Genomic DNA, 54,777 nt, shown 5'->3' on the forward strand with positions numbered 1-54,777 from the left:
CAAAGGGTGCCCAGCAAAACCCTTTCACCATTGAGGGAGGCCAAGCCCCATGACCGTTACCGTTGGTACTGATACCGCCAAGACCCGCAAGACGCTCAGCGTCGGCGGCAAGAGCATCGACTATTACTCCATCCCGGCCGCACAGGCCGCCGGCCTTGGGGATTTCTCCAAGCTCCCGGCCGCGCTGAAGGTGGTTCTCGAAAACCTGCTGCGCTTCGAAGACGGCGGCTTCTCCGTCTCCGTGGACGACATCAAGGCCTTCGGTGAATGGGCCGAGAACGGCGGCAAGAACCCGCGCGAGATCGCCTATCGCCCGGCCCGCGTGCTGATGCAGGATTTCACCGGCGTTCCGGCCGTGGTGGACCTCGCCGCGATGCGCGACGGCATCAAATCCCTCGGTGGCGACCCGGAAAAGATCAACCCGCTGAACCCGGTCGATCTCGTGATCGACCACTCGGTGATGATCGACGAATTCGGCAACCCGCGCGCCTTCCAGATGAACGTGGACCGGGAATACGAGCGCAACATGGAGCGCTACACCTTCCTGAAGTGGGGCCAGAACGCCTTCAACAACTTCCGCGTGGTGCCGCCGGGCACCGGCATCTGCCACCAGGTGAACCTGGAATACCTCGCCCAGACCGTCTGGACCGATACCGACCAGAACGGCGTTGAAGTGGCCTACCCCGACACGCTCGTGGGCACCGACTCCCACACCACCATGGTCAACGGCATGGCCGTTCTCGGCTGGGGCGTGGGCGGCATCGAGGCCGAGGCCGCCATGCTGGGCCAGCCGATCTCCATGCTGATCCCCGAAGTCGTGGGCTTCGAGCTGACCGGCGCCATGGTCGAAGGCACCACCGGCACCGACCTCGTGCTGAAGGTCGTGGAAATGCTGCGCAAGAAGGGCGTGGTGGGCAAGTTCGTGGAATTCTACGGCGAGGGCCTCGACCGCCTGCCGCTGGCCGACCGCGCGACCATCGCCAACATGGCCCCCGAATACGGCGCCACCTGCGGCTTCTTCCCGATCGACGCCGAAACCATCCGCTACCTGCGCAACACCGGCCGCGACGAGGCCCGCATCGCGCTGGTGGAAGCCTACGCCAAGGAAAACGGCTTCTGGCGCGACGAGAACTACGCCCCGGTCTACACCGACACGCTGCACCTCGACATGGGCACCATCGTGCCGGCGATCTCCGGCCCGAAACGCCCGCAGGACTACGTGGCGCTGACCGACGCAAAGGCGGCCTTCCGCAAGGAAATGGAAGAGACCTTCAAGCGCCCGATGGGCAAGCAGGTTCCGGTCAAGGGTGAAGACTACACCATGGAGAGCGGCAAGGTCGTGATCGCCTCGATCACCTCCTGCACCAACACCTCCAACCCCTACGTGATGATCGGCGCCGGCCTCGTGGCCCGCAAGGCCGCGGCCCTCGGCCTGAACCGCAAGCCCTGGGTGAAGACCTCGCTCGCGCCCGGCTCCCAGGTGGTGTCCGCCTACCTCGAAGCCGCCGGCCTGCAGGACGATCTGGACAAGATCGGCTTCAACCTCGTCGGCTACGGCTGCACCACCTGCATCGGCAACTCCGGCCCGATCCAGAAGGAGATCTCCGAAGCCATCGCCGAGGGCGATCTCGTGGCCACCTCCGTGCTGTCGGGCAACCGCAACTTCGAAGGCCGCATCAGCCCCGACGTGCGCGCCAACTACCTGGCCTCGCCGCCGCTGGTGGTGGCCTACGCGCTGGCCGGCACGCTGGACATCGACCTGACCAGCGAGCCGATCGGCCAGGACAAGGACGGCAATGACGTCTACCTCAAGGACATCTGGCCGACCTCGCAGGAAGTGGCCGACCTGGTGGAGAAGACCGTCACGCGCGAGGCCTTCCAGGCCAAATACGCCGACGTGTTCAAGGGCGACGAGAAGTGGCAGGCGGTGGAGACCACCGACCAGAAGACCTACGACTGGCCGGCCAACTCCACCTACGTGCAGAACCCGCCCTACTTCCGCAACATGAGCAAGGAGCCGGGCACGATCTCCAACATCGAAGGCGCGAAAGTGCTGCTGGTGCTGGGCGACATGATCACGACCGACCACATCTCCCCCGCCGGTTCCTTCAAGGAGACCACCCCGGCCGGCAAATACCTGCTGGAACGTCAGGTGCCGCCGCGCGAGTTCAACTCCTACGGCTCCCGCCGCGGCAACCACGAGATCATGATGCGCGGCACCTTCGCCAACATCCGCATCAAGAACGAGATGCTCGATGGCGTCGAAGGCGGCTACACCAAGGGCCCGAACGGCGAGACGACCTCGGTCTTCGAAGCCTCGATGGCCTATCAGGAGCAGGGCACCCCGCTCGTGGTCTTCGGCGGCGAGCAATACGGCGCCGGCTCCTCCCGCGACTGGGCGGCGAAGGGCACCGCGCTGCTGGGCGTGAAGGCCGTGATCGCGGAGAGCTTCGAGCGCATCCACCGCTCCAACCTGGTGGGCATGGGCGTGATCCCCTTCGAGTTCACCGGCGGCGACACCCGCAAGACGCTGGGAATCACCGGGGATGAAACCATCTCGATCCACGGCCTGGACAGCATCCAGCCGCTGCAGGAAGTGAGCTGCGACATCACCTACGCCGATGGCACCACCAAGACGATCACCCTGAAGTGCCGCATCGATACGGCCCCGGAGATCGAGTACATCGAGAACGGTGGCGTGCTGCACTACGTGCTGCGCAAACTGGCCAAGGAAAGCTGATCTGGGCGCCAAGCCTCTGAAACAGAAGGAAAGCCCCGGGCCATACCCCGGGGCTTTCTTGTGCGCACTGGCCAGTCCGGCGTGCATCTTGATGCCGCAATTCGCCTCAAAGGTGTCACATTTCGGCGCCCTCCGCCCCATTTCCGCCCCAATTCGGAAACGGTGTTTTTCCGATGCGTCCCCGCCTGCGTTATCGCTGCGTAAACGATTCTGCCGTATCACTTGGCCATGTTCGTGATGCGCACCCTGATCAAACGGATGCCGCTGCCCGTGTTCGAGGCCGCCCTCTTCCTCGCGTTGGCGGCAATCGGCATCTACTTCGGCTGAGGGTTCGGCTGAGGGCGCAGCGCCCATTTTTCGCGACGCGCTTGCGTGCCTGCTCCTGCGTGGCCCGTAGCCATCTCGCCGATACCTGCCTGTCCCGTTTGTGCCTGCCCCGCTCTTGCCTGCCCCGCTCTTGCCTGCCCCGCTTCTGCCTGACCCGTTCCTGCCTGATCGCCTTGTGACTGGTCGTCTCCTGCCCGGCCCGCTCCTGACTGGCCGTCTTCTGACCGATCCCGTGCCGCTGCCCTGTTCCGTGGCCAAATCCGGTCGGTGGCGCGGCTCTGGGCCGTGGTGCGGGTTCAGCCATGGCGATGTTGCAGGCTATGGCCCTGTGCCGGCCTGCCCTCCTGCCCCGCCCATGCGCCTGCCTCGGTCTGCGGGCGCCCCTGATCCGAGCGGCAGCCAGTGTCTTGCGAGTTGACGAAACAGGGCGGCTGTCGAAGCATGGGCGCGACCAGATGGGAGAAAACCGGGATGCGGCTTGCGATCATCGCCTTGCTGACGAGCCTTCTGGCCGGGGCCTTCGCCGCGGGCACGCTGAAATTGATGATCCTGATCACCGATCTGATCTGGCACCACCCCTTCGCCGCCTCCCCGCTCTACATCTTCGCCGCCTGCACCCTCGGCGGCGCCCTGATCGGGCTGACCCGCCAGGGCAGCGGCGACGTACAGACCATCGCCGAACAGATCGAGGATGCGGTCGATCCGGTGCACCGCAAGCGGCAGGACATCTGGCTCATCGCCGTCGGCGCCGCCCTCGCGGTGGGCTTCGGCGGCGCGCTCGGGCCCGAGGCCGGGCTGATCGCCGTCGTCACCGAACTGGCGGCGCTGGTCTCGCTTCTGGTGGCGCGCTCCGCCGCGGAGGAGCGCGAGATCGGCGAGGCCAGCATCTCCGCCGCGCTGGCCGCGCTCTACGCCTCCCCGCCCGGCGGCGCGGCCTACGTCCACCCCGAGCACACGCCGGGCGACTGGGCGGAGGCCAAGGCGCGCAGTTTCGTCTACCTCGATTTCCTCGCCGCGATCACCGGCCTGTTCGGCTTCTGGCTCACGGCGACCTTTCTCTTCACCGAGGGGTTCCACCGCATCCACCTGCCCGATCACGTGCCGCCGCTGGACGGCAGCGACGTGCTCTACAGCCTGCTGCCCGGCGCGTTCGGCGCGCTGATCGGCGCGGCCTTCCTGCATGCGCGCCACCACGCCACGCAGGCCGTCGAGCGGCGCATTCCCAACCCGGTGGTGCAATCCACCCTCGGAGGCGCGCTCTTCGGTCTGCTGGCGGCCGCCCTGCCCTGGGTGCGTTTTTCAGGGCACCACGAGTTCGAAGGCATGATGGCGGAGGCCGGCGGCCTCGGCGCCCTGGCGTTGATCGCGGTGGCGCTGGCCAAGATGCTCGCGTGCACGCTCTGCCTCTCCACCGGCTGGCGCGGCGGGGCGATCTTCCCGCTGATCTTCGCAGGGGGTGCGATGGGCTATGCCGCCCACTACATGCAGGGCTCGCCGGAGCCGGTGGTGGCCGTCTCGGCCGGACTGGCCGGTGCCACCGCCGCCGGGCTCGGCCGCCCGATGACGGCGCTGCTGATCCTGCTGTTCCTCGTCGGGGTGCAGACGGCGATTCCCATCGCGGTGGGCATCGGCTTCGGCATGATCGCCGCCCGGTTCAGCCCGCGGATGGCCCATTGAGCCGGCGCCGCCTGCCGGGGGCCTATTGCGCGGCGGCCGCCTTTTCGATGGCCGGGCGCAGGGTGCTTTCCAGCACGCGCTGGGTGACGGGCCCGGCAAAGCGCAGCACCACGGTGCCGTTGCCGTCGATCACGTAGGTTTCCGGCACGCCGTAGAGCCCCCAGTTGATCGCCATGCGCCCGTTTTCATCGGCGCCCAGCCCCGCGTAGGGGTTGCCCAGCTCGTCGAGAAACGCCAGCGCGTCCTCCGGCCTGTCCTTGTAGTTGATCCCGTAGATCGGGATGCCCTCCTCGGCCAGTTGGGTGAGCGTCGGGTGCTCCACGCGGCAGGGCGCGCACCAGCTGGCCCAGTAGTTCACGAGCTTCACCCCTGGCTGGCGCAGGGTTTCGTCGGTGAAGGGCGTGTTGCCGCCCAGTTCCGTGAGCACCACCGGCGGCGCAGGCTTGCCCTCTCGCGCGCTGGGAAGCTCGTCTGGGTTCTCGCGCATCATGCCGACGAGGAACACGGCTGCCAGCCCGGCGAACAGGAGCGGCGGCAGCGCCATCAGGGGGGAGACCCTAGCCATTCTGCACCTTGCGTTCTTCCACCTTGCGCAACTCGTTGCGCACCCGCCGCGCGCGCCAGAGGCTGGCGAGCACGAAGAGCACCAGAATGATCAGCGATACCGCGTAGGCCGAGAGCACCTCGGTGGCGTATTTTCCAAGCTCCGGCATCATGCGCCCAGCCTTTCTCGTGCCAGCAGCGCCTTCAGGCGGCGGCTGCGGATCTCGGTGCGGGTGCGCAGCAGCACCAGCGCCACGAAGAGCAGCACGAAGCCGAGGATGCAGATCAGGAGCGGGAAGAAGAAGACGTTGGAGATGTTCTCCTCCTTGTCCAGCGACAGGCTCGCGCCCTGGTGCAGGCCCTGGTTCCAGAAATTCACCGCGTAGCGCGACAGCAGCGCGAAGATCGAGCCCACGAGGCAGAGCACGCCCGTCAGGTCGGCGGCGGTGTCGGGGTTGTCGATCGCCGCCCAGAGCGCGATGTAGCCCAGATAGAAGAGGAACAGGATCAGGAAGCTCGTGAGCCGCGGATCCCAGGCCCAGTAGGTGCCCCACATCGGCTGGCCCCAGATCGCGCCGGTCAGCAGCGCGATGAGCGTCATCACCAGCCCCACGGGCGCGGCGGCCCGTGCCGCCAGCGCCGAGACGTGGTGCCGGCGCACGATCCAGATCAGCGAGGCCACCAGCATCATCAGCCAGGCGTTGATCGCCATCAGCGCGCTCGGCACGTGCAGGTAGATGATCTTGACCGTGGAGCCCTGCCGGAAATCATCCGGCGTGAAGAAGAACCCCCACACCAGCCCCACGATCAGGCAGACGCCCGCCGCGATGGAGACACCCGGCAGCATCCATGCCGACGTCTGCATGAACTTCTTTGGATTCGCATATTCCCAGAGTGATGACATGACTCGTTTGTTGGCCCCTGATGCCGGTCTTGTTCCGTTTATACGGTGAAATGCTCAGCGAATATTGATGCGGATTGCCGCAGCCGCCGCGAAGGGCAGGATGGCGATGGCGCCCAGCGTGATCCCGGCCAGCAGCAGCAGCGGCGTGGTGGTGGCCTGCCCCTCGATGCCGCGGCGCAGGGTTTCGGCCCCGAAGATCAGCGTCGGCACGTAGAGCGGCAGCACCAGCAGCGACAGCAGCAACCCGCCGCGCTTCAGCCCCACGGTGAGCGCCGCCCCGAAGGCGCCGATGAAGCTCAGCGCCGGCGTGCCGACGGCAAGCGTGATCAGCAGCCATTGGTAGCCCGGCGCGGGCAGGCTCAGCAGCACCCCGAGAAGCGGCGCCACCAGCGTGAGCGGCAGCCCCGTGGTGAGCCAATGGGCCAGCGCCTTCACCGCCGTCATGCCTTCCAGCGGCAGCGGCGCGGTGGCCAGAAGATCGAGCGAGCCGTCCTCGTAGTCCAGCGCGAAGATGCGGTCGAGCGAGAGAAGGCAGGCGAGCAGCGCCCCGACCCAGAGGATCCCCGGCGCGATCCGCCCCAGCACCTGGCTTTCCGGCCCGACGCCGAAGGGCACGAGCACCGTGAGGATCAGGAAGAAGGCAAGGCCGAGGCCGAAGCCCCCGCCCGACCGGATGGCAAGCCGCAGGTCTCTCAGAAGCAGTGCGATCACAGGAAGGCCTCGCTGAAACCGTCGTCGAAGGCGCGCGCGCTGTCGGCGGTGGCGCGGAAGGGGGTGAGATCCAGCACCTCGGCCTCGAAGCCGAGATCGATGTGGGTGGCGATCAGGGCGGCCCCGCCACTGGCGCAATGGGCCTTTACGGCCTGCGCGAAGAGCCCGACGCTGGCCGCGTCCAGCGAGACGGTCGGCTCGTCCAGCGCCCAGATGCGGCGCCCCGTCACCAGAAGGCGCGCCAGCCCGAGGCGGCGTTTCTGCCCGGCCGAAAGATTGTGCGCCTGCCTCTCGCTCAGGTCTTCCAAATTGAAGGCCGCCAGCGCCGGCGCGATATCGCGCGTGCCGTAGATCCGGGCCCAGAACCACAGGTTCTCCGCGACGGTCAGCGTCGCCTTGAGCCCGTCGGCATGGGCGGCATAGGCGAAGGCCTCGCGATCGAGCGAGATCTCCCCGGCCAGCGCCGGCTGCAAGCCCGCCAGCGTGCGCAGGAGGGTTGTCTTGCCGATGCCGTTGGGGCCGCGCAGCAGCAGCGCCTGCCCGGAGGCCAGCCCGAAGCTCACGCCCGTCAGCACCGGGATGCCGCCGCGCGCGCAGGCCAGATCGCTTACCTTCAGTTCCATGCCAGAGGCTTAGCCCATCCCGCCGGCGCCGCCTAGCCCGCGGAGACGGGCAGCAGTGCCGCACCCACGCGGCGGCCTTCGCTGATGAGCACGTTGTAGGTGCGGCAGGCCGCGGGGCTGTTCATCGCCTCCACCCCGAGGCCGGCGGCCTCCAGCGTGCTGCGCAGGCCTTCGGGCAGATGGGCCGTCTCCGCCCCGGTGCCGATGAAGAGCACGTCCAGCACGTCGGCAAGGGCGGTGAGCGGCGCGATGTCCTCGTAGCCGCCCCAGCCCTGCACGCCTTCAGGCCCGAGCAGCAGGGCGCCTTCATGCACCTGCCCCGCGATGCGGAAGAAGCCGGGGCCGTAGCCGTCGACAGGCAGGGCATCGGTGAAGCGGATCTCGTTCAGGCGCATGGGCGGCGGCCCCTTTCCGGCGGTCAGGTCAGGCATCAAACAGTGGCAGGCCGGCAAGCGCCGCCCCCGCGATCAGCAGGTAGGCGACGCGGCGGTAGGCGGTTTCGGCCTCCGGGCAGAAGATAGCCGCCCCGGCGACATTGGCCAAGAGATAGGGCACGACGAGAAGGCCGCCCAGCACCAGCGCGCCCGGCACAAGCACGCCGCCGAGCCACATCACGCCGATCATCAGCACGTCGGCCATCAGCAGGTAGAGCAGCGTGTTCGCGCGCACCGCCGCCGCGCCGTAGGGCCCGGCCATGTACATCAGGATCACCGGCGGCCCCGGCAGCCCCGTGGTGCCGGCCAGAAAGCCCCCGACCCCGCCCGTGGCCATCAGCGCGCGCGCCGTGAGCGCCCGCCGGTAGCGCAGCCCCGAAACGAGCAGCGCAAGGAGCAGCAGCGACAGCAGCGAAACGGCGTAGCGGAACACCTCGGGCGACAGGCGCGACAGCATGAAGACACCCAGCGGCAGCCCCACCAGCAGCCCCGCACCGAGGCGCCTGAGATCGGCCGGGCGCCCGTCCCGCAGGGCGCGCGGCACGTTGGGCAGCGGGCCGAAGAGATCCATCACGACCAGCGCGGTGAGGGTTTCGAAAGGGCCGAGCACCAGCGCGAAGAGCGGCACGCAGACCATGCCGGTGCCGAAGCCCGAGAAGCCGCGCACCAGCCCCCCCAGAATCGCGGCGCCGCAGAGGAGCGTCAGCCCCCCTGCGGCGCTCGAGCCGTTGAACACGTCCGCGAAGAGGCCTGAAAGTTCAGGCATCCACGTTGGCGAACTGGTTCCCGGCGGTGTTGTCGGGCTTGGACCAATCGCGCTTCACGCCGAGGCGCAGCAGGATGGCGGAGGCCACGAAGACCGAGGAATAGGTGCCCACGACCACGCCCCAGATCATCGCGAAGACGAAGCCGCGGATCACGTCGCCACCCAGCACGAAGAGCGAGATCAGCGCGATCAGCGTGGTGACGGAGGTCATCACGGTGCGGCTCAGGGTTTCGTTGATCGAGAGGTTCAGCACCTCGTTGAGGGGCTTCTTCTTGTATTTGCGCAGGTTCTCCCGCACCCGGTCGAAGACGACCACCGTATCGTTGAGCGAATAGCCCACGATGGTGAGCAGCGCCGCGATGATGGCGAGATCGAACTTGATCTGCAGAAGCGCGAAGATGCCGATGGTGAGCGTGACGTCATGCACCAGCGCGGCCACGGCCCCGAGCGCGAACTGCCACTCGAACCGCAGCCAGATGTAGACGAGCACCGCCGCGATCGCGAGCACCACGGCGATCACCGCGGTCTGCACCAGCTCGCCCGAAACCTTCGGCCCCACCGATTCGACCGACGGGAAGGTGATCGACGGATCCACTTCCTGCAGCGCGGCCTCCACGGCGTTGATCGTCTCGACCGAAACGCTTTCGCTGCCCTCCTGCGCCTGGATGCGCACCATGGCCACGTGTTCGTCCGGGTCGAAGGACGGATCGAAAACCTCGGAGATCGACACGTCGCCCAGGCCCAGCGGCGCGATGGCGTCGCGGTAGGCGCCCACGTCCACCTGAGAGGTGCTCTGGGTGCGGATCGTGGTGCCGCCCTTGAAATCGATGCCGAAGTTCAGCCCGAGCGCGAAGAACAGCACGATCGAGGCCAGCACCGCGAGCCCGGAAAAGCCCAGCGTGATCTTGTTGAGCTTGAAGAAATCCCAGTTGGTTTCTGCGGGAACGAGTCTCAGTCGCATGGGTCAGACCTCGATTGTCTTCGGGCGTTTGCGCTGGAACCACATCACGATCATCAACCGCGTCACGTAGATCGCGGTGAAGACGGAGGTGATGATGCCGAGGGCAAGCGTGATGGAGAAGCCGCGCACGGGGCCGGAGCCCATGACGAAGAGGATCACCGCGGTGATGAAGGTGGTGATGTTGGCGTCCAGGATGGCGGAGAGCGCCTTCTCGTAGCCCAGTTCGATCGCGCGGGCCGGGCCCTTTGCGGTCTTCAGCTCTTCCTTGATGCGTTCGAACACCAGCACGTTGGCGTCCACCGCCATGCCGATGGTGAGCACGATGCCGGCGATCCCCGGCAGGGTCAGCGTGGCGCCGATCACCGAGAGAAGCCCGAAGATGAGCCCCACGTTGATCAGCAGCGCCACGTTGGCGATCATGCCGAACAGCCCGTAGGAGGCGGCCATGAAGGCCAGCACCGCGATGAAGGCCACGATGCAGGCGATGCGCCCGGCCTCGATGCTGTCCTGCCCCAGTTCCGGGCCGATCGTGCGTTCTTCGAGGAAGGTCATTTCCGCCGGCAGCGCGCCGGCGCGCAGCAGCACGGCCAGCTGGGTGGAGTCTTCCACCGTGAAGTTGCCGGTGATGATGCCGGAGCCGCCGGGGATGTGATCCTGGATCACCGGGGCGGAGATCACCTCGCCGTCCAGCACGATGGCGAAGGGAGAGCCGATGTTCTCGGCGGTGTAGTCGCCGAACTTGCGCGCGCCGTGCGGGTTGAAGCGGAAGTTCACCGCGGGCCGTCCGTTCTGATCGAAGGCGGGCTGCGCGTCGGTCAGCTCCTCGCCGGTGACGACGGGAAGCTTCTCGATGATGTAGTAGACGCCCTCCTCGTCGATCGACGGCAGCACCTCGTTGCGCAGGCCCGGATCCTGGTCCGGGTTGGAGGTGCGCCCGACGACCGGGTGGAAGCCGAGCTGGGCGGTGGTGCCGATCAGCGCCTTCAGCTCCTCGGCGGAGCCGAGACCGGGCACCTGGATCAGGATGCGGCGTTCGCCCTGGCGCTGGATCGTCGGCTCGCGGGTGCCGACCTCGTCCACGCGGCGGCGGATGATTTCGAGCGACTGGCGCAGGGTGCGCTCGTCGGTGGCCAGCCTCTCGGCTTCGGAGAGCGTGACGACGATCACGTCACCCTCGGCGCGCACGTCCAGATCGGTGGCACCGGCCGCCGTGACCGAAGCCACCGGCTGCGCCAGATCGCGCACGGCCTCAAGCGCGGCCTCCATGCCCTCGGGCTGGGAGATCCGCACGCGCAGTTCGCCCGGCGCGCTGTCCTGCAGGCGGATGGTGCCCACGGTGGCGCGCAGTGGGCGCAGCGCGTCGCGCACGTCGGGCCAGAGCGCCTCGACGCGGGCCTCGTAGACGTCCTCCACCTGGACTTCGCCCAGCAGATGCGCGCCTCCGCGCAGATCGAGGCCGAGGTTCACGATCGTGGAGGGCAGCCAGTTTGGCCAGGCCGCGTAGTCCGCGGCGGTTTCCGGCGAGGTGTCACCGGCCTCGATCGCCTTCGCGGCGTCGTTGTGGCGTTCCACCCTCGGGTAGAAGGCGTTCGGCATGGCGAAGAGGAGCCCGATGAAACAGACTCCCCAGATCACCACCCGCTTGAATGCGGAGATTTGCAGCATCGATAGGCGCCCCTGCGCGGTTTACCGGAGGATTACTTGGTAGGTTCCGTCTTGTTCAGAACCTGCGCCACGGTGGCCTGCACCACGCGCACCTTCACGCCCTCGGCGATCTCGACCTCGATCTGGCCGGTGGTGTCGGCGCCGTCGAGCACCTTCGTCACCTTGCCGACGATGCCGCCCTGGGTGACGATCTGATCGCCCCGGCGCAGCGCGTTCACCATGTTCTGATGCTCTTTCATCTTCTTCTGCTGAGGGCGGATCAGCAGGAAGTACATGATCGCGAAGATCAGGATCAGCGGAACGAAGCTTGCGATGGCGGAGCCACCGCCGGCGGCTTGCGCGTAGGCAGGCGTTGCGAACATGGGTTTTCTTCCTTTTCTCTCGGGGCGCTGTCCGGCCCCGGTTCAAGCTGGCGCGCACCCTATCGCCGGCCCTGCGGGATGGCAAGGCGACGCGCTGGCCCCGACGCCGGGTTTTTGCGGGCCGATTTCGCCCTTCCAAAGCGCACACCCTTCGGGCATATGGGGTGCGCATTCGCACCCCGCCAAGAAGGAAAGGACTGGACAGATGCACGACATTCGCATGATCCGCGAAAACCCTGCCGCTTTCGACGCCGCGATGGCGCGCCGCGGGCTGTCCTCCCTCTCTTCCGAGATCCTCGCCATCGACGAGGCCCGCCGGGCCCGCATCGCGGCGGCCGAGGCCGCGCAGGCCGAGCGCAACAAGGCCAGCAAGGAAGTGGGCGCGGCCAAGGCACGCGGCGACGAGGCCGAGTTCGAACGCCTGCGCGCACTGGTGGCCGAAAAGAAGGACGAGATCGCCCGTCTCGAAGCCGAAGCCAAGGCCGAGGATGCGCGCCTGACCGAGCTTCTGATGGGCCTGCCCAACATCGTCCATGACGACGTGCCCGACGGGGCCGATGAATCCGACAACGTCGAGATCCGCCGCTTCGGCAGCCCGCGCAACTTCGCCTTCACGCCAAAGGAACACTACGAACTGGCCGGTGTGCGCAACGGCATGGACTTCGAAACCGCCGCCAAGCTCTCCGGCGCGCGCTTCGTGGTGCTCTCCGGCGCCGTGGCGCGGCTGCACCGGGCGCTGGCGCAGTTCATGATCGACACCCACGTGGAGGAGCACGGGCTCACCGAGACCTGGACGCCGGTGCTCGTGCGCGAAGAGATGATGTATGGCACCGGGCAGCTGCCCAAGTTCGGCGAAGACAGCTACCGGACGACCGACGGCTGGTGGCTCGTGCCCACGGCGGAGGTGACGCTGACCAACATCGTCAACGGCGAAACCGTCCCGGAAAGCTACCTGCCGAGGCGCTATGTCGCCCACACCCAGTGCTTCCGCTCCGAAGCCGGCAGCGCCGGGCGCGACACCGCCGGGATGCTGCGCCAGCACCAGTTCGAGAAAGTCGAGATGGTCAGCGTGACCCACCCCGACAAGAGCGAGGAGGAACACGCGCGCATGACCCGCTGCGCCGAGGCCATCCTCGAAAAGCTCGAACTGCCCTACCGCACGGTGGTGCTCTGCACCGGCGACATCGGCTTCGGCGCCCGCCGCACCCATGACATCGAGGTCTGGCTGCCGGGGCAGAACACCTACCGCGAGATCTCCTCGATCTCCACCTGCGGCGATTTCCAGGCCCGCCGGATGAACGCCCGCTTCAAACCCGAAGGCGGCGGCAAGCCCGAGTTCGTGCACACGCTGAACGGCTCCGGCCTCGCCGTGGGCCGCGCCCTGATCGCGGTTCTGGAAAACGGCCAGCAGGAAGACGGCTCCGTGCGCCTGCCCGACGTGCTGCACCCTTATCTGGGCGGCAAGTCGATCCTCACCGCCGCGGGCGAGCTGGCTTGATCCGGCATCCAGTCTAAAAAAACCAAAGGCCGCAGCCCTTGCGGCCTTTTTTTCATCTCACCGGTCAGGAATTGGGGGGCTCCGCCCCCGGCCCGTTCCGGGCCTCCCCCGGGATATTTCCGGAACAAAGTGCCCCCCTTCCTCTCGCCCCAAATACCTCGGGGGTGCGGGGGCAGCGCCCCCGCGTGATGCCGGGCGTGGGGCGGCTGCCGCGGCTTCCCTCTTGACCGTCGGGGCGCCGGCGTGAAAAGCAGCAGCCATGGGAACCGGAACGCTCACGATCGATCTCGATGCGCTCGCCGCGAACTGGCGCGCGCTCGACCGCCTGTCGGCAGACAGTGTTGAAACCGCCGCCGTGGTGAAGGCCGACGGCTACGGCCTCGGCGCGGGCCGCGTGGCCAAAGCGCTCGCGGCAGCCGGCGCGCGGCGGTTCTTCGTGGCCGTCGCCGAAGAAGGCGCCGCGGTGCGCAATGCGCTTGGGCCGGGGCCGGAGATCTGCGTGTTTTCGGGCCACATGGCCGGGGACACCGAGATGCTGCACGATCTGCAGTTGACGCCGATGCTCAACTCCGTGGAGCAGCTGACGCGCCACGTCGAAAGCCTGCCCGGCCATCCCTTCGGCATCCAGCTCGACAGCGGCATGAACCGGCTCGGCATGGAACCCGCGGAATGGGCCAGCGTCGCCGAACTGGCACTCTCGCTCTCTCCGCGCCTTTTGATGAGCCACCTGGCCTGCGCCGACGAGCCGGATCACGCGGCCAACGCCCGCCAGCTCGCGGCCTTCCGCGAGATGACCGACGGGCTCGACGTGCCGCGCTCGCTGGGTGCCACCGGCGGCATCCTGCTCGGGCCCGACTACCATTTCGACCTCACCCGCCCCGGCATCGGGCTCTACGGCGGGCTGCCCTTCGAGGCGGCCAGCGCAGTCGTTTGCCTGTCGCTGCCGGTGATCCAGACCCGCGAGCTGGCCGCCGGGGAGACCGTCGGCTACGGCTGCACCTGGCGGGCCGATGCCCCGGCGCGCATCGCCACCGTTTCCGGCGGCTACGCCGACGGGCTGATCCGCGCGATGGGGCCCAGGGCCCGGCTCTACTTCGGCGACACCCCCTGCCCCGTGGCGGGGCGCGTGTCGATGGACCTGATCACGGTGGACGTGAGCCACCTCGATGAAATCCCGGCCGCGCTCGACATTCTCTGCCCGGCGCAGGGGGTGGACGCCCTGGCCGAGGCCGCGGGCACCATCGGCTACGAGATCCTCACCTCGCTCGGCGCGCGCTACGAGCGGCGCTTCATCGGGGGGTGAGGCGGATGGCTCTGCTGGCCCCGTTCACGTGGATCGGCCAGGCCACGCTGGGCCTGCTGGCGGCCATCGGCCGCCTGACGCTCTTTGCGCTTTCCGCCGTCTCCCATGTCTTTCGGCCGCCCTTCTACCCGCGCGAGTTCCTTTCGGCCCTGATGACGATCGGCTGGTATTCGTTGCCCGTCGTCGGGCTCACCGCCTTCTTCACCGGGGGCGCGCTGGCGCTGCAGATCTATGCCGGCGGCGCGCGCTTCAATGCCGAGGCGGTGGTGCCTTCGATCGTGGCCATCGGCATGGTGCGCGAGCTGGGGCCCGTGCTGGGCGGGCTGATGGTGGCGGCACGGGTGGCCTCCTCGATCGCGGCCGAGATCGGCACGATGAAAGTCACCGAACAGATCGACGCGCTCACCACGCTCTCCACCCACCCGATGAAATACCTGACGGCGCCGCGGCTGCTGGCCGCCACGCTGGCCGTTCCGCTGCTGGTGGCCGTGGGCGACGCCATCGGCATTCTCGGCGGCTACACGATCGGCGTGCAGCGTCTGGGCTTCAACGGCGCCGCCTACCTGCAGAACACCGTGGATTTCCTCGAGCCCTGGGACGTGGGATCGGGCCTCGTGAAGGGCGCGGCCTTCGGCTTCATCGTGGCCCTCATGGGCTGCTACCACGGCATGCATTCCGGCCGCGGCGCGCAGGGCGTCGGGCAGGCGACGAAAGCCGCCGTCGTCTCGGCTTCGGTGCTGATCCTCGCCGCCAACTACCTGCTGACGGAGGCTTTCTTCTCCGCATGATCCGGCTCGAGAACGTCCACAAGGCCTTCGGCCCCAAGAAAGTGCTGCAGGGCGTCGACCTCGAGGTCGGCAAGGGGCGCAGCATGGTGATCATCGGCGGCTCGGGGACCGGCAAATCCGTGCTGCTGAAATGCGTGCTGGGCCTGATCCGGCCCGACGCCGGCCGCATCTCGGTGGACGGGGCCGAGGGCGCGAGCCGCGATGCCTTCCTCGCCCGCTTCGGGATGCTGTTCCAGGGCGGGGCGCTGTTTGACTCCATGCCCGTGTGGCAGAACGTGGCCTTCCGCCTGCTGCGCGGCTCGCTCAAGCAGCCAAGGGCACAGGCGCGCGAGATCGCGGTGGAGAAGCTGCGCCGCGTCGGGCTTTCGCCGGACGTGGCCGATCTCTACCCGGCGGAGCTTTCGGGCGGGATGCAGAAACGCGTGGGCCTGGCCCGCGCCATCGCCGCCGATCCCGAGATCATCTTCTTCGACGAACCCACCACCGGGCTCGATCCGATCATGGCCGGGGTCATCAACGATCTGATCCGGGAGATCGTGGTGGAGATGGGCGCGACGGCCATGACGATCACCCACGACATGAGCAGCGTGCGCGCCATCGCCGATGAAATCGCCATGCTGCACGCCGGAAAGATCCAGTGGACGGGGCCGGCGGCGCAGATGGAAGACAGCGGCGATCCCTACCTCGACCAGTTCATCCACGGCCGCGCCGAAGGGCCCATCGAATCACTGCGCTGACGCCCGGGGGAGGCGCCGGCGGCGGCCTTGTGGCGAATTCTCGAAGAACCACAACACCTTGCGGCCGCACCTTCGACCTGCGGAAATACCCCATGGGCTGCACACGATTTGTTTCAGAAAACCCCGCCGGATTCGCCGCTTTGTGATGATCCGCCCGAAGTTTCACGGCCAACCGTTTGGTTTTCCGGGGTAACCTTTCTCATTGGGTACGGTTAACAATTCTTCTCGGTGGCGATTATGCAAAGACATACGAACTCCGTCTTTTTTCAATTCCAACGGGCGCTCCAGGCGCTCTCCCTCTTCCTAATCGTGATGATGGCCGCGGGACTCGTGGCAAGCTGCCTTCTGGCGACCCTCGGGCTGGCGCCCTGGCTCTACCTGCCGCTGCGCTTCGGCGAGACGGTCTACCCGCAGGGGGGCATGTGGCTGCAATGCGGGGCGGCGGCGCTTTTCCTTGCGCTCTGCTTCTACATTCCGGCCAACCGGCGGATGGTGCAGCTTGAGCGCTCGCATCGTGATTTCTCGATGACGATGGACGACGTGGCCCGCGCCTATGCGATCAGCCATGATGCGGACCGCCGCGGCGCCTTCATGCTGCGCTCGGAATTCGACGCGGTGCGCGAGCGCATCACCTACCTGCGCCAGCATCCGGAACTGGAGTCGCTTGAGCCGGAGATCCTGCAGGTGGCCGCGCAGATGAGCCAGCAGAGCCGCGACATCGCCGAGATCTACTCCGACGAGAAGGTGGATCGCGCCAAGACCTTCCTGCGCCAGCGCCAGCAGGAGGTGGAACGTTTCCAGGAGCAGATCGACATCGCCACGCGCTCGGTGAAGGAGATCAAGCGCTGGCTGCACGAGGTGGAACTGGAGGAGCACGTGGTGCAGGTCCAGCTTGATCGCCTGAGCAAGGACCTGACGGACGTGCTGCCCCAGATCGGCTTCCAGTCGCCGCTGGGCCGGCGCAACGTGGTCGCCATGTCGAAATCCAAACACTAGCGCTTGCGGCCCCTGCCAGAGGGCACTACCGGTAGCCCATGGCACCTGTTTCCCCGATGCTGCGCTACGGCAATCTCGCGCTGCTGATCCTCTTTCCCGTCGCCTGGACGGCGCCCCTGCTGCGCGCCGGCATCCTGCCGCTGTTCCGGCTCTCCGAGATCACCGTCGTATCTGGCTTCACCGCCCTGATCGAGGTGGACATCTTTCTCGCCGCTCTCGTGTTTTTCTTCGCTTTTCTTGCCCCTTACGCCAAGACATTGATGTTGGCGGCGATCCAGTTCGGCCATGCGTCACCGCGCTGGCTGCCCTTGCTCACGTGGCTTGGCAAGCTGGCCATGGCGGATGTGTTCCTGATCGCGCTCTACATCGTCGTCATCAAGGGGATCGGCGTGGGGCGGGTGGAAACGGGCTGGGGGCTCTACCTGTTCACGGCCTGCGTTCTGGGCTCGCTGGCGCTGTCGATCTTCACGATGCGCGCCCTCGCGGCACAACAGGCGGTTGGCAAGCCCGCGCCGCTGGGGCAGTAATCGCCCATGGCAAAGAACAGCAGCACCTTCACCTGCAGCGCCTGCGGCGCGGTCCACAAGAAGTGGTCGGGCCGTTGCGACGCCTGCGGGGAATGGAACACGATCATCGAGGAAAAGCCGCTTTCGCAGGGGCCCTCCGGCAAATCGCTGGGCAATGCGCGCGGGCGTGCCCTGCCCTTGCTGGATCTCGCAACCGAAGAGGCGCCGCCGCCGCGCACCCAGTCCGGCATGGGCGAGCTGGACCGCGTTCTTGGCGGCGGGCTCGTCCCGGCCTCGGCCATTCTCGTGGGGGGCGATCCGGGCATCGGCAAATCCACCCTGCTGCTCCAGGCCGCCGCGAGCTTTGCACGCGCGGGGCTGAAGGCCGTCTACATCTCGGGCGAGGAAGCCAGCGCCCAGGTGCGGATGCGCGCCCAGCGGCTGGGGCTTTCGGATGCGCCGGTGCGGCTGGGCACCGAAACCAACCTGCGCGACATCCTCACCACGCTTGAAGCCGAGAAGCCCGACGTGGCGATCATCGATTCGATCCAGACGATGTGGGCCGACACCGTGGACAGCGCGCCGGGCTCGGTGAGCCAGGTCCGGGCCGCCGCCCACGAGCTGACGACCTTCGCCAAGCGCAAGGGCATCGCCGTGATCCTCGTGGGCCATGTTACCAAGGAAGGCCAGATCGCCGGCCCGCGCGTGGTGGAGCACATGGTCGATACCGTGCTTTATTTCGAAGGCGAGCGCGGCCACCAGTTCCGCATCCTGCGCGCGGTGAAGAACCGCTTCGGCCCGGCCGACGAGATCGGCGTCTTCGAGATGACGGGCGGCGGCCTGAGCGAGGTGGCCAACCCCTCGGCCCTGTTCCTTTCCGAACGCGAGCAGCCCACGCCGGGCTCGGCCGTCTTCGCCGGGATCGAAGGCACGCGGCCCGTGCTCTGCGAGTTCCAGGCGCTCGTGGCGCCCTCGCCCCACAGCCAGCCCCGCCGCACCGTCGTCGGCTGGGACGGCGGCCGGCTGGCGATGATCCTGGCGGTTCTGGAATCGCGCTGCGGCATCGCCTTCACCGGGCTGGACGTCTACCTGAACGTCGCGGGGGGCATGAAAATCACCGAACCGGCGGCCGATCTGGCTGTTGCGGCGGCGCTACTTTCCGCCCGCGAAGACGCCGCATTGCCTTCAGATTGTGTGGTTTTCGGCGAAATCAGTCTATCAGGGAGCCTGCGCCCCGTCGGGCAGACCGAAAACCGGTTGAAAGAAGCGGGCAAACTTGGTTTCACCAAGGCCATCGCACCCGCCCGCAGCAAGACGGGGGATGGCGGAGAGGTCAGCGTCCGGCAGATGGCGGATCTGACGGCCTTCGTCGGGGAAATATTCGGAGCCGGCTGACCGGCCCTTGAGAGGGAAGCGCATGGAAGGCTTTACCATCATCGACGGCGTCGTGGCCGTTGTCATCATCCTGTCGGCGATCCTCGCCTATTCGCGCGGCTTCGTGCGCGAAGGCATGGCGATCCTGGGCTGGATCGCGGCGGCCGTCGTGGCCTTTCTCTTCGCCCCCAAGGCCGAGCCGCTGGTGAAGGAAATCCCGCTGCTGAAGGAATTCATCGCCGACAGCTGCGAGCTGTCGATGATCGCCGCCTTCGCCGCCGTCTTCGCCATCGCGCTCGTCGTCGTCTCGATCTTCACGCCGCTGTTTTCCTCGGCGGTGCAGCGCTCTGCCCTGTCCGGCATCGACCAGGGCCTGGGCTTCCTCTTCGGCGTGGTGCGCGGGCTGGTGCTCGTGGCCGTGGCCTTCCTCGTCTACGACCTCGTGGTCGTGAACCAGGCCGTTCCGATGGTGGACGACAGCCGCTCGGCACAGATCTTCGCCTCCGCCACCGGGAACCTGCAATCGAGCCTCGACGAGCAGGGCGTGATGAACTGGATCACCACGAAATACGAAGAACTCGTCGGCGCCTGCGCCAGCTAAGGCGCCGGCGCGTCACCGGCGGCCGAGGCCGCGCCGCCGGTGGTGCCCATTGCCACGCCCTGAAGCGCCTCCATCAGTTCCGATTTGCGCAGCGGCTTGGCGATATGCCCCGACATCCCCGCCCTGAGGTAGCCTGAAACCTGCTCGGGCAAGGCGTTGGCGGTGAGACCGATGATCGGCACTCCGGGCGCCACCCCGGCGGCCTGGAGGGCGCGGATGCGCCGCGTGGCCTCGATCCCGTCCATCACCGGCATGTTCACATCCATCAGCACCGCATCCCAGCCTCCCCCTTGAAAGGCGCTGACGGCCTCCGCCCCGTCTTCAACGAAGCTGAGCGTGACCGGCTGGCGGCGCAGCAAGCCCTCCAGGACCACCTGGTTCGTGCGATTGTCTTCGGCGACGAGCAGGTGAAGCGGGCGCGAGAGCTGAATGTCCCGCGAAGCCGCGCTCGCCTCCTGCCCGCCCTGCGCCGCAGCCCCGGCCGGGGCAGCCTCGATCCAGAAACGGAACAGGCTGCCCTGCCCGGGCGCGCTTTCCACTTCCACGTCGCCGCCCATCAACTGGCAGAGGTTGCGCACGATCATCAGCCCGAGCCCGGTGCCGCCGAACCGGCGGGTGGTGGAAGTATCCGCCTGGGTGAAGGCGTCAAACAGCTGGGGAATGCGATCGGCGGGGATGCCCGGGCCCGTGTCGGCCACCTCGAAGACGAGCCGTTCAGCCTGGGACGCCCCGGGCGCTTGCACGCGGCGGCAGGTGAAGCGGATTTCGCCCTGCGCGGTGAACTTGAGCGCGTTGCCGATGATGTTGTCGATGATCTGGCGCAGCCGATGGCTGTCCAGCAGGAACTCCCCCTCACAGCCTTCGAACACGCGGACGAACCGCAGCCCCCGGCTGGCGCAACTCTGGGCATGGGGGGCGCTCACGCGGGCAAGAAAGCGCGACAGATCCGTGCGGCGCCTTTCGAGTTCCACCTTGCCGGCCTCGATCTTGCTGGCGTCGAGCAGATCGTTGAGCAGCCGCAGCAGCTGCTCGCCGCTGTCCAGGATCGTGCAGACAAGCTCGGCCTCCCGAGGGGGAAGATCGCTGTCCTGCAAGACCTGCGCGAGGCCCAGCACCCCGTTGAGCGGGGTGCGCAGCTCGTGGCTCATGGTGGCGAGGAAGGCCGACTTCGCCTCGATGGCGGCCTCTGCCGCCCGCAGCATCGCCTCAAGTTCCTCGGTCCGACGCTGGACGAGCTCTTCCAGCCGGGCCGATTGTTCCGCGAGCGCCTGATTGGCTTCGTAGAGATCGCGGGCCTTGCGCTCGAGCAGGGATTCGGCCTCTTCGCGCGCCCGGCGTTCCCGATCGAACCGCCGCCGCGGAACAACCTCGGACAGCGGCTGATCCGCAGGGCTTGCCGCAAGGGCCGCCAGCGCGCGTTCAACCTCGCCACGAGACACGTCAGGCCCCCTGCCGGACCAGGAAATCGGCTCGTTTGCGCGCGCCGTCGGACTGCGCCAGAAGTTCGACGCTTCCGCCGGAGCCGAAGTGATCGAGGCATCCGCGGATGAGCCCTTCGCAGAAGGCGACGAGCGGGCGCTCCGAGGTGTAGGTCATCGCCAGCTCTGCCTCGCTGAGCCGCCTAGTTTCGAAGCTCGGAAGCTCAACCTCCGGGTAGAGCTTGCGCACCTCCACATGGATTTCCCCCTCGATCGCTTCCAGCATCGCGAAGGCATCCTTCTTGCCCTCGAAGAACTGCGGATAGAGATCGTGGAACCGGCCGAGCATCCAGCGGCCGAACAGTTTCTGCAGATCGTCCGGCGGCAGGCCGGACGCCGTGCTGAACCCGGCCACGAGCGCCATCAGATCGGAACAGGGGTAGTTCCCGACGGCGGTGAACGCCCCATCGCAACTCGTGGGCGTCGTATCAAGCACCCGGTCCACGACATCCTCCCCGAGCGCCTCTTCGGCCATGCGGAGCAGCTCCACAAACACCATGCCCTTCATGCCGACCTCCGCTTCTCACCAGCCGCACCGCCACAAGCTCGCTTTGCACGAGCCTAGAGGCCAAGCCTGAACGCGAGATTAACACCCGCTCGCCCCGCCAATATGATCCTTTCGTGACACTCAGGCCCGAACGTCTTATGAGGGGGCCAACTGCTCAGCCATGGGATTCGGAGCCGCTGCCCAGATGCGTGAATTGCCCCCCAGCCATCCGTTCGACGATGACAAGCTGAAAGAGGAGTGCGGCGTCTTCGGCGTCATCGGCGTCAAGGATGCGGCGAATTTCGTCGCCCTCGGGCTGCACGCCCTGCAACACAGGGGCCAGGAGGCCGGCGGCATCGTCGCCCATGATCCGGTCCAGGGCTTCAACTCCGCCCGCCGCTTCGGCTACGTCCGGGACAATTTCACCGAAGCCAGCCTGATGGAAACCCTGCCCGGGCCGCTCTCCATCGGCCACGTGCGCTACTCCACGGCCGGCTCCAAGGGGCAGACGGCGATCCGCGACGTGCAGCCCTTCTTCGGCGAATTCGCCATGGGCGGCGCGGCGATCGCCCACAACGGCAACCTGACGAACGCGAACGCCCTGCGCCGCGAGCTGATCGAGCGCGGCTCGATCTTCCAGAGCTCATCGGATTCCGAATGCATCATCCACCTGATGGCGCGCTCGCTCCAGCGCTCCATCGCCGAGCGCATGAAGGACGCGCTGCGCCGGGTGGAAGGCGCCTTCTCCATCGTGGCGATGACGCGCACCAAGCTGATCGGCGTGCGCGACCCCCTCGGCGTGCGCCCGCTGGTGCTGGGCCGGATCGGCGAAGGCTACGCGCTGGCCAGCGAGACCTGCGCGCTCGACATCATCGGCGCGGAGTTCATGCGCGAGATCGAGCCCGGCGAGATGGTGGTGATCCAGGATGGCGAGATCGAGAGCTTCCGCCCCTTCGAGCCGAAGAAGCCCCGCTTCTGCGTGTTCGAACACGTCTATTTCAGCCGCCCGGATTCGATCCTTCAGGGGCGCTCCGTCTATGAAACCCGCCGCCAGATCGGCGTGGAACTGGCGCGCGAAACCCCGGTGGAGGCCGATCTCGTCTGCCCGGTGCCGGATTCCGGCACGCCCGCGGCCATCGGCTTCTCGCAGGAAAGCGGCATCCCTTATGCGATGGGGATCATCCGCAACCAGTACATGGGCCGCACCTTCATCGAGCCCACCGAACAGATCCGCAACATGGGCGTGCGCCTGAAGCTCAACGTCAACCGCGCCCTGATCAAGGGCAAGCGCGTGGTGCTGGTGGACGATTCCGTGGTGCGCGGCACCACCTCGCGCAAGATCAAGGACATGATTCTCGATGCCGGCGCCAAGGAAGTGCACTTCCGCATCGCCTCGCCGCCCACCGCCTGGCCCTGCTTCTACGGCGTGGACACGCCGGACCGCGAGAAGCTGCTGGCCGCGAAGATGACGGAAGACGAGATGTGCGAATATCTCGGCGTGGATTCGCTGCGCTTCATCTCGCTGGACGGTCTCTACCGCGCCGCGGGCGAGGCCAAGGGCCGCGATGCCGCCAACCCGGCCTATTGCGACGCCTGCTTCTCGGGCGAGTATCCCGTGGCCCCTTCCGACATGATCGAGAAGGGGTTCGCGCTGAAGGCGGCCGAGTAATCGCGCCGCGTTTTTCTTGACGGCGGGGCCGCCCATGCGGCAAGCCCGGCCCATGAGCGCACAACGCCCCACCCCCCTGCGGTATCGCCCGCACCACTTTCTCTGCTCGCTGGGCTACGAGGGCAAGGGCTATTCCGACGGGTTCACAGCCAACATGACGGCCATCGTCATGGGCCGGCTGCGGGCGCGCTACGGCGAGGGCGTGATCATCGAGGTGGTGGACCGCACCGACGACATCTGCGCCCCCTGCCCCATGCGGCGCGAGGATCTCTGCACCGATCAGCCCAAGATCGCCGCGCTGGATGCGCGCCATGCCGCCGCGCTGGGGCTCGAAGTGGGCGAGAAGCTCACCTGGGGGGAGGCGCTGAAGCGGATCCGGCGGCGCGTCCACCCCGACCGGCTGGACGAAATCTGCGCCGGCTGCCAATGGCTGGAGTTGGACGTCTGCAAGGCCGCCGTCGCGCGGTTGCAGGAAGAGGCCTCCCGCCCCTGACGCTGACAAATCCGCGCAAGCGGCGCTGGGGGCTTGCCTTGCCCGCGTTCAGGGTGCAAAGCAGCGCCATGACTGAGAACACCGAAAAAACCGCATTGGTGACCGGCGCTTCGCGCGGTCTGGGCAACGCCGTGGCCTACGAACTGGCCACGAAGGGCTACCACGTGATCGCCGTCGGGCGCACGACCGGCGCGCTTGAGGAACTCGACGACCGCATCCAGGCGGCCGGCGGCTCGGCCACGCTCGCGCCGATGGACGTGACGCTGGACGAGGCCATGATGCACCTGTGCCGCTCGATCCACGATCGCTGGGGCGGGCTCGATGTCTGGGCGCACGCGGCCATCCACGCCGCGCCGCTGAGCCCGGCGGGCCACATCGCCCAGAAGGATTGGGAGAAGAGCCTCGCGGTGAACACCCGCGCCGTGGGCCGGCTGATCGGCTTCGTGGAGCCCTTGCTGCTGGCACGGCAGGGGCAGGCGATCTTCTTCGAGGACGATCGCGCCGGGCAGAAGTTCTTCGGCGCCTACGGGGCCAGCAAGGCCGCGGGCATGGCGCTCGCCCACAGCTGGAAGGCCGAGACGGAAAAGACCGGCCCCAAGGTGCATATCCTTGCGCCTGCCCCCATGGCCACCGCCACCCGCGCACGGTTCTTCCCCGGTGAGGATCGCAACGTGCTGGCAAGCCCCGCGGAGGAAGCCAAGCGGCTTCTGGCGGGGATTATTTAGAAAATTCTTTTCGGCCTGTCGCGCCAGCGGCAGGCCCGCGTCCGCCCGCCCCACGGCGGACGCGTAAACGCGCCCACCCGGGCGGCCGCTTTTCGCTTAAGAACCGGCCTCGTCACCTTTGATATTGCGCTCCATAAGCCGCTGATAGAGCGCGGGCGACAGCCGGTTCAGCCCATAGGCCAGCCGCGCAATACGCCCCACAGGGATGAAATCCCGCCCCTTCTCGAGCCCTTTCAGGATCACCTCGGCCGCTGCGTCCGGCGGCATGTAATCCATCCCGTCCGTCGCCGCGCCGGGGCGGGAGATGCCACCCTCGCGGTGTTCGGGGTTGCCGATGTTGGTGGCCACGAAGCTCGGCGCGGCGATCGCCACGCGCACCCCGTGCTCGCGTTCCTCGCTGCGCAGGGATTTGAAGTAGCCCTCCACCGCGTGCTTGCTGGCTGCATAGGCCGTGCGGCTGTAGAGCGGCGCGAAGCCCGCCACCGATGAGATGGCCAGATGCGTGCCGCGCGCCCGGCGCAGATCTTCGATCAGCGCGCGGGCCATGTTCACCGCGGCGAAGTAGTTGATGTCGAACACCTTGCGATGAGCCGCCTCGGCGGTCTCGGCGGCCAGGGTGATCTGGGTGACGCCGGCGTTGTAGATCACCAGGTCGATGCTGCGGCAATGCGCGCGCAGATCGGTGCAGAGCGCCGCCAGCGCGGACGCATCCGTCAGATCGCAGGCCATGGTGCGCCGGTCGGGCAGCTCCTCCAGCCCTTCGAGCGCAGGGCCGGGCAGATCCACCAGCACCGTGGCCCAGCCGCGCGCGCGCAGCCCCTCGTCGAGCGCCCTGCCGAGCCCCCCGGCCCCGCCGGTGATGACCGCTGTCTTCTTGCAGTTCACAGCCCTGCCCCCTTCTGCCAGATCACGAAAGCCTCTCGGCTGCTGCACTCCGGCGTGTATCCGAATGTTTCCTTCAACGCGTCATTGGCCAGCACGGGGCGGTATTGCAGGAAGCGCACCTGCTCGGGACCGTAGCGCGACAGCCCGAGCGGCTTCGCTACCGCCAGCGCCGCCTTCAGAGCGCCCGCCGGCAGGTTCAGCACCCGCTTGCCCATCGCCTGCGCCAGGTCGGAGACCGACATCGCCCCATCCCCGGCCACGTTGTAGATGCCTGGCGGGCCCTCCCCCGCGGCGCGGGCGAGGATGCGGGCAAGATCGCGCGTCCAGATGAAGACGAAAGGGCTGTCGCTGCCCTTCACCGCCAGCAGGCGCTTCTTGTGGAAGAGCGCGGTGATCTGGTTCTCGACACCCTCGCCCAGCACCGTGCCGACGCGCAGCACCACCTGTTCGAGCGCGGGGTGCTCCTTGCGGGCGGTGGCCAGCATCTCTTCCACCTGCCGCTTGTGATCGCTGTAGGCGAATTCCGGGTTGCCCCGGAGCGGATCGGACTCGCGCAGCCATTTCGGGTTGTCGGCGTGGTAGCCGTAGGCCGCGCCGGAAGAGGTGACGACGAGCCGCCGCACCCCGTGGCGCACGCAGGCCGACAGCACGTTGCGCGAGCCGGTCACATCCACCTTGAAGGCCTTTTCGCGCGCCATCGGCCCGACGATGGAGGCCAGGTGGATCACCACCTCGGGCCGCAGCCGCGCGATCAGCCGCTCCGGGTCGCGGCCCGTAACGTCCATCACCTCGAACTGCATCCCATCGGGCAGCGCTTGGGGCGCGGCGAGATCGGTCGCGATGACCTCGTGATCGGTGCCGGCCAGTTCCTGTAGCAGGGCGCGCCCCACCGTGCCGGCGGCGCCGGTGATCAGGATCCGGCTCATCGTGCGGCCTCCGTGCGGTTCATCAGCGCGGCGAGCGCGATGCCCGAGATCGCGTGCCAGATCCCCCAGAAGGCCGCCACGACGGCCATGCCGCCCAGCCCGCCGAAGAAGGAGAAGATCAGGATCAGGCCAAGGCCGGAGTTCTGGATGCCCGTCTCGATCGTCACCGCGCGCCTGTCGTAGGGGGTGAGCCGCGCCAGAGTCGCCAGCCCGTAGCCCCCCGCCAGCGCAAGGCTGTTGTGGATCACCACGAGCCCCGCGACCAGCGGCGCGTAGGCGAGGAAGAAGCTCCAGTTCGCCGCCAGCGCCAGCACGATGAAGGCCACGAAGATCAGCATCGAGAGGTTCTGCAACGGACGGCGCACCTTGGCCGCCCAATCCGGCCGTTTGCCGTTGAGCGTCACGCCGAGGATCAGCGGCAGCACCAGCATCAGCAGCACCGTGATCGCCACCTGCACCGGATCGATCCGCGTGGCTTCGAGGATTTCCCGAGTGGGGCCGTAGAGGCTGCCCCAGAAGGCGATGTTGAGCGGCGTCATCACGATGGCCGAAACCGTGGCGATGGCCGTCATCGATACCGAAAGCGCGGCATTGCCGCCGGCGCGATGGGTGATGAAATTGGAGATGTTGCCGCCCGGACAGGCCGCCACCAGCATCAGCCCCAGAGCGATGGAGGCGCGCGGCTGCGTGAGCAGCACGAGCCCGAAGGTCAGCACCGGCAGCAGCAGGAACTGCGAGGCAAGCCCCGTGAGCAGCGGGCGCGGCGTTTGGACAAGGCGGCGGAAATCGCTTGGGCGCAGGTCGAGCGCCACCGAGAAGATCACGATGGCCAGGATGGCGTTGAGCAGCGTGAGGCTGCCGGGGCTGAAATTCAGCAGGATGTCATCGACGTCGCTCATTGCGCCGCCCCGCCCAGCTTGCGGATCCAGCCCGTCACCGCCTTGCGGTAGCTGGCCTTGTCCACGTAGTAGGCCATGCGCGGAAGCTTCAGGTAGTTGGTGCCGCCGGTCTCGCGCGCAAAGCCCTTCGCCTTCTCCGCCTGGATCGCCTTTGCCGCCGCGGCGCCGCTCTTGAGGCCGTTGATGTAGCGCGCGATCATCTCGGCCTGCTCGTGGCGCCCCTGCCAGCCGAGGCCCGACGCCTCGACCATGCCCAGCACGAAGAGATCGTCGCGCTCGGGGTGCATGCAGTTCAGGTAGAGATGCGGCGCGTCGCCCTGCCAGTTCAGCAGTTCCCTGTCGATGAACGGGTAGTGCAGCAGGTAGCCCGTTGCGGTGAGGATCAGATCATACTCCGCCGAGGTGCCGTCCACGTAATGCACCGTCTTGCCATCGAGCCGCGCGATGTCGGGGCGCACGGTGATGTCGCCATGGCCGGCATGGAACAGGATCAGCGAGTTCACCACCGGGTGGCTTTCGTAGAGCTGGTAGTCGGGCTTGGGGAAGCCGTATTTCTGCGGATCCCCCACGAACCACTTCAGGATCATCCCGTCGATCTTGCGCTTCAGGCCCATCGGTAGCTTGATCAGCCCGCCCATCGTGTCGGCGGGTTTCCCGAAGACGTATTTCGGCACGAAGTAGTAGCCCCGCCGCATCGAGAGATCGCAGGACAGTCCGTGATGGATCGCATCCACCGCGATGTCGCAGCCGGAGTTGCCCGCCCCCACGATCAGCACGCGCTTGCCGTCGAACACCTTGGGATCGCGATAATCGCAGGCGTGCATCATCTCGCCGGTGAAGGCGCCCTCGAAGCGCGGTCGGTTCGGCTCCGACAGGGTGCCGTTGGCGATCATCACCCCCGCGAAGACGCCCTCATGCTCGGCGCCTTCGCCATCGCGCCAGCGCAGCCGCCAGCCCTCGCCGCTCTTGCCGAGCGGCTCGGCCGAGAGCACCTCGCTGTTGAAGCGGTAATGCTCGTAAAGCCCGAAATTCTGTGCGAAATCGCGGAAATACTGCCGCAGCTCCCGGTGGGAGGGGTATTCCGCCACATGCTCGGGCATCGGGAAATCCGCGAATTCCGTCATCTTCTTGGACGAGATCAGATGCGCGGTTTCATACATCGTGGAGCGCGGGCCATCGATGTCCCACAGTCCGCCCACATCCGAATGCAGCTCGAATCCCTGAAATGCGATGCCCTGTTCCTTCAGAACCTTTGCCATCGCCAGCCCCATCGGGCCTGCCCCGATCAGGGCAAAGCACGCCTCTTGCGGCGCTGCCTGTTGTGCAGTCACGGTGCGTTTCCTCCCAAAACTCCTCGCGCCGCTTAGATTGAACAATCGTTAAAAATAGTGCAAGCTGGTTTCATGAGCCAAGAGATTTCGCCCGAAAAACAACGCCAAAGAGCCCCCAGCAAGCGCGCGCTCCAGACCCGCGCGCGCATCTTCGACGCCGCGGAACAGCTCTTTGCGGCGCGGGGATTCGACGGCGCTTCGATTCGCGACATCGCCCGGGAGGCCGGCGTGCAGGGCGCGCTGGTGAATCACCACGGCGGCAGCAAGGAGGCGCTGTTCCATGCCGTGGTGGAGCGCCGCGCCGAGGCGCTCGCAGAGCGCCGCCGCGCCCGGCTGGAAGCCTTGGGGCCACGGGCCGATCTGCGGGCGCTGCTGGCGGCCTTCACCGATCCGCTGATCGAACTGATGGCGCAAGACCCGGCTCATTGGGGCGCCTATGCCCGGCTCATCGCCCATGTCTCGGCCGATCCGCGCTGGCGCGACATCTCCGAAACCTGCTTCGATCCGACCTTCCGCCTGTTCCTCGACGCCCTCGCCCGCTGCCAGCCCGGCACACCGCCGGAGCGGCTTTCGGCAGGGCTGATCTTCACCGTCTCGGCGCTTCTGGCGCTCTGCACCTCGCAGTGGCGGCTCGAAGCCTTCGCCGGCCCCTCCGCGCCCGAGGCCCTGCGCGGCACCCTGCTGGACTTCTGCGAAGCCGGTTTCGCCAATGCCTGCGGCCCCGCGCAGCCACCGGCGCGCGGCTGACGCCGGGGGCAGCGAAAAAACCTGCCTCCGGAATGCGATTTCTGCGATTTTCGCCCTTGACCCTCTCAGGCCCTTCCCATAAATCACGCCTCGTTCTCGGCGGAGTAGCTCAGTTGGTTAGAGCAGCGGAATCATAATCCGCGTGTCGGGGGTTCAAGTCCCTCCTCCGCTACCAAATCTTCCCTAAAAAATCAGGCGCTTGCAGTCAGAAGCCAAAATCCTCCCAACGAGTTTTTCGCCGGGACTGCAATGGGACTGCACCCCCGGCGCTTTTGATTCTATTTCGCTTTCAACGGATTGTCTTGTCGATCAAGTCAAATCTTCGATCGGTAGGCATGCAGAACAAGCACTGGCCATTGCTGGCTTCTGCCCAAGCTTCCCCGATCTGGCGCTTGGCCTCCTCAGCTTCGTAAAGGTGCGCCCCCTTGTATTCGACCACAAGGATGCGCCCATCGTTCAGCATCGCCACAAAATCTGGATAGAACTTGCCGTGCGGTAGTTGGAGCCAGAAAGAGGTCTTCTTGTTCTCGACATTCCGAATCCAATACTTCACTGCGTCCAGTCGATCCAGATACACGGCGCAATCAAACTCCTCCCCCTCGGCTTTCAGGTCGCCGATCAAAGGGGTGTAATGCTTGTTGAAATTTGTTGCACCAGCGTAAGGCTGGTTGAATGCGTAGCTCTGTTCGTCGAATATCATAGATAGCTCGGCGCCGGTGTCGAACTGGTCGGCATGGGCGGCGAACAAAGCGGCGTAGTTGTCGGATTCCCGGTTAGATCGCAGGTCGGAAATGAACCCTGCAAGAGCCTTGCGCAGGTCATACTTGTTCCGAGCCAATACATCCAAGTCATACCCGTTCTCGATGAGCTTGTTCAGTGCGCTTCTGATGAAGACGACGGCGCTTGGTTTGGTGATATCCGGGTGTTTGATTCCGATATCGATCCAGTTGGCAAGCCTGGGCAGAGTCCAGGCCGGTTCTTGGATGACGGCGGCAAGTTCCCCTTGAACACGCCGCGCAAAGTCGATCTCTACTTTGCCACTTGTGGAAATGTCGATTTGCCCAGACTGACTTTCATCAACGATTTTGAACCGATTGACGATATCCGAGGCGTCGCATTGATCCAACCGCCAGGGAAGGTCAAGAAAATGCTCCTTGCTGAATAGCTGCAACTCGCCCTGTTTGCGGAAACCCAGCAACGGAACGATGAATGGCGGCTTGTCGATGTCTTCTGCCGCCGAGGTCTGAAAGTTGTTCGTCTTTGCGTAGAGGCGTTCGACAACAGGCGCAGCTTTGGGGGACTTGGCAAAGGCAAGCTGGATCAAGTTCCGGCTTTCCTTGGTCATGGGGCCTTTGAACGCCAAGGACCGGCTTTCCGAGTCATAGGTCAATCGCTGTTTGACAGAAGCTGGCAGCCTTTCAATGGCTTCCTGCACAGCTTCGTTCGGCAGATCATCCTCGGGCAGGGGATCGGACCTGTGTTCAAACTCTTTGGCTGCTTCCTCAAAGGCCATGTCGCTTTGCGGGGCGATGAGCGCAGCGGCTTCAAGCTTGTTGAAGCCCGCGCCCTCCACAAGACCGTCTTTCAACTTCTGAGCCGTGGCGTCGAAGCTGGCAGATGCAACATAGGCGTATGCCTGGTTAAGTGCTGGGCGGTTCTTGAGCTTAGCCCTGGGCATCCGAAGGACGCGGCCCAGGATTTGCTCAATGGCGGTTGATGAAACCTGCTCTGCAACCGAACACAACACATAGGCAAAAGGGCAGTCCCAGCCTTCTTTCAGCTTCTGCACTGTGATGATGTAGCGGATCCGGCATTCTGGGTCGGCAATGTCATGGTCATCCAGGTCTTTACGAGGTCCGGAATGCACCGCAATCTGGTCATTCGGTATGCCTTTGTCTTCGTGCAGAAACTTCTCGATCTTGTCGTAGGTCAGGCGTGTCGGATCGGTGGCCGAGTTGCTTTGCGCCTGAAATAGAACCAACGGTCGGATGTATTCACCGGTCTGAGCTTGTTCCGCTTTTGCTGCTTCCTCCAAGGCTGCCTGGCAGTCCAACGCCGCGCCAATCGTCTTCTGCCAATCCCGGTCTGTGGTCAGCTTGATCGGCATTTTGATCATCTGCTCGGCCTTCAACTCGGCGGCGGAAACAGAATAGAGGATATTGGATGCGTGCTTGTCTTTGGCCGGGTTGTGCTCGGTCTGCGGGGTCGCCGTCAGTTCCAGAATCAGCGAAGGGCTGAACCGCGCCAGCGTGTCGAAGGACAGTGCTGTGCGGGCGTTGTGGGCCTCATCTACGATCACCATAGGCCGGTGCAGGCGCAGCAGGTTGGCCAGTGAGGCCACTGGGCGATTTGTGCCTTCAACCTTCTCCAACCGTGCTTCCTGCGCTTCTGAGAGGCCCGAGAAGTGGTCCATCAGAGCACCCGCGTCCTGATAGACTTTCAAGCCTTCCGTGTTCTCGGTTCCGTTCGGGTTTTCGCGCCGGAAAGACTGGATCGTTGAAACGATGATGCAGGCCCCACCCTCGGCATCGGCGCGGGACATGGCCAAAGCTTCGTCCTTGGTCAGTATCGAAACATTCCGACCGAAATCCTTGGCCAGTGCCGCCCGATAGGGATGTTCGGGATCCTTCAAGGCCGCAACGGTCTGTTCAAGGATCGGCGTCGATGGCACAAGCCACAGCACCATCGGGTTCGCAGCCTGCAAATACTCCTGCGCAGCAATGCCCACGGAATGCGCCGCCATGATCGTCTTGCCGCCGCCTGTCGGCACGCGAAGGCAAACATAGGGCGTTCCCTGGGCAATCACCGGGGCGTCGCGGTAAGGCAGGTTAGTTGCTTTGTAAAAGGCAATATTGCATCCATCATTGTTGCAGTCGCGCAGATAACTGCGGAAACGGTCGAGTGCCGTTTTCTGATATTCTTTCAGGTCGAGATTCACAGCAGCCATATCAAGCTCCCTCGATCTGATAAGGGATTTGCTTGAACACGACGCCCTCGGCTTTCAGCCGCTCAGACGAAACTGTGCAGCCCTCGGCATAGACGACACGCTCGCCATCAAAGCCTTCGGGGGCGGACGGCAAGCTGGCCAGTGCATCCGGCGTCAGCACATTCCCGGCGGCTTCGCGGGGGAAGCCCTGTTCGGCTGGCGAGAACAGCAAATAGACAATCTTGTTCTTGTGCTGTCCGATCAGCGGGGTGGAGCCATCCACCTTTTTCGGCAATGGCGCGCCTGTTTCAGAAAAGAACACATGCGCGGCAAGGTCGGGAAAACTCACCGCTTCGTGGATGTCGCCGAACTCGTTGAACAGCGGTGTGCCCAGGCGGCAATAACGGTAGCCGCCACCAAGCCCCTCTACGGGCTTCTTTGGGTCGCCGCCCTTGTCATATCCTTGAATCGCGATTTTCAAGCGCTTGGCTGTAACATTGGATGCGATCTGCTGGTCCATTTCAACGAGTATGAACTGGCGATTACCATTACCAGCCCTATTCAGATCAAGGACCGCGTGCCCGGTCGTTCCCGAACCTGCAAAGGAGTCCAAGACGATATCTTCCTCATCGGTTGCAAGTTCAATGATCGTGCGAAGTAGCCCAATAGGCTTTGGGTGATCAAACTCACCCCGCATTCCCATTGAAGACAGTAGAGTTGTGCCTGCCTCATTTAAATATTCACTACCCCGGAAGATCGATTTTGCACTTTTTGTTTTTTTTCGGGCTCTTTGCCACACGGTCCATTTTCCACTTCGCGTCTGGCGAGCGATTAGGTCAGGAGATTCCCCGCCAAGTTCTTTTGTCTTGATAAGATTTTCACTCCACCGCCAACAGTCGTCGTTCCCATTCCCATCTACAGGATACACCTCGATTTGATCGGGATGGGTGCGTGTTAGTCCCACACGATGATGATCATGTTGGAAAGGTTCTGGGTCGGCATACAAAGGGAAATAAAGATTGGGGCGGTTCTCTCGATTGAAGCGCGGGTTTCGATTTCGCAGTTCCCAAAGCTCATATCCACCACGGTTATCAGAAAATGGAAACGCACGATCCAAGTCGGATATTTCCGACAACTCCGCTGCGTCGGATTTTGAAAAGATCAAGCAATACTCGTGAGTGCGAGCAATGGCTTTGTATGTTTGACCCCTCGTATTTGATTCGACGATCACTTCGGCGACAAAGTTTTGCTCCCCGAACACCTCTGTCATCATCATTTTGAGGTTGTTGATTTCAGTTTCGGAAATAGAGACTGCGATAACCCCATCTTCCCGCAAAAACTCTCGCAGCAGACGCAAGCGCGGATACATCATGCAAAGCCACTTGTCGTGGCGCGATAGGTCCTCGGCTTCTTTACCGACGACCTTCCCCAGCCACGCCTTGATCTCGGGCGAGGCCACATTGTCATTATAAACCCAGCCTTCGTTTCCGGTGTTGTAAGGCGGGTCGATGTATATGCATTTTACCTTGCCCGCGTAGTAGGGCAGCAGCGCCTTCAATGCTTCAAGATTATCGCCCTGCACCAGCAGGTTCGCGGCGTCCGGGTCGCCTGCCGAAAGCTCTCCATCGCAATGGACAAGGCGGTAGGGCACTTCGCGGTGATGATTGACGACGGCTTTCTTGCCGATCCAGTCCAATGTAGGCATGTCGATTTTGTCTTCTCTGCTCGGTAGCCTGGGGTTGCAGGCCGGGAAAATCTGCCTACATGACTACCGCTTACCGGAGAGACGATGCAATGCGCTTGCAGATGCAACCGTTCGGAAAAAATTTTGGCTTCGGACTTCGGATTTGGGGGAAAGAGGAAATATAGCTTCCGCCTAACCAAAGAAGGAAGACTATGACACCTCAAACCCAAACCATCACTGACCGCCTGGTTGATATCAAAACCGTATGCGCCGTGCTCTGCCGGTCCCGAGCCAGCATCTACCGCGACATTGAACGCGGCGATTTTCCCAAGCCGATCAAGCGGGGCCATTCTTCGCGTTGGCGGGTTTCCGATTTGAATCGGATCGTTGCTCAGGGCGGCGACATGGCCGCATGACTTGCCCGGGCAGATCGCCCTTCTACATCCTCTTCTAAACCTCTCGTTCAGCCCCGCCTCTGCGGGGCTTCGTCATTGTAGGCGGGTGGCGATGTGCTTCTTGGTCGGGGAAACTTGATTCTGGACGGCTCGGCCCATCACGACGCAAGAGCCGGGCGCGCAAGGTATCTCGCAACAATATCAACTCACGATAAACCCGCCGAAAACGGCGCCCACCGCGAAGACGGCGAGCAAGCCCAAGGCGGGCAGCCGCCAGGAATGGCGGTTGTCGCCCTGGGCGTGGTTGAGGAGTGCTTTGGTTTGGGCAATCTGCTGTGCCTGCGTGGATTCCAAGCTGGCGATTGTGTCGGTCAGTTTGGACTGCCTGTTTGAAAGGCGGTCGATCTCTCTGAGCAACTTGGCCATCCCCGCTACCGCATGTTCGCTGTTCTGCGATGCAGCCGCCGCGCTGCGTCTCGTCGTCTCCATCGCCTGCTCCCAATCGTATGCTTCTTGCATTGTTTTGTGCCTCTCTTAGTAGGTTGATTTCTCGAATGATGGCATTCGCTTCAGCGCGGGTATGGCCTTGGTCGATGCGTTTCCATTTCTCTTTGCTTGCCTTCTTACCTTTGGGCGATGCCCGAGCGCTTGCGCCTTCGTGTATCGTCGGAATCTTGTCGATGCCCCTGTCTGCATATGACAAGTGGGTGATCTCAGACTCCGGGCCGAACCCCCATCCGCGCATCATCTCGTTGTGAAGCTCGGCCCACATTCTTGCGGCGTCCTCGATGGCGTTCTTCCGTGCAAGCCCCAAGGTGCTTTTGGGCCTGCCGCGCCCGCCGGTCCTCTGCTGAACATCGAAGAATACGAAATGGGCGTGCGGGTTCTTTGTGTCGTTGCCATGTTGGTCATGGATTGCTGCGACATACCCGGCAATGCCTTTGCTCAATCGCTCGGCAAAGGCCCGTGTCAGCGCCTCCCGCTGTTCCGGGGTGGCTTCCACCGGCAAAGCTATCACAAGGCGCTCACAGACGCGCCCTTTGCGCCTTTGGGCCTCTTCTTCGGCCTGGGCGGCAGTCTCTGGGTAGGTGTTTCCCGAAAGTCGTTCTTGAATGACCACCCGCGACGCTTGTGGGCGAGTGATGTATCGGAGATGCGCCGCAGTTTGGCCGAGTTTGGCGACACGGGTTTCATCTGTGCGCTTCTCTGAAAAGGTCTTAACCGAGTGTCGAAACGAAAACAGTGCCATTTCCTTGATCAGGTTGGCGGGGATAAAATGCGAAGCTTTTTATCCGTTGTGCGCCTTCCCTATCTCCTTTCGACAGGGAAATAGGAAACTGACCATGCAATCGAAAAAACTCGACATCTTGGCCGACAAGCGGAAGCAGAACGGCCAGGTTTTGATGATGCTCGCAAACTACTGCCGCAAACATCGAATGCTTGATATCAATCTCGGTTGTCTGTCCCTGGACGCGATGGACAGGATCGGAAACGAAATCGCCGATCTGTTCGTGGATCGAGTCGGGCTGCATCAAAAGAAAACGCCCCCGGAGACGGGGGCGCAAAGCAACAAAGGCAAGGCAGGAAGTCAGGGGCTTTCTCGGGGTTAGTGCAGCGGGCCTTGCGCACTCTGATCCGTCGTCTTGGCGCCGCCTGAACGCAGCCTGACACCTTTCCCGCTTTCTTCGATCCTGCCTTCGGCCAATAGTGCATCCAACGCCGCACGAACCTTTTTGCGCATGGTGTCGGCGTTGCCGCGAATGCTGTTGAACGGCTCGCCAGACATTTGGCCGATTTCTTTGGGTTTGTGCCATTCTCCGCCGTCCTGCTTGTGAAGCTCCGTGAGGACGCGGAGCAAGTCCTTCGCCCTTAGGGTGGAAATCGTCGGACCAGCCTTCTTGCTCGCCTTCGTGGGGCTTTCTTCAACCAGAGAACTATCGGGCCTGAATGGAACCGCCCATGGCACCGTGGTTCTTTCACCGTGCCGATTTTTGCCGATCTCGAATCCTTTAATCTGGAACGCCATCGGTGCGGGCTTTTCGTCTTCTCGTTGCTTATGGACGCGGATGAACACAGTGCCATCGGGCTGCGTGTCATCGGCCTTGTGGAGCGTGAAGCCCGTATCAACATTAGCGGTCAGGGTGGTTGATCCGCGTGGCCTGGATGTTTCCGAGGCCCCCATGTGATGGACGATCAGAACATGGGCATTCGTGGTCTTCGCAAGATAGGTCGCGTTCGCCAACACACGCCCAGTGTCTCTGGACGAGTTTTCATCACCGTCGCCCATGCAAAGGTTCAATGTGTCGAAGACAATCATTAGATTTTCGCAGCCATGATAATCGCGGAAGTTCGCAGCATCGGTCGCAAACCTCTGAACTTCCTGCTGGTTGGACAAATCTACGGCCATGTCCAACACTGCAAATGCGGCGGCCTTGGCAGACCTTTGGCTCAGGAACGGATATGCCCGTTTCAGCACACCTTTTGCAGCCTCCGCGGCAACATAAAGTATAGCTGCGCGAGACACACGCATACCGCAGAAATCGCGCCCCATGGCAACATGCGCGGCAATACTGGCAACGATTGCCGATTTTCCCAGGTTGGACGGTCCGGCAAACATGCTCACTTCGCCGGGAAACAAGAACCTTTGCACGATGTAGTCAGGATCTGGGTCGGGCTGAAATGCGTTGGCCGAAATGGTTTCGCACCCCAAAATGCGCGGGGGGAACTCAGCGGGAGGGGTTTTGAAGTAGCTGTATTGGTTCATATTTTTCCTTTTAGGCTTGTTTTTTTCGGCGCAGGTTCGGGCGCCGAATGTGATATGGCTCCGTCTGCTCTGGACGAAAAACAAAATGGGAACATTTTCGGACGGACGGACGCCTCCGCCCTTTTAGGGGGGGCGTCCGTCCGTCCGATTGTCCTATGCAGTTTCCCCGGCATTGCTGCCGCTAACGATCACCTCATAGGCCCGCGCCAGTTTGTTCAGGGCCTCAGCTCTTGGATCTTCAACGCCTTCGAGAATCCGGACGACTGACAGGTAATGTTTTGCTGAACCACTCGCGCCGGATTTCGCCAATGGGTCCAGGTGAGCAAGGATCGCATCAATGGTCTCCACCGGCGTCCGGAGTTCTTTTAACAGCGTCGAGCCTGTTCTCCGAATATCGTGCCGCGTCCATCGCTCGGTCTTGCTCGCCTTGAATATGGCGAGGCTGGTTCTGTTCCAGTTGGATAGAATACCGCCATCACGGTTCGGGAAAACGAAGTCATCTGGCGTCGCCATCGTGTATCCGGGCAACGACTTCAACAAATCCAAGGCAGCCCGCGAAAGCGGCAGGCTGTCCTCCCGTTCCCCACCTTCTGTTGCCTTGACCATGCGGGTCCAGACGCCGCTATCGAAGTTAATGTCCCGCCACTTTGCATTCGACACTTCGCTAACCCTTGCCAGGGTAAGGAATAGGAACTTCATAGCAATCGGTCCGAAGTCCTTTTCCGGCGATACATTCCGACGGCGCAAGTGAGGATGCGCCGGATAGGTCAGCAACGGGAGAACCCGGGCCAACTCTTCCTCCGACAGAACACGCGCGCGGATACCAGAAATGCTGGGGTCATTAGTCGAAGGGTCATGAACACGATGAACATCCGGAGCATCAAGTTTTCTTAGTCGTCCTGCGCCTACCTTGGAATATTCTCCGCGTTGCGCCGCCCAATCGAAGACAGGAGCAAGGTAAGCCAACGCTCTCGAAACCTGACCATTTGCGCTGGCTTTGCCATTTACTGGCCGCGAAGGCTGGTATGCGCTGGCGCAAGCGGCAAGGTCAGTTTCGGTGATATCTTCAACTGGCTTGTGCAACAGTCGAAAGAAGACGCATTCGATTGTGCTACGCATGTTTGCTTTGGAGTTGGGGCCACCACGCGGACGCCAGCCCTTTTTGTTTATTGCGAACACTGGCTGCACCTCGACCAAGAGCTGCATCAGAGTAGTGCGATCGTTCTTCTGAGTGCCGACAGGCATTGCGAACTCTTCACCGCCATATTTCAAGCCATAAGCGATCTTCCGGCACCGCTCACGACCTTCCTTGATCGACATTTTGGGATAGGTGCCGATGGTGATAGTGCGCATCTTGCCTTTGTGGTCCCGAAGCATCGCCGCCATTGTCTTTCGTCCGCTCGGCATGACCCGCAGCGTGAAACCTTCTACCTTGGTATCTTTGATGTGATAGCGAGTGGGCCTGATCTCAGCGTGTTTTGCCGTTTTGTCAGTAATCTCAACTTTGTTGGATTTTCTCGGTTCTGCAGTCATCGTTCGTCCTTGCCACTTGTTGTTGCAGGAGCGAATTTGGCTTGATCCACTTTCCCAGAATGGGACTGCGGAGGACTGCAAAAATCGTTAGATTACCTGATCCAGACTGCGACAGCGTGAGACAATGTCTGTTGCCAAGACAACACAGCGAAGCATGAAAATAAATATTCTTTTCAGGCACTTAAATGTCTCAAGAGGTCGCAAGCTGTTTTAAGTCGGCGCAGATTGCACCAGGAAGGAAGCGATCTCGGGCGGAATCATAATCCGCGTGTCGGGGGTTCAAGTCCCTCCTCCGCTACCATCACCCCCCTTAAAATCGACGCAGGCCCTCACCGCCTTTGCGTGCTGGCGCACGCCTGCTCTCCAAGTCCACTTTGATCGATGATGTTGGTGATGGCGCCTTCGAGCTCCTGAATGGGAGCGCGCCAGGTTTCATGAGCGTTGTCCAAAGGAGGCCAGCCGCCGGGGAGGTCGTTGGCGATATAAAAGAGGGCGCGCACACGGGAGCCGTCGGGCAACGCTCCCTGAAATTGGCACCAGTGAGCGTTCGGATCTTTACTTGAACGACTTGGTCCGCGCAGGCAGACCACGCTGAAGGGCCGTTCGAAGAAGGTGATATCTGTCGAAAGCAAACTCTTACGGACACCGTCTTTGCCCTCATGACCTCGCATGGCATCAAAGCCTTCATAGTCAGCGCTAGGTTTGGCATCCTCCCATCCGCTCAGCATTAGAGGTGCGTCCCCTTTTGGGAGGTAACTCTCGTAGATGATTAAATCGTAAATGGAGTATTCTTGCTTTTCCCCTGCAAAGGCCTCCAAGATGCCTGGAAGGCTCTTGGGCCAGCTAAATCCGGCGAAATGCAGGTTCGTCACGATCTGTGGGGGACCGTCGTAGGGCCAGTCTTCCGGAAGACGTGCTTCATCCAGATACTCGGGCTCCACAGGCCCTCTCTCTGCGTCGCGGGGGCGGTAGCCGAAATGCGCAGACTTCGGGACGAGAAACAGCGTCCCGTCCTTACAGACGGGCCTGATGTCTTGGGTGTCTGACAGCGCAGGCGTGACGGAGAGGACCGCCGACAGAATGGCGCTGGTGAGCGTGTATAAATTGTTCATAATCCACACATTTCATCGTGGTTACCCACAACCTAGAGTGGTTTTCCGCATTCGGTCAACGCCTTGAAAGACACAGGGTGTCGCAGGGAAAGCAGCAGGACATGGACCCGGGCAAACGCCGCCACCGCTCCCGCTTCCGGTCGCACAGCAAAGCGGGCTTGTGCCGGTCGGGCTGCGCGCCTAAGCAGGGGCGTTGCCCAACAAGCGTGAGCCCCTGATGCAGAACCTGCGTGGAATCCTTTTGATGATCGCGGCCATGGCGGGCTTTGCGCTGGCCGATATGTTCATCAAGCTGGCCACGGCCACGCTGCCCTCGGGACAGATCCTGATGGTGATGGGTGCGGGCGGGGCTGCGCTGTTTGCCACGCTCTGCCTTTATCGCCGCATTCCAATGGCTTCCAAGGCGTTCTTCCACCCGATGATCCTGACCCGGAACCTCTCCGAGGCCGTGGGCGGGGCGAGTTTCGTCACCGCATTCGCGCTCACCGATCTCTCCACCACCTCGGCCATCATGCAGGCGAGCCCGCTGATCATCACCATGGGGGCGGCGCTGTTCCTGCACGAGCCCGTGGGCCCGCGCCGCTGGTTCGCCATCGGCCTCGGTTTCCTGGGGATGCTCATCGTGATCCGACCCGGGCTTTCGGGCTTCGAGGCGGCCTCGCTCTTTGCAGTGGCGGGCGTCGTGGCGCTGTCGATCCGCGATCTGGCCACCCGCGCCACGCCCGATCACATCCCCACCCCGCTCATGGCGGTCTACGCCTTTCTGCTGCTGGTGCCCACCGGGGCCGCGATCCTGCCCTTCGAGGGCCCGCCCGCCTGGCCCGACGGCACCACGAGCCTGTGGCTGGGCGCCATGATCCTCTTCGCATTTCTCGGGTATTTCGCCGTCACCGCCTCGGTGCGTTCGGGCGCATTGGGCGTCATCGCACCGTTCCGCTACAGCCGCATCGTCTTCGCCATGATCCTCGGGATCGCCGTTTTCGGGGAGCGCCCGGACGGCTTCACCTGGCTCGGCACCGCGCTGATCGTGGGCTCGGGCCTCTACGCCTTCCTGCGCGAAACCCGCGTGGCGCGCCAACAGGCCGCCCAGTGAACCGCCCGGAGGAGCGCCCGGAGGAGCGCCCGGCGAGCCGCCGGCCGAACGGAACCGAAACGAACCTGCCCCAACGTCATTATTTTTTCGCCTGTTAGCGATAACTCTCGCGCGAAAGTCGTGTTAGCGGTAACAGGCCGCATTTACAAATGCGCCCGCCCTGCTATGACAGCGCAGAATTCGATCCATTTGAGGATAAGCGCATGAGCACCATCATCGACATCATCGGCCGTGAAATTCTGGACAGCCGTGGCAACCCCACCGTGGAAGTGGACGTGATCCTCGAAGACGGCACCATGGGCCGCGCGGCGGTGCCCTCCGGCGCGTCCACCGGCGCCTACGAGGCCGTCGAGAAGCGCGATGGCGACAAGTCCCGCTACCTCGGCAAGGGTGTGCTGGAAGCCGTGGCCGCCGTGAACGGCGAGATCGCCGAGGCTCTGGTGGGTTTCGATGCCACCGAACAGGAGGCCATCGATGCCGCGATGATCGAACTGGACGGCACCGAGAACAAGGGCCGCCTCGGCGCCAACGCCATCCTCGGCGTCTCCCTTGCCGTGGCCAAGGCCGCCGCCGATTTCACCGCCCAGCCGCTCTACCGCTACGTGGGCGGCACCTCCGCGCGCACCCTGCCCGTGCCGATGATGAACATCATCAACGGCGGCGAGCATGCCGACAACCCGATCGACATCCAGGAATTCATGATCATGCCGGTCTCGGCAGCGAACGTGAAGGAAGCCATCCGCATGGGCGCGGAAGTCTTCCACACCCTGAAGAAAGAGCTCTCCGCGGCTGGCCACAACACCGGCATCGGCGATGAAGGCGGCTTCGCGCCGAACCTCGCCTCCACCCGCGATGCGCTGGATTTCGTGATGAAAGCCATCGAGAAGGCCGGCTACAAACCGGGCGAGGACATCTACCTCGCGCTGGATTGCGCCGCCACGGAATACTTCAAGGACGGCAAATACGAACTCAAGGGCGAAGGGAAATCCCTGACCTCCGCCGAAAACGTCGCCTATCTGGAAGCGCTGGTGAACGACTACCCGATCATCTCGATCGAGGATGGCTGCTCCGAAGATGACTGGGACGGCTGGAAGATGCTGACCGACACCCTGGGCGATCGCATCCAGCTGGTGGGCGACGATCTCTTCGTCACCAACCCGGCCCGCCTCGCCATGGGCATCGAGAAGGGCTGCGCCAACTCCATGCTGGTGAAGGTGAACCAGATCGGCTCGCTGTCGGAAACGCTGAAGGCCGTGGACATGGCCCACCGCGCCCGCATGACCAACGTGATGAGCCACCGCTCCGGCGAAACCGAAGACGCCACCATCGCCGATCTCGCCGTGGCCACCAACTGCGGCCAGATCAAGACGGGCTCGCTGTCGCGCTCCGACCGGCTGGCGAAATACAACCAGCTGATCCGCATCGAGGAAATGCTGGGCGAAACCGCCGTCTACGCCGGGCGTTCGATCCTGAAGTAATCCCCTTCAGAAGCCCCCTTTGGAAAGCCCCGCCACCCGGCGGGGCTTTTTTCGCGACAGGACCGCTTCACGCGGCCAGGATATGGCCTTCAAAAGCCTTGAGGGTGAGCCGGGCCGTCTCCCCATAGCCTTCACCGTCGGCTCCCAGTTCCGGAAACAGGGCCACGATCTCGGCGCGCGTTTGCTCCGAAAGCTGATCGAAGATGAAATCGCCCGGATGGAAGCTTTCCGTCGCGCTGCCTTCGGCGAAGATGATTTCATGCCGGTCGAAAAGAACATGGTAGTAGCGCACGCGCGGGCGCGGCACGCGCTCCACCAGCCCTTCGTGCAAAAGGCTCTTGGCGCTGGTCAGAACCTCCTCCATCCCGAACAGGAGTTCGCATTTCCATCCGGCAAGCAGGAAACGGTGCTGCGGTGAAACCTCGATCGCGCGGCGATTGTCGAGCACGCCGGGCGCAATTCGGATCGGGGCCATCTCTTCGAGCCCGGACACCTCGGAACAGCCGATCCAGCGGATCGGTTGAGCGCCGTGGTCGAGCGTCTCCACGAGGTCGCCCGTCCTCAGCCTTTCGATGGGCGCCTCCCCCTTTGGTGTCAGGATCCGGGTGCCCTCGACGAGACACGGGAAATTCTGCGAGCCGACCGTCGGCGTGTTGAGGATCCAGTTGCCGTTTTCATCCGGCACGAGGGAGTTGGTCGAGTTGTTGCGCAGCGGCGTGCCGATGCTGTCCTGCGAGGTGCCGTCAAGGCTGCCGCCGCGCACCGAAATCGGGCTCGTCGGCCCCCAGAAAACCGAGCCGATGGCGGCTCCGTCATCGGCAAGCGCGATCCCTGCGCGCGGGCCGTCTTCCAGAGGAACGGAAAGCACGTAGTAGTCATAGGTCCCGTCCGTCGTGAAGCTGCCGCTCCCGACCGCATAGGTGGCATCCAGCGTGCTGCGCGGGCCTGTCTTGCCGTAGACCTCCAGCACGAGATCACTCACGTCCGCGCCGGCTTCGACACGGATCTCGACGAAATCTCCCGCTCCCCCGTCATAGGAAAGCTCGTTTATGCGTGCGGGCACGTGCTGCCTCCTGCTCTGCGCCTGCCAGACCCCCATCCGGCAAACATTGGGCAGCACCAAATCAGGTTTCGCTGCATAGTGTATCTCAAGTGAATCGGAACCACACGCCCCATTTCGTCAATCTGGAGTGTCAAATTGGATATCGGGGCGGCACAAGGAAATTGCAAGATGACCCCGGACCAGATCATCGCCCAGCTCGGCCTCACGCCCCACCTCGAGGGGGGGCACTATCGCCAGACGTGGATTGCGGAGGCCGAAGGCGGCGCACGCCCGGCCGGCACCTGCATCTACTTCCTGCTGAAGGCGGGGGAACGCTCCCACTGGCACCGGGTGGACGCCGCCGAGATCTGGCATTTCTACGCCGGCGCGCCGCTCATCCTCTCGATCGCCGAAAGCGAGACCGGCCCGGCCCGGCCCCATGTGCTGGGCCCCGATCTCGCCTCCGGCGCCCGCCCGCAGGTGATCGTGCCCGAGGGCCACTGGCAGGCCGCGCGCAGCACCGGGGCGTGGACGCTGGTGGGCTGCACCGTGTCGCCCGCTTTCCGCTTCGAGGGCTTCGAACTCGCCGCCCCCGGCTTCGACATCCCGGAAGCCTGACATGCCCGTGATCGATCTCACCCGCCCCCTGTCGGCGGCCACCGAACCCTACCGGCAGGAAGGCTACAGCGATCCGCCCATCGCGATCACCCCGTGGTGCGGCATCGCCGAACGCGGCTTCGCCGTATCCGCTCTCGCGCTCGGAACCCAGTCAGGCACCCATATCGACGCCCCCGCCCATTTCGCCGAAGGCGGACCGACGCTGGAGGCCCTCGCGCCCGAAGCGCTCCTCGGCCCCTACACGCGGATCGACCTGCGGCGCGGGCAGGCGCTCCCGGTGCTGCCCGCACGGGCTGAGCCGATATTGCTGCTGGACGCCCGCGGCGGCGCGCGGCTTTCGGCGGCGATGCTGGAGGCGTTGATCCGGCTGGAAGCGCCGCTCTGGGTGATGGCGGGCGAAATCACCGTGCCTGGCGAGGCCCCGCTGCGCTTCCATGAGCGGATCGCGCAGGCCGGCATCTACCTCGTCGAGGATCTGGCCGAGCCGGAGCTGGCGGATTTCCCGCCGCGCGGCGAGATCATCGCCCTGCCGCTGGCGTTGCAGGGCACCACCGGCAGCCCCTGCCGGGTCCTGCTGCGCTACTGACGGGCTACCTGGCGGCTTCCGGCGCGCTGATCTGCCCGCCGCCGATCGCCATGCTCACGCCGGTCGTGTTGGGGCAGGACGTGGGCAGCCCACGCGCAACGCGCACGGCGAGAAAGGCGAAGGCCTGCGCCTCCAGCATGTCGCCGTCAAAGCCCGCGTCCTCCACCGGGCGCACGGGCACATCCAGAAGCACCGAGAGCATCGCCATCAGCGTCGGGTTCTTGCGCCCGCCCCCGGTGACGAGCACGCCGATGGGCTGGCTGGGCAGATGCTCCATCGCCCGCGCGACCGAGGCCGCGCAGATCGCGGTGAGCGTGGCGGCCGCATCGGCGTCGTCCAGATGGGCGACGCGCTCCAGGACGTCCGGAAAATCGTTCCGGTCCAGGGATTTGGGCGGCATCCTGTAGAAATAGGCCGCCTCCAGGAAATCGGCGACGAGGTCTTCGTCCACCTCGCCCTGCGCCGCCAGCGCGCCGTCTTCGTCGAAGGGCAGCCCGCGGCGCTGGAACACGAGATCGTTGATCGGCGCGTTGGCCGGGCCGGTATCGAAGGCCAGCAGCGCGCCCTCCTCCTCGGGCGCCTCGAAAGCCGGGTCAACCCACGTCAGGTTGCCCACGCCCCCGAGGTTGAGAAAGACGACGGGCCCCTCGGCCTCCATGAACTTCGCGCAGGCGAAATGGTAGAACGGCGCCAGCGGCGCGCCCTCGCCGCCCATCTCCACGTCGGAGGTACGGAAATCCCACACCACCGGGCGCTGCAGCACCTCGGCCAGCACCCGCCCGTCGCCTGCCTGGTGGGTGCCGTAACCGCGCGGATCATGGGCCAGCGTCTGGCCGTGAAAGCCGATCAGGTCGCAATCCTCGAACTCCGACAGCAGCGCCGCATGGGCCGTTTCCACCACTTCGGCGGCGGCCTCGACCTCCGGAAATCCCGGCCAGAGCCCCAGAGCCTGCGCGATCACCGCGCGCTCCTCCTCGGTGTAGGGCCGATAGCGCGCCTCACCGAATTCCAGAATGCGTCTGCCGTCGGTTTTCAGCAGCGCCGCGTCCACCCCGTCCAGCGAGGTGCCCGACATGCAACCCAAGGCCCAGACGGCCCCCTCTTTCAACATGCACTTCCCCTTTCAGACGCGGCCCGATATACCGCGCCCTGTCTAGTTTGAACATGGATCAAAAACCGATGACCTACCACCCGAAATCAGACTTCATGCGCGTGATGATCGAGCGCGGCTTCCTGGCCGACTGCACCGATTATCAGGGGCTGGACGAGGCCCTGATCAAAGGCGTGGTGCCGGCCTATATCGGCTTCGATGCCACGGCGAAATCGCTGCACGTGGGCTCGCTGATCCAGATCATGATGCTGCGCTGGCTCCAGAAGACGGGCCACAAACCGATCACCCTGATGGGCGGCGGCACCACCAAGGTGGGCGATCCCTCCTTCCGCGCCGACGAGCGCCCCCTGCTGACCAATGAGCAGATCGACGCCAACATCGAGGGCATCAAGCAGGTCTTCGCCAAATACGTCTCCTACGACGACAGCCCCACCGGCGCGCTGATGCTCAACAACGCCGAGTGGCTGGACGGGCTCAACTACCTCGAATTCCTGCGCGACATCGGGCGCCACTTCTCGGTCAACCGGATGCTCTCCTTCGAAAGCGTGAAATCGCGGCTCGACCGGGAGCAGTCGCTCTCCTTCCTCGAATTCAACTACATGATCCTGCAGGCCTACGATTTCCTCGAACTGAACCGCCGCTACGGCTGCCTGCTGCAGATGGGCGGCTCCGATCAATGGGGCAACATCGTCAACGGGATCGATCTGACCCGCCGCGTACTGGATCACGAGATCTACGGGCTGACCTCGCCGCTGCTGACCACCTCGGACGGCAAGAAGATGGGCAAGACGGCCGACGGCGCGGTCTGGCTCAATACCGAGATGCGTTCGCCCTATGAGTTCTGGCAGTTCTGGCGCAACACCAACGACGCCGACGTGGGCCGCTTCCTGAAGCTCTACACCGAGATCGACGTGGCCGAATGCGAGCGCCTCGGCGCCCTTGCCGGCAGCGAGATCAACGAGGCCAAGATCGTGCTGGCCAATGCCGTCACCACGCTCTGCCACGGCGCCGAGGCCGCGGCAGCCGCCGAAGCCACCGCGCGCGAAGTCTTCGAGAAAGGCGGTGTCGGCGACGATCTGCCCACGCTCACGCTCGCCCCGGCTGAGGTCGCCGACGGCATCTCCATCGTGCAGCTGCTGGTGAAATCCGGCCTGGCCGGCTCGGGCAAGGAGGCCAAGCGCCTGATCGCCGACAACGGCGCCAGGATGAACGACGCGCCGCTCACCAGCGCCGCACTGGTCCTGACGGCGGAGGACCTCGCCGAGCCGGTGAAACTCTCCGCCGGCAAGAAGCGTCACGCGCTCGTCACCCTCGGCTGAGGCAACTCCGGCCGGCACCACCCGCCGGCCCTTTCCTCTCGCTTCAAATACCTTCGGGGGGCCCGGGGGGCAGACAGCCCCCCGGCTCTTTCATTCTGCGGGGCAGACAGCCCCCCGGCTTTTTTACACTGCGGGGCAGACAGCTCCCCGGCACTTTCATACTGTGGGGCAGACTGCCCCCCGGCCTCTTTCAGTTCGCGGAGATACGTCGCGGACTTAGTTCAGCATCCATTCCCCGTCCGGCCAGAAGGCATGGAAGGCGAAGGCGAACATCACGTCATGGGCCACGTCGCGCCCCTGCGCGTCGCGCACGCGGATCGAGCCCACGTCCCTGCCCTTGCCGATGCGCCCCGAATCCAGCGCCGAGGCCTGCCCGGACTGCCAGCTGATCGTGACGCCGGCCTCGCGCAGCTCCCCGGCCTCGCTCACCCGCGCCAGCGGCCAGGCCCGATCCCCGACGCGCACCACCCGCGCCAGCGGCGGGATGCCGTGGGGCGGCATCTCGCCCGAGTAGAGGAACGGGCGGCGCGAACTGTCGTAGCCGCGGTAGGGGTTGGAGCCGTAGGAGCGGTTCCAGCTCGGCTCGTTCATCACGAGGCCGTCCGGGTTGCGCGCCCTGAACTGATCCCAGCTCTCCATCCAGGCCGGGATCTGCGTGAGTTCCATGCCGGTATATCGGCCCACGATGCCGGTGCCGATGGCCTGCTGCCACCAGCTTTCGGTTTCCCGGTCAAACATGATCATGTCGGAGTTGCGCAGCTTGCCGGAGACGCCGAAGGTCAGGACCCGCCCGTTCACCCGCCGGTCGAACACGATGCCCGAATTGCACAGCGGGCAGAAGGTCACTGCCACGGGCACGCCGCCGATCCGGTCGTTCACGATCTCGTGCCAGGTCAGGTAGCGGATCGGATAGGCGCGCGGCGCCTGGCCGTCGATCTCCACCGTGATGACGGGCTCCCGCCCCTCGATGCGGCTTTCGGACGCCACCCGCACGAAGCTTGGATCCGACAGCGCGGGGATGCCATCCTTGGGCGGCCCGCCCGAGATGATCTCACCCCAGCTGCCCACGATCGTCCGGCTGAAATCCGTGTTCGGCCATTCCGATTTCCAGAAGGTCGGATCGGCGGCGGCCGGTGGCGGCGCGGCCAGAGCAAGCGCCCCGCCTGCCAGAACGGACGCGCAGAAACGCCTCAGAGCCTGAACGGAAAATCGCTCCAGAAAACGCATTGGGGGCCTCCCTCATCTGTCTGGCACAAGCCTGACAGAGGGAAGCCCCCAAGCCCAGCCCCGCTCACGCAGGGTTTACGGTGCGAGTTCGCGCCGCCTCAGCGCACCTCGGCCTTCACGATGCGGTCCGGCCGGCCCACGACGACCCCGTTGGGGCCGGTGCCGCGCTTGATCTGGTCAACCACCTCCATGCCCGAGGTCACCCGGCCGACGACCGTGTACTGGCCGTTCAGGAAGTGCCCGTCCTTGAACATGATGAAGAACTGGCTGTTGGCCGAGTTCGGGTTCTGGGAGCGCGCCATGCCCACCACGCCGCGTTCGAAGGGGATGTCGGAGAACTCCGCCGGAAGATCCGGGTAGGAGGAGCCGCCGGTACCCGCGCGGCGCATGTTGCCGCCGATCTTGCCGTGCTGCACGTCGCCGGTCTGGGCCATGAAGCCATCGATCACGCGGTGGAACACCACGTCGTCATAGGCGCCTTCGGCGGCCAGGGCGGCGATGCGCTCGGCATGGGCCGGGGCCACGTCATCCAGAAGCTCGATCACCACCGTGCCGTTGGCCTCGCCTTCGATGGTGAGGGCGATCTCGGTGGCCAGCGCCGCGCCCGGCAGGGCGGCGGCGAGGCCGAGCGCCAGGGCCAGCTTACGCATCGGCGGCCACCTTCACGCTGATCATGCGGTCCGGGTTCGCGGGCGGCTCGCCGCGCGTGATCGCGTCCACGTGTTCCATGCCCTCGATCACGCGCCCGTAGACGGTGTACTGGCGGTTCAGGAAGTGGTTGTCGGAAAAGTTGATGAAGAACTGGCTGTTGGCCGAGTTCGGGTTCTGGCTGCGGGCCGCGCCCAGCGTGCCGCGATCGTGCGGGATCCCGGAGAACTCCGCCGGAAGGTCCGGCAGATCGGAGCCGCCGGTGCCGGCCATGCGCAGGTTGAAGTTCTTCTCCATGTTGCCGTTGGCCACGTCGCCCGTCTGGGCCATGAAGCCGTCGATCACGCGGTGGAAGGCCACGTTGTCATAGGCGCCGGCGCGGGCCAGTTCCTTCATGCGTTCGCAATGCTTGGGGGCGATATCGGGCAGAAGCTCGATGGTGACGGTGCCCCCTTTCAGTTCGATGAGGATGGTGTTTTCGGGATCCTTGATGTCGGCCATCTGATGCTCCTGTCGTTAACGGGTTCCGCATGGGTTGGCGCCTTAGTTAAGCCTTGGGGGACGAAAGGAAAAGGGGGAAACCATTTGCACGGTTGACCTGACGCCGCGCATCATGTGTGTAACGCCCATAGTCTTGCCCGTTGCCGCAAAGGAAGCTTCCCCATGGCCTGGAAAACCCTCGACGATATGGATCTCGCCGGAAAGACCGTTCTGACGCGCGTCGACATCAACGTGCCGATGGAGAACGGCGTGGTGACCGACGACACCCGCATCCGGCGCATCGTGCCCACCGTGGCCGACATCCGCGCCAAGGGGGGCAAACCGGTGCTGCTGGCCCATTTCGGCCGCCCCAAGGGCCAGTTCGTGCCCGAGATGTCGCTCGCGCCGCTGGTGCCCGCGCTCGAAGCCGCCTTCGGCGCGCCCGTCACCTTCGTGGAGCGCCCCAGCCGCGAGGCGCTGGACGCCCTGCCCGCCGACGCCATCGTGCTGGTGGAGAACACCCGTTTCACCCCGATGGAAGAGGCCAACGATCCGCAGATGGCCCAGTTCCTCGCCAGCCTCGGCGACGTCTACTGCAACGATGCCTTCTCCGCCGCCCACCGCGCCCATGCCTCCACCGAGGGTGTCGCCCATCACCTGCCCTCCTGCGCGGGTCGGCTGATGGAGGCCGAGCTGAAGGCGCTGGAGGCGGCGCTCTCCAACCCGGTGCGCCCGGTCGTGGCCGTCGTCGGCGGCGCGAAAGTCTCCACCAAGCTCGATCTGCTGGGCAACCTCGTGGCGAAGGTCGATCACCTCGTGATCGGCGGCGGCATGGCCAACACCTTCCTCGCCGCGCAAGGCATCGATGTAGGCAAGAGCTTGGCCGAGCACGAGATGGCCGACACCGCGCGCGAGATCCTCGCCAAGGCCGAGGCCGCCGGCTGCGAGATCATCCTGCCGGTGGATGTGGTGGTCGCGCGCGAATTCGCCGCCAACGCCGCCAATGAGACCGTGCCCGCGGATGCCTGCCCTGCGGATGCGATGATCCTCGATGCCGGCCCCGAAACCGTGGCCAGGATCACCGCCACCCTGGAAGCGGCGAAGACCCTGATCTGGAACGGCCCGCTCGGCGCCTTCGAGATCGAGCCTTTCGATGCCGCCACCAACGCCGCCGCCGCACGGGCCGCAGCGCTCTCCAAGGCGGGCAAACTCGTCTCCGTGGCGGGCGGCGGCGATACGGTCGCGGCGCTCAACAAGGCCGGGGCGGCGGAGGATTTCACCTATATCTCCACCGCCGGCGGCGCCTTCCTGGAGTGGATGGAAGGCAAGGTCCTGCCCGGGGTCGCGGCGCTCGAAAACTGAGCCCAAAACCTAATTTTATGTAACGAAATAAAACTGTTGGCGCTACCATGACGCATGTTAGCGCCAACAGCATTGCATGTGCAGCATACGCCTTCTAGAGCCTTGGACACGAGATTGGCCCAGACAATTTTGAAAGAGGACGTATCCCATGAAGGCGACCCGTACGGTCAGCAAGATCCTGGCAAACTACGAGGGCGAAACGCCCGGTGTGAAAGCCAAACTGTGCTCCATCCTGATGCACGGCAAACTCGGCGGCACCGGAAAGATGATCATCCTGCCGGTGGACCAGGGCTTCGAACACGGGCCGGCGCGCTCCTTCGCGCCCAACCCGGCGGGGTATGATCCGCACTACCACTACCAGCTCGCCATCGACGCCGGGCTCAACGCCTACGCCGCGCCGCTGGGCTCGCTGGAAGCCGGGGCCGACACCTTCGCCGGCCAGATCCCGACGATCCTGAAGGTCAACTCCGCCAACTCGCTGATGAGCGGCACCGCGGGCAAGAACCAGGCCATCACCGCCTCCGTGGACGACGCCCTGCGCCTGGGCTGTGCGGCCATCGGCTTCACCATCTACCCCGGCTCCGACTACGCGCTCGACATGTTCGAAGAGGTGGTGGAGATGCGCCGGGAAGCCGCCGCCAAGGGCGTGGCGACGGTGATCTGGTCCTACCCGCGCGGCGAGGCGATCACCAAGGAAGGCGAAACCGCCGTGGACGTGGCCGCCTACGCCGCCCATATCGCCGCCCTGCTGGGCGCCCACATCATCAAGGTGAAGCTCTCCACCGATCACCTGATGCTGCCGGAGGCCAAGAAGGTCTACGAGGAGCAGAAGATCGACATCTCCACCCAGGCCGCCCGCGTGGCCGACTGCGTGAAATCCTCCTTCAACGGCAAACGGCTCATCGTCTTCTCCGGCGGCGCCAAGAAGGGGGCCGACAGCGTGTTCGACGACGCCCGCGCCATCCGCGACGGTGGCGGCAACGGCTCCATCATCGGCCGCAACAGCTTCCAGCGCTCCCGCGAGGAGGCGCTCGAGATGCTCGCCAAGCTGCAGGACATCTACAAGGGCAAGGCCTGAGCCAGTCCCGGCCGGGAACACACCCGGCCAATGAAACGGGAAAAGGGCGCTTCGGCGCCCTTCTTCTTGGGGCAATTGCAGTTTGCATCGGCGGTCGAAACAGGGTTTGTTGACCCCGCGCGACAAGTTTCCCTGCAACTGGGCAATGCCGGTTGGCGGCGTGGCGGATGCTTTCCGCATGTTTGGGTTTTTATTGAGTCTGTACGACGGGTTTTCCTGGTGCGATTGCTTTTTCTCATACCGAATTTGAGCGCCGGCGGCGCCGAGCGGGTCGTCGTGAAGCTGGCGGAGCTGCTCTCCGAAGACCACGACTGCACCATCCTGATTTCCGAAGCCGGCGCGCGTGAGTACGATGTCTGCGTTCCCGTCGTGGAATGTGCCTTCGCTCCCGAGCCCCTGCGGCGCAGTATCGAATCCATCGCGCCCGACGTGATACTCGATCACTTCCACTGGGACATCGATCACATCCAGCTGATGGCGGAAATGGCCGATGAGGGCTGGAAAATCGTGATCACCGAACACAACAGCTACTTCTATCCGCTGTTCCAGCATCACCGCGAACGGAAAGCGAAATATGCCGACCACTTCGAAAAGCGCTACGAGGCCTACGCCAAGTTCGCCGCGGTGACCGTGCTGAACCAGGATGCGCTCGACATGTTCGGCAAGCATCTTTCCAACGTCCGCCTGATCCAGAATCCGGTTTCCTACCACACCAACGGAACGGCCGATCACGGCTCGGCCAAGGTTCTGAACATTTCCCACTTCCGCAAGGAAGCCAAGAGACTGGACCTTCTCTACGAGGCCTTCGGGCAGCTTGCGGAACGAAACGCGCAGGCCCGGCTTGCCATCATCGGCACCTACGATCACCTTCGCGATAACGCCTATCGCAAGCGCTTCGGGATCGAACCGTCGCGGATCCAATGCGTCGGGCGCTCGCTCCTCGTGGCCGAGCACTACAACAGCTCTGCCGTATTCGCCCTGACGAGCGAAATCGAGGGGCAACCCATGGTGCTGCTCGAAGCGGCCCTGCACTGCCTGCCGCAGGTCGTTTTCGACATTCCCGGCATGGCGGACCAAGTGATAGACGGGGAGACCGGATTCATCGTCCCCTTCGGCGACGTAGAGGCCTTCGCTGACAGGCTGGACCTGCTGCTGCGAGACCGTGGGCGCGCCCGCGACATGGGTTTCGCCGCGCGCGCCCACGTGCTGGATCGCTTCGCACCAACGAAGATCGCGGCCGAATGGAACACGCTTCTCGCCGAAGTGGCGGGCGGGTGCGTGCCTTCGGCGGTGCAGGGAACGAAGCCGGGAACGATATGTCCGTCGCGCGAAACAGCCTTCACCGATTTCTGGGCACGAGTTGCCGCCGGGCAGGAAACGACTCCGCCGAAAGTCAGCTACCTTGTCCCGGTCCACGGCACCGAGGCACTGCTGGGCCGATGCCTCGACAGTATCAGAAGCCAGGACATGGACAGCTTCGAATGCATCGTCGTGGATGACGGCTCACCGGGCGACACCGAATACGCCTTTCGCGAAGCCGTAGGCGGTGATCCGCGTTTCAAGCTGATCCGCCATTCCCGCAACCGCGGCCTTTATACCGCCCGCTCCACGGCCGCCGAAGCTGCGGAGGGGTTGTTCCTGTCCCATGTCGACAGCGACGACTACCTCCACCCTGCGTTCGGCGGCACCATGCTGGCGGAAGCCTTCGCCCGCGGCAGCGAGATCGTGGAATGCAATGCCGTAGAGATCGAGGTCGATGGCCGACCGATCCGGTTTTCTTCGCTGCCGCCCTGCGAAATGGACAGGGCCGAGGCCTCCGACGCCTTCTTCAACCGCTCGATCCGCAACGTCGTCTGGAACAAGCTCTACCTGCGCGATCTCTGGTGGCGGCACCCGCAGCACAACACCATCGAGCGGGGCATCACCATCACCGAGGACATGCTGCGCAACAGCTACGCCTTCTCGGACGTCAACCGGTTCAGCAAGATACCGGACTGCCTGTATTACTACTGCCGCCGCCCGACATCAGTGGTGCGCGGCGGCGGCATGGCTTCGCTGCTGGCGAAGCTCGAACAGATCGAGATCTCCTATGCCGAAAGCAGCCTTGGCGTGGCACGGATTTCCGGAAACGACCGGCACATGTCTCTTCTGGAGCAATCACGGCTGGAAGACAGGCTGTGGTATATCGAGGAATACCTGCGCCGAACGCCCTGGCCGCAGGTGCAGATCGAGCTCGATGCCCTTCCCGGCGATCGGGGCCAAGAGTTGCATTTCACCTTCTGGAGCATCGCGCAGAAGCTGAAGACCGAGCATCGCCTTGAAGACATGCGCGCCTTTGCAGCCCACAGGACGGAGGCCTGGATCTGGGAGAAGACCCGGGCCGAGCGCCTCCAGACCCGGCTGACGCGGATCGCGACGCTCAGCGCGGAATGACAGACACATCAGGAATGGCAGAAGACACGTGGCCCTAAAGAACCAGATACTCTCACTCATCACCGAAATCCGCGGCCGGCTCGACGAACTGGAAAGCCTGACCCGCGCACTGCCGATTTCCTCCGTCCCTTCCCCCATGAGCTTTGACGAAGATGGGGTCGTTTCGGTTCTGAGCGGCCCCCCGCTGGACTTCGGGAAAGCCCCGCTGGAGGAGCCGATCGAGATCACCCCCTACGCGCTGGTCGACGGTTTCTTCCAGATCGGCGCTCCCTCCGCCAACGCGGTGGCGCGCATCGAAACATTCGAACTGTCGGACCTGCACCGCCCCGCCGGTTCGGAGACGGTCTACGGGTGGTCCATCTACCCGGTGGATCAGGACAACGCCTGGATGACATACGAATTCACTCTGCGCGAGATCGATTTCGACGCCTACGACTGGTTCGAATGGGTGATCAAGTGTTCGGCCTCCATCCCCGAAACCGTCTCGCTGCGGTTCCATGTCGATGGCGATGCCTTCAACGAGCCGATCCATCGCGACGAGGTGCGGCTGAACGAGTTCGCAAGCTTCATCTACGCACGGATCAGCCGCGACGAGATCCGCTCTCTAGGTCGTGAACTCATAAACGGGATTCCGTTTTTGGCGGTGTGATGATTCACTTTCGGAAACGGAGGTGAGCATGACGGGCAGACACGATGTGAGCGATGCGGAATGGGCGGTGATCTCGCCGCTGT

Annotated in this window: 52 protein-coding genes, 1 tRNA gene and 1 pseudogene; 26 read left to right on the forward strand and 28 right to left on the reverse strand. The window is 64.5% G+C overall.

Translation table 11 applies throughout. The features are described 5' to 3' along the window. Positions 1 to 49: 49 nt before the first annotated feature. Both acnA and PSA7680_RS10330 read left to right on the forward strand, forming a co-directional pair. Entirely contained in the window at positions 50 to 2,740 is a 2,691-nt protein-coding gene (gene acnA / locus PSA7680_RS10325) for an aconitate hydratase AcnA (protein WP_085868633.1), read from the forward strand. Between the two features lie 768 nt (positions 2,741 to 3,508). Then, a complete protein-coding gene (locus tag PSA7680_RS10330) occupies positions 3,509 to 4,744 on the forward strand; it encodes a chloride channel protein (protein ID WP_085868634.1) in 1,236 nt (411 codons plus the stop codon). A gap of 22 nt (positions 4,745 to 4,766) precedes the next feature. Here the strand turns inward: PSA7680_RS10330 and PSA7680_RS10335 are convergent, their stop codons facing one another. Genes PSA7680_RS10335 through yajC form a run of 10 tightly spaced genes read right to left on the reverse strand, consistent with a single transcriptional unit; the run spans position 4,767 to position 11,713 of the window. Next, positions 4,767 to 5,309, reverse strand: a complete 543-nt coding sequence (locus tag PSA7680_RS10335; protein ID WP_139838617.1) for a DsbE family thiol:disulfide interchange protein — start codon at positions 5,307 to 5,309, stop codon at positions 4,767 to 4,769. Then, positions 5,302 to 5,460 carry a heme exporter protein CcmD gene (ccmD, locus tag PSA7680_RS10340; RefSeq protein ID WP_176244117.1) on the reverse strand — a complete coding sequence of 53 codons (159 nt, stop codon included), beginning with the start codon at positions 5,458 to 5,460 and terminating at the stop codon, positions 5,302 to 5,304. The genes PSA7680_RS10335 and ccmD overlap by 8 nt, the downstream gene beginning before the upstream one ends. Beyond that, positions 5,457 to 6,191 (reverse strand): heme ABC transporter permease, encoded by a 735-nt coding sequence (locus PSA7680_RS10345; protein WP_085868636.1) that lies wholly within the window; start codon positions 6,189 to 6,191, stop codon positions 5,457 to 5,459. Before PSA7680_RS10345 ends, ccmD begins: the two co-directional genes overlap by 4 nt. A 54-nt stretch (positions 6,192 to 6,245) precedes the next feature. Next, positions 6,246 to 6,902, reverse strand: coding sequence for a heme exporter protein CcmB (ccmB, locus tag PSA7680_RS10350; RefSeq protein WP_085868637.1), 657 nt, complete (start codon positions 6,900 to 6,902; stop codon positions 6,246 to 6,248). Beyond that, complete coding sequence (gene ccmA / locus PSA7680_RS10355) at positions 6,899 to 7,525, reverse strand: heme ABC exporter ATP-binding protein CcmA (protein WP_085868638.1); 627 nt, start codon at positions 7,523 to 7,525, stop codon at positions 6,899 to 6,901. The genes ccmB and ccmA overlap by 4 nt, the downstream gene beginning before the upstream one ends. Before the next feature lie 32 nt (positions 7,526 to 7,557). After that, positions 7,558 to 7,920, reverse strand: a complete 363-nt coding sequence (locus tag PSA7680_RS10360; RefSeq protein WP_085868639.1) for an Mth938-like domain-containing protein — start codon at positions 7,918 to 7,920, stop codon at positions 7,558 to 7,560. Between the two features lie 28 nt (positions 7,921 to 7,948). Then, complete coding sequence (locus PSA7680_RS10365) at positions 7,949 to 8,725, reverse strand: sulfite exporter TauE/SafE family protein (RefSeq protein ID WP_085868640.1); 777 nt, start codon at positions 8,723 to 8,725, stop codon at positions 7,949 to 7,951. Beyond that, positions 8,718 to 9,686 (reverse strand): protein translocase subunit SecF, encoded by a 969-nt coding sequence (gene secF / locus PSA7680_RS10370; RefSeq protein WP_085868641.1) that lies wholly within the window; start codon positions 9,684 to 9,686, stop codon positions 8,718 to 8,720. Before secF ends, PSA7680_RS10365 begins: the two co-directional genes overlap by 8 nt. A 3-nt stretch (positions 9,687 to 9,689) precedes the next feature. Continuing rightward, on the reverse strand, positions 9,690 to 11,351 hold the full coding sequence (secD, locus tag PSA7680_RS10375) for a protein translocase subunit SecD (protein WP_085868642.1): 1,662 nt from the start codon (positions 11,349 to 11,351) through the stop codon (positions 9,690 to 9,692). 32 nt (positions 11,352 to 11,383) lie between these two features. Beyond that, on the reverse strand, positions 11,384 to 11,713 hold the full coding sequence (gene yajC / locus PSA7680_RS10380) for a preprotein translocase subunit YajC (RefSeq protein ID WP_085868643.1): 330 nt from the start codon (positions 11,711 to 11,713) through the stop codon (positions 11,384 to 11,386). A gap of 205 nt (positions 11,714 to 11,918) precedes the next feature. Between yajC and serS the strand changes: the two genes are divergently transcribed. The 8 genes from serS to PSA7680_RS10420 all read left to right on the forward strand — a co-directional run bounded on the left by serS (position 11,919) and on the right by PSA7680_RS10420 (position 19,516). Then, positions 11,919 to 13,211: a serine--tRNA ligase gene (gene serS / locus PSA7680_RS10385; protein ID WP_085868644.1), complete on the forward strand. Its 1,293-nt coding sequence runs from the start codon at positions 11,919 to 11,921 to the stop codon at positions 13,209 to 13,211. 259 nt (positions 13,212 to 13,470) lie between these two features. Then, positions 13,471 to 14,514, forward strand: coding sequence for an alanine racemase (gene alr, locus PSA7680_RS10390; protein ID WP_085868645.1), 1,044 nt, complete (start codon positions 13,471 to 13,473; stop codon positions 14,512 to 14,514). A gap of 5 nt (positions 14,515 to 14,519) precedes the next feature. Next, the gene (locus tag PSA7680_RS10395) at positions 14,520 to 15,302 is read left to right on the forward strand and encodes an MlaE family ABC transporter permease (protein WP_085868646.1); all 783 of its coding nucleotides are present in this window, start codon (positions 14,520 to 14,522) and stop codon (positions 15,300 to 15,302) included. Further along, the gene (locus PSA7680_RS10400; RefSeq protein ID WP_085868647.1) at positions 15,299 to 16,039 is read left to right on the forward strand and encodes an ABC transporter ATP-binding protein; all 741 of its coding nucleotides are present in this window, start codon (positions 15,299 to 15,301) and stop codon (positions 16,037 to 16,039) included. The genes PSA7680_RS10395 and PSA7680_RS10400 overlap by 4 nt, the downstream gene beginning before the upstream one ends. Positions 16,040 to 16,354: 315 nt before the next feature. Further along, positions 16,355 to 17,035 carry a DNA repair protein gene (locus PSA7680_RS10405; protein WP_245824582.1) on the forward strand — a complete coding sequence of 227 codons (681 nt, stop codon included), beginning with the start codon at positions 16,355 to 16,357 and terminating at the stop codon, positions 17,033 to 17,035. Positions 17,036 to 17,091: 56 nt separating this feature from the next. Further along, positions 17,092 to 17,562 carry a paraquat-inducible protein A gene (locus PSA7680_RS10410; protein ID WP_085868649.1) on the forward strand — a complete coding sequence of 157 codons (471 nt, stop codon included), beginning with the start codon at positions 17,092 to 17,094 and terminating at the stop codon, positions 17,560 to 17,562. A 6-nt stretch (positions 17,563 to 17,568) separates the two neighbouring features. Beyond that, positions 17,569 to 18,936 (forward strand): DNA repair protein RadA, encoded by a 1,368-nt coding sequence (radA, locus tag PSA7680_RS10415; RefSeq protein WP_085868650.1) that lies wholly within the window; start codon positions 17,569 to 17,571, stop codon positions 18,934 to 18,936. Between the two features lie 22 nt (positions 18,937 to 18,958). Then, the gene (locus PSA7680_RS10420) at positions 18,959 to 19,516 is read left to right on the forward strand and encodes a CvpA family protein (RefSeq protein WP_085868651.1); all 558 of its coding nucleotides are present in this window, start codon (positions 18,959 to 18,961) and stop codon (positions 19,514 to 19,516) included. On the opposite strand, the gene PSA7680_RS10425 is transcribed toward PSA7680_RS10420, so the two are convergent. Then, entirely contained in the window at positions 19,513 to 20,955 is a 1,443-nt protein-coding gene (locus PSA7680_RS10425) for an ATP-binding protein (protein ID WP_085868652.1), read from the reverse strand. The genes PSA7680_RS10420 and PSA7680_RS10425 overlap by 4 nt on opposite strands. A gap of 1 nt (position 20,956) precedes the next feature. Next, a complete protein-coding gene (locus PSA7680_RS10430) occupies positions 20,957 to 21,502 on the reverse strand; it encodes a heme NO-binding domain-containing protein (RefSeq protein ID WP_085868653.1) in 546 nt (181 codons plus the stop codon). A 184-nt stretch (positions 21,503 to 21,686) separates the two neighbouring features. Between PSA7680_RS10430 and purF the strand changes: the two genes are divergently transcribed. From purF to PSA7680_RS10445, 3 genes are all read left to right on the forward strand, one after another. Beyond that, complete coding sequence (gene purF / locus PSA7680_RS10435) at positions 21,687 to 23,150, forward strand: amidophosphoribosyltransferase (protein WP_085868687.1); 1,464 nt, start codon at positions 21,687 to 21,689, stop codon at positions 23,148 to 23,150. A gap of 52 nt (positions 23,151 to 23,202) precedes the next feature. Beyond that, positions 23,203 to 23,643: a DUF1284 domain-containing protein gene (locus PSA7680_RS10440; protein WP_085868654.1), complete on the forward strand. Its 441-nt coding sequence runs from the start codon at positions 23,203 to 23,205 to the stop codon at positions 23,641 to 23,643. A gap of 68 nt (positions 23,644 to 23,711) precedes the next feature. Next, positions 23,712 to 24,368: an SDR family NAD(P)-dependent oxidoreductase gene (locus PSA7680_RS10445; RefSeq protein WP_085868655.1), complete on the forward strand. Its 657-nt coding sequence runs from the start codon at positions 23,712 to 23,714 to the stop codon at positions 24,366 to 24,368. Positions 24,369 to 24,464: 96 nt separating this feature from the next. Here the strand turns inward: PSA7680_RS10445 and PSA7680_RS10450 are convergent, their stop codons facing one another. From PSA7680_RS10450 to PSA7680_RS10465, 4 genes are read right to left on the reverse strand one after another with little or no spacing between them, the layout of a single operon-like run. Next, complete coding sequence (locus PSA7680_RS10450) at positions 24,465 to 25,253, reverse strand: SDR family NAD(P)-dependent oxidoreductase (RefSeq protein WP_085868656.1); 789 nt, start codon at positions 25,251 to 25,253, stop codon at positions 24,465 to 24,467. Next, positions 25,250 to 26,179: an SDR family oxidoreductase gene (locus PSA7680_RS10455; RefSeq protein WP_085868657.1), complete on the reverse strand. Its 930-nt coding sequence runs from the start codon at positions 26,177 to 26,179 to the stop codon at positions 25,250 to 25,252. The genes PSA7680_RS10450 and PSA7680_RS10455 overlap by 4 nt, the downstream gene beginning before the upstream one ends. After that, complete coding sequence (locus PSA7680_RS10460; RefSeq protein ID WP_085868658.1) at positions 26,176 to 27,078, reverse strand: bile acid:sodium symporter family protein; 903 nt, start codon at positions 27,076 to 27,078, stop codon at positions 26,176 to 26,178. Before PSA7680_RS10460 ends, PSA7680_RS10455 begins: the two co-directional genes overlap by 4 nt. Beyond that, the gene (locus PSA7680_RS10465; protein ID WP_245824584.1) at positions 27,075 to 28,409 is read right to left on the reverse strand and encodes a flavin-containing monooxygenase; all 1,335 of its coding nucleotides are present in this window, start codon (positions 28,407 to 28,409) and stop codon (positions 27,075 to 27,077) included. The genes PSA7680_RS10460 and PSA7680_RS10465 overlap by 4 nt, the downstream gene beginning before the upstream one ends. 72 nt (positions 28,410 to 28,481) lie before the next feature. Between PSA7680_RS10465 and PSA7680_RS10470 the strand changes: the two genes are divergently transcribed. Continuing rightward, positions 28,482 to 29,156, forward strand: coding sequence for a TetR/AcrR family transcriptional regulator (locus PSA7680_RS10470; RefSeq protein ID WP_085868660.1), 675 nt, complete (start codon positions 28,482 to 28,484; stop codon positions 29,154 to 29,156). 98 nt (positions 29,157 to 29,254) lie between these two features. Further along, positions 29,255 to 29,331, forward strand: a tRNA-Met gene (locus PSA7680_RS10475). Positions 29,332 to 29,445: 114 nt separating this feature from the next. On the opposite strand, the gene PSA7680_RS10480 is transcribed toward PSA7680_RS10475, so the two are convergent. Together PSA7680_RS10480 and PSA7680_RS10485 are read right to left on the reverse strand one after the other, a co-directional pair. Continuing rightward, complete coding sequence (locus PSA7680_RS10480) at positions 29,446 to 32,103, reverse strand: DEAD/DEAH box helicase (protein WP_176244118.1); 2,658 nt, start codon at positions 32,101 to 32,103, stop codon at positions 29,446 to 29,448. A 1-nt stretch (position 32,104) separates the two neighbouring features. After that, positions 32,105 to 33,787 (reverse strand): site-specific DNA-methyltransferase, encoded by a 1,683-nt coding sequence (locus PSA7680_RS10485; protein ID WP_085868661.1) that lies wholly within the window; start codon positions 33,785 to 33,787, stop codon positions 32,105 to 32,107. 191 nt (positions 33,788 to 33,978) lie between these two features. Between PSA7680_RS10485 and PSA7680_RS10490 the strand changes: the two genes are divergently transcribed. Further along, a complete protein-coding gene (locus PSA7680_RS10490; RefSeq protein ID WP_085868662.1) occupies positions 33,979 to 34,182 on the forward strand; it encodes a helix-turn-helix transcriptional regulator in 204 nt (67 codons plus the stop codon). 180 nt (positions 34,183 to 34,362) lie between these two features. On the opposite strand, the gene PSA7680_RS10495 is transcribed toward PSA7680_RS10490, so the two are convergent. Both PSA7680_RS10495 and PSA7680_RS19160 read right to left on the reverse strand, forming a co-directional pair. Continuing rightward, positions 34,363 to 34,680 (reverse strand): hypothetical protein, encoded by a 318-nt coding sequence (locus tag PSA7680_RS10495; protein ID WP_085868663.1) that lies wholly within the window; start codon positions 34,678 to 34,680, stop codon positions 34,363 to 34,365. 178 nt (positions 34,681 to 34,858) lie between these two features. Next, positions 34,859 to 35,410 (reverse strand): annotated as a pseudogene (locus PSA7680_RS19160) (MobA/MobL family protein); the annotation flags it as partial. A 94-nt stretch (positions 35,411 to 35,504) separates the two neighbouring features. Between PSA7680_RS19160 and PSA7680_RS10510 the strand changes: the two are divergent. Then, positions 35,505 to 35,771 carry a hypothetical protein gene (locus PSA7680_RS10510; protein WP_085868664.1) on the forward strand — a complete coding sequence of 89 codons (267 nt, stop codon included), beginning with the start codon at positions 35,505 to 35,507 and terminating at the stop codon, positions 35,769 to 35,771. Here PSA7680_RS10510 and PSA7680_RS10515 read toward each other — a convergent pair. The 3 genes from PSA7680_RS10515 to PSA7680_RS10530 form a co-directional block, all read right to left on the reverse strand. Continuing rightward, a complete protein-coding gene (locus PSA7680_RS10515; protein ID WP_085868665.1) occupies positions 35,768 to 36,925 on the reverse strand; it encodes an AAA family ATPase in 1,158 nt (385 codons plus the stop codon). The genes PSA7680_RS10510 and PSA7680_RS10515 overlap by 4 nt on opposite strands. Before the next feature lie 153 nt (positions 36,926 to 37,078). Further along, complete coding sequence (locus PSA7680_RS10520; protein ID WP_085868666.1) at positions 37,079 to 38,458, reverse strand: tyrosine-type recombinase/integrase; 1,380 nt, start codon at positions 38,456 to 38,458, stop codon at positions 37,079 to 37,081. A 329-nt stretch (positions 38,459 to 38,787) separates the two neighbouring features. Continuing rightward, on the reverse strand, positions 38,788 to 39,570 hold the full coding sequence (locus tag PSA7680_RS10530; RefSeq protein ID WP_085868667.1) for a hypothetical protein: 783 nt from the start codon (positions 39,568 to 39,570) through the stop codon (positions 38,788 to 38,790). A 217-nt stretch (positions 39,571 to 39,787) separates the two neighbouring features. Between PSA7680_RS10530 and PSA7680_RS10535 the strand changes: the two genes are divergently transcribed. Both PSA7680_RS10535 and eno read left to right on the forward strand, forming a co-directional pair. Beyond that, positions 39,788 to 40,663, forward strand: a complete 876-nt coding sequence (locus PSA7680_RS10535) for a DMT family transporter (RefSeq protein ID WP_085868668.1) — start codon at positions 39,788 to 39,790, stop codon at positions 40,661 to 40,663. Between the two features lie 203 nt (positions 40,664 to 40,866). Then, positions 40,867 to 42,141, forward strand: coding sequence for a phosphopyruvate hydratase (gene eno, locus PSA7680_RS10540; protein ID WP_085868669.1), 1,275 nt, complete (start codon positions 40,867 to 40,869; stop codon positions 42,139 to 42,141). A 67-nt stretch (positions 42,142 to 42,208) separates the two neighbouring features. On the opposite strand, the gene PSA7680_RS10545 is transcribed toward eno, so the two are convergent. Then, the gene (locus tag PSA7680_RS10545; protein ID WP_176244119.1) at positions 42,209 to 43,204 is read right to left on the reverse strand and encodes a Hint domain-containing protein; all 996 of its coding nucleotides are present in this window, start codon (positions 43,202 to 43,204) and stop codon (positions 42,209 to 42,211) included. A gap of 168 nt (positions 43,205 to 43,372) precedes the next feature. Here PSA7680_RS10545 and PSA7680_RS10550 point away from each other — a divergent pair, with 168 nt between their 5' ends. Both PSA7680_RS10550 and PSA7680_RS10555 read left to right on the forward strand, forming a co-directional pair. After that, the gene (locus PSA7680_RS10550; protein WP_085868671.1) at positions 43,373 to 43,801 is read left to right on the forward strand and encodes a cupin domain-containing protein; all 429 of its coding nucleotides are present in this window, start codon (positions 43,373 to 43,375) and stop codon (positions 43,799 to 43,801) included. A 1-nt stretch (position 43,802) separates the two neighbouring features. Beyond that, a complete protein-coding gene (locus tag PSA7680_RS10555) occupies positions 43,803 to 44,387 on the forward strand; it encodes a cyclase family protein (RefSeq protein WP_085868672.1) in 585 nt (194 codons plus the stop codon). A gap of 4 nt (positions 44,388 to 44,391) precedes the next feature. Here PSA7680_RS10555 and PSA7680_RS10560 read toward each other — a convergent pair whose 3' ends face one another. Then, entirely contained in the window at positions 44,392 to 45,498 is a 1,107-nt protein-coding gene (locus PSA7680_RS10560) for an anhydro-N-acetylmuramic acid kinase (protein ID WP_085868673.1), read from the reverse strand. Between the two features lie 68 nt (positions 45,499 to 45,566). Here PSA7680_RS10560 and tyrS point away from each other — a divergent pair, with 68 nt between their 5' ends. Further along, entirely contained in the window at positions 45,567 to 46,817 is a 1,251-nt protein-coding gene (gene tyrS, locus PSA7680_RS10565; RefSeq protein WP_085868674.1) for a tyrosine--tRNA ligase, read from the forward strand. 216 nt (positions 46,818 to 47,033) lie between these two features. On the opposite strand, the gene PSA7680_RS10570 is transcribed toward tyrS, so the two are convergent. The 3 genes from PSA7680_RS10570 to PSA7680_RS10580 form a co-directional block, all read right to left on the reverse strand. Further along, entirely contained in the window at positions 47,034 to 48,044 is a 1,011-nt protein-coding gene (locus PSA7680_RS10570; protein ID WP_085868675.1) for a DUF3179 domain-containing protein, read from the reverse strand. Positions 48,045 to 48,142: 98 nt separating this feature from the next. Continuing rightward, a complete protein-coding gene (locus PSA7680_RS10575) occupies positions 48,143 to 48,694 on the reverse strand; it encodes a peptidylprolyl isomerase (protein ID WP_085868676.1) in 552 nt (183 codons plus the stop codon). Next, a complete protein-coding gene (locus PSA7680_RS10580; RefSeq protein WP_085868677.1) occupies positions 48,687 to 49,193 on the reverse strand; it encodes a peptidylprolyl isomerase in 507 nt (168 codons plus the stop codon). Before PSA7680_RS10580 ends, PSA7680_RS10575 begins: the two co-directional genes overlap by 8 nt. A 162-nt stretch (positions 49,194 to 49,355) precedes the next feature. On the opposite strand from PSA7680_RS10580, the gene PSA7680_RS10585 reads away from it, so the two are divergent. From PSA7680_RS10585 to PSA7680_RS10600, 4 genes are all read left to right on the forward strand, one after another. Next, a complete protein-coding gene (locus PSA7680_RS10585; RefSeq protein ID WP_085868678.1) occupies positions 49,356 to 50,534 on the forward strand; it encodes a phosphoglycerate kinase in 1,179 nt (392 codons plus the stop codon). A 148-nt stretch (positions 50,535 to 50,682) separates the two neighbouring features. Then, positions 50,683 to 51,612, forward strand: coding sequence for a class I fructose-bisphosphate aldolase (locus PSA7680_RS10590; protein WP_085868679.1), 930 nt, complete (start codon positions 50,683 to 50,685; stop codon positions 51,610 to 51,612). Between the two features lie 219 nt (positions 51,613 to 51,831). Then, entirely contained in the window at positions 51,832 to 54,045 is a 2,214-nt protein-coding gene (locus PSA7680_RS10595; protein ID WP_176244120.1) for a glycosyltransferase, read from the forward strand. A 28-nt stretch (positions 54,046 to 54,073) separates the two neighbouring features. After that, entirely contained in the window at positions 54,074 to 54,694 is a 621-nt protein-coding gene (locus PSA7680_RS10600; RefSeq protein ID WP_085868681.1) for a hypothetical protein, read from the forward strand. Positions 54,695 to 54,777 lie beyond the last annotated feature (83 nt).

The sequence above is a fragment of the Pseudoruegeria aquimaris genome (assembly GCF_900172235.1).
GTDB lineage: Bacteria > Pseudomonadota > Alphaproteobacteria > Rhodobacterales > Rhodobacteraceae > Pseudoruegeria > Pseudoruegeria aquimaris.

Coding starts and splice junctions, on each gene's coding strand:
- acnA (WP_085868633.1), top strand. CDS start 50: ATGACCGTTACCGTTGGTACTGATACCGCCAAGACCCGCAAGACGCTC.
- PSA7680_RS10330 (WP_085868634.1), top strand. CDS start 3,509: ATGGGCGCGACCAGATGGGAGAAAACCGGGATGCGGCTTGCGATCATC.
- PSA7680_RS10335 (WP_139838617.1), bottom strand. CDS start 5,309: ATGGCTAGGGTCTCCCCCCTGATGGCGCTGCCGCCGCTCCTGTTCGCC.
- ccmD (WP_176244117.1), bottom strand. CDS start 5,460: ATGATGCCGGAGCTTGGAAAATACGCCACCGAGGTGCTCTCGGCCTAC.
- PSA7680_RS10345 (WP_085868636.1), bottom strand. CDS start 6,191: ATGTCATCACTCTGGGAATATGCGAATCCAAAGAAGTTCATGCAGACG.
- ccmA (WP_085868638.1), bottom strand. CDS start 7,525: ATGGAACTGAAGGTAAGCGATCTGGCCTGCGCGCGCGGCGGCATCCCG.
- PSA7680_RS10360 (WP_085868639.1), bottom strand. CDS start 7,920: ATGCGCCTGAACGAGATCCGCTTCACCGATGCCCTGCCTGTCGACGGC.
- PSA7680_RS10365 (WP_085868640.1), bottom strand. CDS start 8,725: ATGCCTGAACTTTCAGGCCTCTTCGCGGACGTGTTCAACGGCTCGAGC.
- secF (WP_085868641.1), bottom strand. CDS start 9,686: ATGCGACTGAGACTCGTTCCCGCAGAAACCAACTGGGATTTCTTCAAG.
- secD (WP_085868642.1), bottom strand. CDS start 11,351: ATGCTGCAAATCTCCGCATTCAAGCGGGTGGTGATCTGGGGAGTCTGT.
- yajC (WP_085868643.1), bottom strand. CDS start 11,713: ATGTTCGCAACGCCTGCCTACGCGCAAGCCGCCGGCGGTGGCTCCGCC.
- serS (WP_085868644.1), top strand. CDS start 11,919: ATGCACGACATTCGCATGATCCGCGAAAACCCTGCCGCTTTCGACGCC.
- alr (WP_085868645.1), top strand. CDS start 13,471: ATGGGAACCGGAACGCTCACGATCGATCTCGATGCGCTCGCCGCGAAC.
- PSA7680_RS10395 (WP_085868646.1), top strand. CDS start 14,520: ATGGCTCTGCTGGCCCCGTTCACGTGGATCGGCCAGGCCACGCTGGGC.
- PSA7680_RS10400 (WP_085868647.1), top strand. CDS start 15,299: ATGATCCGGCTCGAGAACGTCCACAAGGCCTTCGGCCCCAAGAAAGTG.
- PSA7680_RS10405 (WP_245824582.1), top strand. CDS start 16,355: ATGGCCGCGGGACTCGTGGCAAGCTGCCTTCTGGCGACCCTCGGGCTG.
- PSA7680_RS10410 (WP_085868649.1), top strand. CDS start 17,092: ATGCTGCGCTACGGCAATCTCGCGCTGCTGATCCTCTTTCCCGTCGCC.
- radA (WP_085868650.1), top strand. CDS start 17,569: ATGGCAAAGAACAGCAGCACCTTCACCTGCAGCGCCTGCGGCGCGGTC.
- PSA7680_RS10420 (WP_085868651.1), top strand. CDS start 18,959: ATGGAAGGCTTTACCATCATCGACGGCGTCGTGGCCGTTGTCATCATC.
- PSA7680_RS10430 (WP_085868653.1), bottom strand. CDS start 21,502: ATGAAGGGCATGGTGTTTGTGGAGCTGCTCCGCATGGCCGAAGAGGCG.
- purF (WP_085868687.1), top strand. CDS start 21,687: ATGCGTGAATTGCCCCCCAGCCATCCGTTCGACGATGACAAGCTGAAA.
- PSA7680_RS10440 (WP_085868654.1), top strand. CDS start 23,203: ATGAGCGCACAACGCCCCACCCCCCTGCGGTATCGCCCGCACCACTTT.
- PSA7680_RS10445 (WP_085868655.1), top strand. CDS start 23,712: ATGACTGAGAACACCGAAAAAACCGCATTGGTGACCGGCGCTTCGCGC.
- PSA7680_RS10455 (WP_085868657.1), bottom strand. CDS start 26,179: ATGAGCCGGATCCTGATCACCGGCGCCGCCGGCACGGTGGGGCGCGCC.
- PSA7680_RS10460 (WP_085868658.1), bottom strand. CDS start 27,078: ATGAGCGACGTCGATGACATCCTGCTGAATTTCAGCCCCGGCAGCCTC.
- PSA7680_RS10470 (WP_085868660.1), top strand. CDS start 28,482: ATGAGCCAAGAGATTTCGCCCGAAAAACAACGCCAAAGAGCCCCCAGC.
- PSA7680_RS10480 (WP_176244118.1), bottom strand. CDS start 32,103: ATGGCTGCTGTGAATCTCGACCTGAAAGAATATCAGAAAACGGCACTC.
- PSA7680_RS10485 (WP_085868661.1), bottom strand. CDS start 33,787: ATGCCTACATTGGACTGGATCGGCAAGAAAGCCGTCGTCAATCATCAC.
- PSA7680_RS10490 (WP_085868662.1), top strand. CDS start 33,979: ATGACACCTCAAACCCAAACCATCACTGACCGCCTGGTTGATATCAAA.
- PSA7680_RS10495 (WP_085868663.1), bottom strand. CDS start 34,680: ATGCAAGAAGCATACGATTGGGAGCAGGCGATGGAGACGACGAGACGC.
- PSA7680_RS10510 (WP_085868664.1), top strand. CDS start 35,505: ATGCAATCGAAAAAACTCGACATCTTGGCCGACAAGCGGAAGCAGAAC.
- PSA7680_RS10515 (WP_085868665.1), bottom strand. CDS start 36,925: ATGAACCAATACAGCTACTTCAAAACCCCTCCCGCTGAGTTCCCCCCG.
- PSA7680_RS10520 (WP_085868666.1), bottom strand. CDS start 38,458: ATGACTGCAGAACCGAGAAAATCCAACAAAGTTGAGATTACTGACAAA.
- PSA7680_RS10530 (WP_085868667.1), bottom strand. CDS start 39,570: ATGAACAATTTATACACGCTCACCAGCGCCATTCTGTCGGCGGTCCTC.
- PSA7680_RS10535 (WP_085868668.1), top strand. CDS start 39,788: ATGCAGAACCTGCGTGGAATCCTTTTGATGATCGCGGCCATGGCGGGC.
- eno (WP_085868669.1), top strand. CDS start 40,867: ATGAGCACCATCATCGACATCATCGGCCGTGAAATTCTGGACAGCCGT.
- PSA7680_RS10550 (WP_085868671.1), top strand. CDS start 43,373: ATGACCCCGGACCAGATCATCGCCCAGCTCGGCCTCACGCCCCACCTC.
- PSA7680_RS10555 (WP_085868672.1), top strand. CDS start 43,803: ATGCCCGTGATCGATCTCACCCGCCCCCTGTCGGCGGCCACCGAACCC.
- PSA7680_RS10560 (WP_085868673.1), bottom strand. CDS start 45,498: ATGTTGAAAGAGGGGGCCGTCTGGGCCTTGGGTTGCATGTCGGGCACC.
- tyrS (WP_085868674.1), top strand. CDS start 45,567: ATGACCTACCACCCGAAATCAGACTTCATGCGCGTGATGATCGAGCGC.
- PSA7680_RS10570 (WP_085868675.1), bottom strand. CDS start 48,044: ATGCGTTTTCTGGAGCGATTTTCCGTTCAGGCTCTGAGGCGTTTCTGC.
- PSA7680_RS10575 (WP_085868676.1), bottom strand. CDS start 48,694: ATGCGTAAGCTGGCCCTGGCGCTCGGCCTCGCCGCCGCCCTGCCGGGC.
- PSA7680_RS10580 (WP_085868677.1), bottom strand. CDS start 49,193: ATGGCCGACATCAAGGATCCCGAAAACACCATCCTCATCGAACTGAAA.
- PSA7680_RS10585 (WP_085868678.1), top strand. CDS start 49,356: ATGGCCTGGAAAACCCTCGACGATATGGATCTCGCCGGAAAGACCGTT.
- PSA7680_RS10590 (WP_085868679.1), top strand. CDS start 50,683: ATGAAGGCGACCCGTACGGTCAGCAAGATCCTGGCAAACTACGAGGGC.